The 56,229-nt window shown below is 60.8% G+C and carries 54 protein-coding genes and 1 tRNA gene (1 of these 55 only partly in view); 30 read left to right on the forward strand and 25 right to left on the reverse strand.

The window, feature by feature from the left end; genetic code table 11:
- Window positions 1-150: 150 nt before the first annotated feature.
- Both rpmF and QP884_RS09605 read right to left on the reverse strand, forming a co-directional pair.
- Entirely contained in the window at window positions 151-324 is a 174-nt protein-coding gene (rpmF, locus tag QP884_RS09600; protein WP_005279913.1) for a 50S ribosomal protein L32, read from the reverse strand.
- A gap of 15 nt (window positions 325-339) precedes the next feature.
- Window positions 340-609, reverse strand: coding sequence for a type B 50S ribosomal protein L31 (locus tag QP884_RS09605; RefSeq protein WP_005323793.1), 270 nt, complete (start codon window positions 607-609; stop codon window positions 340-342).
- A 473-nt stretch (window positions 610-1,082) separates the two neighbouring features.
- Between QP884_RS09605 and rpmB the strand changes: the two genes are divergently transcribed.
- The 6 genes from rpmB (at window position 1,083) to QP884_RS09635 (ending at window position 3,906) form a co-directional block, all read left to right on the forward strand.
- Entirely contained in the window at window positions 1,083-1,319 is a 237-nt protein-coding gene (gene rpmB / locus QP884_RS09610) for a 50S ribosomal protein L28 (protein WP_005279911.1), read from the forward strand.
- A 2-nt stretch (window positions 1,320-1,321) separates the two neighbouring features.
- Window positions 1,322-1,486: a 50S ribosomal protein L33 gene (gene rpmG, locus QP884_RS09615; RefSeq protein WP_005279910.1), complete on the forward strand. Its 165-nt coding sequence runs from the start codon at window positions 1,322-1,324 to the stop codon at window positions 1,484-1,486.
- A 3-nt stretch (window positions 1,487-1,489) separates the two neighbouring features.
- Entirely contained in the window at window positions 1,490-1,795 is a 306-nt protein-coding gene (gene rpsN / locus QP884_RS09620) for a 30S ribosomal protein S14 (protein ID WP_005279906.1), read from the forward strand.
- A 15-nt stretch (window positions 1,796-1,810) separates the two neighbouring features.
- Entirely contained in the window at window positions 1,811-2,065 is a 255-nt protein-coding gene (gene rpsR, locus QP884_RS09625) for a 30S ribosomal protein S18 (RefSeq protein WP_005279904.1), read from the forward strand.
- A 242-nt stretch (window positions 2,066-2,307) separates the two neighbouring features.
- A complete protein-coding gene (locus tag QP884_RS09630) occupies window positions 2,308-3,087 on the forward strand; it encodes a putative nucleotidyltransferase substrate binding domain-containing protein (RefSeq protein WP_284821862.1) in 780 nt (259 codons plus the stop codon).
- Between the two features lie 102 nt (window positions 3,088-3,189).
- On the forward strand, window positions 3,190-3,906 hold the full coding sequence (locus tag QP884_RS09635; RefSeq protein ID WP_204609795.1) for a TetR/AcrR family transcriptional regulator: 717 nt from the start codon (window positions 3,190-3,192) through the stop codon (window positions 3,904-3,906).
- Window positions 3,907-3,922: 16 nt separating this feature from the next.
- On the opposite strand, the gene QP884_RS09640 is transcribed toward QP884_RS09635, so the two are convergent.
- From QP884_RS09640 to QP884_RS09660, 5 genes are read right to left on the reverse strand one after another with little or no spacing between them, the layout of a single operon-like run.
- Window positions 3,923-4,555 (reverse strand): hypothetical protein, encoded by a 633-nt coding sequence (locus QP884_RS09640; protein WP_284821863.1) that lies wholly within the window; start codon window positions 4,553-4,555, stop codon window positions 3,923-3,925.
- Between the two features lie 24 nt (window positions 4,556-4,579).
- Window positions 4,580-5,527 carry a hypothetical protein gene (locus QP884_RS09645; RefSeq protein ID WP_284821864.1) on the reverse strand — a complete coding sequence of 316 codons (948 nt, stop codon included), beginning with the start codon at window positions 5,525-5,527 and terminating at the stop codon, window positions 4,580-4,582.
- A gap of 15 nt (window positions 5,528-5,542) precedes the next feature.
- Window positions 5,543-7,075, reverse strand: a complete 1,533-nt coding sequence (gene purH / locus QP884_RS09650) for a bifunctional phosphoribosylaminoimidazolecarboxamide formyltransferase/IMP cyclohydrolase (protein WP_284821865.1) — start codon at window positions 7,073-7,075, stop codon at window positions 5,543-5,545.
- Between the two features lie 27 nt (window positions 7,076-7,102).
- Window positions 7,103-7,711, reverse strand: coding sequence for a phosphoribosylglycinamide formyltransferase (purN, locus tag QP884_RS09655; RefSeq protein WP_284821899.1), 609 nt, complete (start codon window positions 7,709-7,711; stop codon window positions 7,103-7,105).
- 22 nt (window positions 7,712-7,733) lie between these two features.
- A complete protein-coding gene (locus tag QP884_RS09660; protein ID WP_284821866.1) occupies window positions 7,734-9,431 on the reverse strand; it encodes a cell division protein PerM in 1,698 nt (565 codons plus the stop codon).
- Between the two features lie 421 nt (window positions 9,432-9,852).
- On the opposite strand from QP884_RS09660, the gene QP884_RS09665 reads away from it, so the two are divergent.
- Together QP884_RS09665 and QP884_RS09670 are read left to right on the forward strand one after the other, a co-directional pair.
- On the forward strand, window positions 9,853-10,602 hold the full coding sequence (locus QP884_RS09665; protein WP_179386223.1) for a M23 family metallopeptidase: 750 nt from the start codon (window positions 9,853-9,855) through the stop codon (window positions 10,600-10,602).
- A gap of 649 nt (window positions 10,603-11,251) precedes the next feature.
- Window positions 11,252-12,010, forward strand: coding sequence for a M23 family metallopeptidase (locus tag QP884_RS09670; RefSeq protein ID WP_284821867.1), 759 nt, complete (start codon window positions 11,252-11,254; stop codon window positions 12,008-12,010).
- Here QP884_RS09670 and pcrA read toward each other — a convergent pair.
- On the reverse strand, window positions 12,007-14,532 hold the full coding sequence (gene pcrA / locus QP884_RS09675; RefSeq protein ID WP_284821868.1) for a DNA helicase PcrA: 2,526 nt from the start codon (window positions 14,530-14,532) through the stop codon (window positions 12,007-12,009). The genes QP884_RS09670 and pcrA overlap by 4 nt on opposite strands.
- A gap of 97 nt (window positions 14,533-14,629) precedes the next feature.
- Here pcrA and QP884_RS09680 point away from each other — a divergent pair, with 97 nt between their 5' ends.
- The 3 genes from QP884_RS09680 to pgi all read left to right on the forward strand — a co-directional run bounded on the left by QP884_RS09680 (window position 14,630) and on the right by pgi (window position 18,071).
- Entirely contained in the window at window positions 14,630-14,953 is a 324-nt protein-coding gene (locus QP884_RS09680; protein ID WP_005323805.1) for a chorismate mutase, read from the forward strand.
- Window positions 14,954-15,000: 47 nt separating this feature from the next.
- Window positions 15,001-16,347, forward strand: coding sequence for a Na+/H+ antiporter family protein (locus tag QP884_RS09685; RefSeq protein ID WP_284821869.1), 1,347 nt, complete (start codon window positions 15,001-15,003; stop codon window positions 16,345-16,347).
- An 86-nt stretch (window positions 16,348-16,433) separates the two neighbouring features.
- Window positions 16,434-18,071: a glucose-6-phosphate isomerase gene (gene pgi, locus QP884_RS09690; protein ID WP_284821870.1), complete on the forward strand. Its 1,638-nt coding sequence runs from the start codon at window positions 16,434-16,436 to the stop codon at window positions 18,069-18,071.
- Between the two features lie 164 nt (window positions 18,072-18,235).
- Here the strand turns inward: pgi and QP884_RS09695 are convergent, their stop codons facing one another.
- From QP884_RS09695 to QP884_RS09705, 3 genes are read right to left on the reverse strand one after another with little or no spacing between them, the layout of a single operon-like run.
- Window positions 18,236-18,649, reverse strand: a complete 414-nt coding sequence (locus QP884_RS09695; RefSeq protein ID WP_023021991.1) for a YccF domain-containing protein — start codon at window positions 18,647-18,649, stop codon at window positions 18,236-18,238.
- A gap of 24 nt (window positions 18,650-18,673) precedes the next feature.
- The gene (locus QP884_RS09700; protein ID WP_284821871.1) at window positions 18,674-19,492 is read right to left on the reverse strand and encodes a DNA-formamidopyrimidine glycosylase family protein; all 819 of its coding nucleotides are present in this window, start codon (window positions 19,490-19,492) and stop codon (window positions 18,674-18,676) included.
- An 18-nt stretch (window positions 19,493-19,510) separates the two neighbouring features.
- Window positions 19,511-24,310: an ATP-dependent helicase gene (locus tag QP884_RS09705; RefSeq protein ID WP_284821872.1), complete on the reverse strand. Its 4,800-nt coding sequence runs from the start codon at window positions 24,308-24,310 to the stop codon at window positions 19,511-19,513.
- A 35-nt stretch (window positions 24,311-24,345) separates the two neighbouring features.
- On the opposite strand from QP884_RS09705, the gene QP884_RS09710 reads away from it, so the two are divergent.
- From QP884_RS09710 to QP884_RS09745, 8 genes are all read left to right on the forward strand, one after another.
- Window positions 24,346-25,104 carry a 3'(2'),5'-bisphosphate nucleotidase CysQ gene (locus QP884_RS09710; protein ID WP_200436017.1) on the forward strand — a complete coding sequence of 253 codons (759 nt, stop codon included), beginning with the start codon at window positions 24,346-24,348 and terminating at the stop codon, window positions 25,102-25,104.
- A complete protein-coding gene (locus QP884_RS09715; RefSeq protein ID WP_284821873.1) occupies window positions 25,067-25,912 on the forward strand; it encodes a thymidylate synthase in 846 nt (281 codons plus the stop codon). Before QP884_RS09710 ends, QP884_RS09715 begins: the two co-directional genes overlap by 38 nt.
- Complete coding sequence (locus tag QP884_RS09720) at window positions 25,912-26,442, forward strand: dihydrofolate reductase (RefSeq protein WP_284821874.1); 531 nt, start codon at window positions 25,912-25,914, stop codon at window positions 26,440-26,442. Before QP884_RS09715 ends, QP884_RS09720 begins: the two co-directional genes overlap by 1 nt.
- On the forward strand, window positions 26,442-26,723 hold the full coding sequence (locus QP884_RS09725) for a glutaredoxin domain-containing protein (protein WP_284821875.1): 282 nt from the start codon (window positions 26,442-26,444) through the stop codon (window positions 26,721-26,723). The genes QP884_RS09720 and QP884_RS09725 overlap by 1 nt, the downstream gene beginning before the upstream one ends.
- A 70-nt stretch (window positions 26,724-26,793) precedes the next feature.
- Window positions 26,794-26,869: transfer RNA gene (locus QP884_RS09730), tRNA-Arg, on the forward strand.
- A gap of 959 nt (window positions 26,870-27,828) precedes the next feature.
- The gene (locus QP884_RS09735) at window positions 27,829-29,841 is read left to right on the forward strand and encodes a site-specific DNA-methyltransferase (protein ID WP_284821876.1); all 2,013 of its coding nucleotides are present in this window, start codon (window positions 27,829-27,831) and stop codon (window positions 29,839-29,841) included.
- A 3-nt stretch (window positions 29,842-29,844) separates the two neighbouring features.
- On the forward strand, window positions 29,845-32,445 hold the full coding sequence (locus QP884_RS09740; protein ID WP_284821877.1) for a DEAD/DEAH box helicase family protein: 2,601 nt from the start codon (window positions 29,845-29,847) through the stop codon (window positions 32,443-32,445).
- 209 nt (window positions 32,446-32,654) lie between these two features.
- Window positions 32,655-33,248 (forward strand): Type 1 glutamine amidotransferase-like domain-containing protein, encoded by a 594-nt coding sequence (locus tag QP884_RS09745; RefSeq protein WP_250409886.1) that lies wholly within the window; start codon window positions 32,655-32,657, stop codon window positions 33,246-33,248.
- 186 nt (window positions 33,249-33,434) lie between these two features.
- Here the strand turns inward: QP884_RS09745 and QP884_RS09750 are convergent, their stop codons facing one another.
- The gene (locus tag QP884_RS09750; protein ID WP_250409887.1) at window positions 33,435-33,878 is read right to left on the reverse strand and encodes a DUF2871 domain-containing protein; all 444 of its coding nucleotides are present in this window, start codon (window positions 33,876-33,878) and stop codon (window positions 33,435-33,437) included.
- Between the two features lie 252 nt (window positions 33,879-34,130).
- Entirely contained in the window at window positions 34,131-34,760 is a 630-nt protein-coding gene (locus tag QP884_RS09755) for a DJ-1/PfpI family protein (RefSeq protein ID WP_250409888.1), read from the reverse strand.
- Window positions 34,761-34,871: 111 nt separating this feature from the next.
- Between QP884_RS09755 and QP884_RS09760 the strand changes: the two genes are divergently transcribed.
- Both QP884_RS09760 and QP884_RS09765 read left to right on the forward strand, forming a co-directional pair.
- The gene (locus QP884_RS09760; protein ID WP_284821878.1) at window positions 34,872-35,300 is read left to right on the forward strand and encodes an OsmC family protein; all 429 of its coding nucleotides are present in this window, start codon (window positions 34,872-34,874) and stop codon (window positions 35,298-35,300) included.
- Between the two features lie 113 nt (window positions 35,301-35,413).
- Window positions 35,414-36,394 (forward strand): DUF1906 domain-containing protein, encoded by a 981-nt coding sequence (locus tag QP884_RS09765; protein WP_284821879.1) that lies wholly within the window; start codon window positions 35,414-35,416, stop codon window positions 36,392-36,394.
- Between the two features lie 2 nt (window positions 36,395-36,396).
- Here QP884_RS09765 and QP884_RS09770 read toward each other — a convergent pair whose 3' ends face one another.
- The 6 genes from QP884_RS09770 to QP884_RS09795 form a co-directional block, all read right to left on the reverse strand.
- A complete protein-coding gene (locus tag QP884_RS09770) occupies window positions 36,397-37,431 on the reverse strand; it encodes a hypothetical protein (RefSeq protein ID WP_434736464.1) in 1,035 nt (344 codons plus the stop codon).
- Window positions 37,432-37,458: 27 nt separating this feature from the next.
- Window positions 37,459-39,102, reverse strand: coding sequence for a solute symporter family protein (locus QP884_RS09775; RefSeq protein ID WP_284821881.1), 1,644 nt, complete (start codon window positions 39,100-39,102; stop codon window positions 37,459-37,461).
- The gene (locus QP884_RS09780) at window positions 39,102-39,449 is read right to left on the reverse strand and encodes a DUF485 domain-containing protein (protein ID WP_284821882.1); all 348 of its coding nucleotides are present in this window, start codon (window positions 39,447-39,449) and stop codon (window positions 39,102-39,104) included. Before QP884_RS09780 ends, QP884_RS09775 begins: the two co-directional genes overlap by 1 nt.
- 290 nt (window positions 39,450-39,739) lie before the next feature.
- A complete protein-coding gene (locus tag QP884_RS09785) occupies window positions 39,740-40,603 on the reverse strand; it encodes an aldo/keto reductase (protein WP_284821883.1) in 864 nt (287 codons plus the stop codon).
- Between the two features lie 69 nt (window positions 40,604-40,672).
- A complete protein-coding gene (locus QP884_RS09790) occupies window positions 40,673-41,032 on the reverse strand; it encodes an FKBP-type peptidyl-prolyl cis-trans isomerase (protein WP_005323855.1) in 360 nt (119 codons plus the stop codon).
- A gap of 122 nt (window positions 41,033-41,154) precedes the next feature.
- A complete protein-coding gene (locus QP884_RS09795) occupies window positions 41,155-42,447 on the reverse strand; it encodes a citrate synthase (RefSeq protein WP_284821884.1) in 1,293 nt (430 codons plus the stop codon).
- A gap of 160 nt (window positions 42,448-42,607) precedes the next feature.
- Here QP884_RS09795 and serC point away from each other — a divergent pair, with 160 nt between their 5' ends.
- From serC to QP884_RS09810, 3 genes are all read left to right on the forward strand, one after another.
- Entirely contained in the window at window positions 42,608-43,726 is a 1,119-nt protein-coding gene (serC, locus tag QP884_RS09800; protein ID WP_284821885.1) for a phosphoserine transaminase, read from the forward strand.
- 112 nt (window positions 43,727-43,838) lie between these two features.
- Window positions 43,839-44,714: a septation protein SepH gene (gene sepH, locus QP884_RS09805; protein ID WP_284821886.1), complete on the forward strand. Its 876-nt coding sequence runs from the start codon at window positions 43,839-43,841 to the stop codon at window positions 44,712-44,714.
- A 2-nt stretch (window positions 44,715-44,716) separates the two neighbouring features.
- The gene (locus tag QP884_RS09810) at window positions 44,717-45,547 is read left to right on the forward strand and encodes a DUF6928 family protein (RefSeq protein ID WP_284821887.1); all 831 of its coding nucleotides are present in this window, start codon (window positions 44,717-44,719) and stop codon (window positions 45,545-45,547) included.
- Here the strand turns inward: QP884_RS09810 and QP884_RS09815 are convergent.
- From QP884_RS09815 to QP884_RS09825, 3 genes are read right to left on the reverse strand one after another with little or no spacing between them, the layout of a single operon-like run.
- On the reverse strand, window positions 45,508-46,314 hold the full coding sequence (locus QP884_RS09815) for a TrmH family RNA methyltransferase (RefSeq protein WP_284821888.1): 807 nt from the start codon (window positions 46,312-46,314) through the stop codon (window positions 45,508-45,510). The two genes, QP884_RS09810 and QP884_RS09815, sit on opposite strands and share 40 nt — an antisense overlap.
- 9 nt (window positions 46,315-46,323) lie before the next feature.
- Complete coding sequence (locus QP884_RS09820) at window positions 46,324-47,727, reverse strand: NCS2 family permease (protein WP_284821889.1); 1,404 nt, start codon at window positions 47,725-47,727, stop codon at window positions 46,324-46,326.
- Window positions 47,728-47,776: 49 nt separating this feature from the next.
- A complete protein-coding gene (locus QP884_RS09825; RefSeq protein WP_284821890.1) occupies window positions 47,777-48,445 on the reverse strand; it encodes a DUF3027 domain-containing protein in 669 nt (222 codons plus the stop codon).
- 38 nt (window positions 48,446-48,483) lie between these two features.
- Between QP884_RS09825 and QP884_RS09830 the strand changes: the two genes are divergently transcribed.
- Together QP884_RS09830 and QP884_RS09835 are read left to right on the forward strand one after the other, a co-directional pair.
- A complete protein-coding gene (locus QP884_RS09830; protein WP_284821891.1) occupies window positions 48,484-49,248 on the forward strand; it encodes a glutaminyl-peptide cyclotransferase in 765 nt (254 codons plus the stop codon).
- A gap of 6 nt (window positions 49,249-49,254) precedes the next feature.
- Entirely contained in the window at window positions 49,255-49,833 is a 579-nt protein-coding gene (locus QP884_RS09835; protein ID WP_284821892.1) for a DUF2771 domain-containing protein, read from the forward strand.
- Here QP884_RS09835 and QP884_RS09840 read toward each other — a convergent pair.
- On the reverse strand, window positions 49,830-50,210 hold the full coding sequence (locus QP884_RS09840; RefSeq protein WP_005323875.1) for a cold-shock protein: 381 nt from the start codon (window positions 50,208-50,210) through the stop codon (window positions 49,830-49,832). The two genes, QP884_RS09835 and QP884_RS09840, sit on opposite strands and share 4 nt — an antisense overlap.
- Before the next feature lie 321 nt (window positions 50,211-50,531).
- Here QP884_RS09840 and QP884_RS09845 point away from each other — a divergent pair, with 321 nt between their 5' ends.
- Window positions 50,532-51,161, forward strand: coding sequence for a resuscitation-promoting factor Rpf1 domain-containing protein (locus QP884_RS09845; RefSeq protein WP_005323876.1), 630 nt, complete (start codon window positions 50,532-50,534; stop codon window positions 51,159-51,161).
- 85 nt (window positions 51,162-51,246) lie between these two features.
- On the opposite strand, the gene QP884_RS09850 is transcribed toward QP884_RS09845, so the two are convergent.
- On the reverse strand, window positions 51,247-51,432 hold the full coding sequence (locus tag QP884_RS09850) for a hypothetical protein (RefSeq protein WP_023022020.1): 186 nt from the start codon (window positions 51,430-51,432) through the stop codon (window positions 51,247-51,249).
- A gap of 66 nt (window positions 51,433-51,498) precedes the next feature.
- Here QP884_RS09850 and QP884_RS09855 point away from each other — a divergent pair, with 66 nt between their 5' ends.
- Genes QP884_RS09855 through QP884_RS09865 form a run of 3 tightly spaced genes read left to right on the forward strand, consistent with a single transcriptional unit; the run spans window position 51,499 to window position 55,756 of the window.
- A complete protein-coding gene (locus QP884_RS09855) occupies window positions 51,499-53,514 on the forward strand; it encodes a helicase-associated domain-containing protein (protein ID WP_284821893.1) in 2,016 nt (671 codons plus the stop codon).
- A complete protein-coding gene (locus tag QP884_RS09860; protein WP_284821894.1) occupies window positions 53,511-55,136 on the forward strand; it encodes a DNA repair helicase XPB in 1,626 nt (541 codons plus the stop codon). Before QP884_RS09855 ends, QP884_RS09860 begins: the two co-directional genes overlap by 4 nt.
- Window positions 55,133-55,756: a DUF3239 domain-containing protein gene (locus QP884_RS09865; protein WP_150851107.1), complete on the forward strand. Its 624-nt coding sequence runs from the start codon at window positions 55,133-55,135 to the stop codon at window positions 55,754-55,756. Before QP884_RS09860 ends, QP884_RS09865 begins: the two co-directional genes overlap by 4 nt.
- On the opposite strand, the gene QP884_RS09870 is transcribed toward QP884_RS09865, so the two are convergent.
- Window positions 55,753-56,229 carry the 3' portion of a DUF6880 family protein gene (locus tag QP884_RS09870; RefSeq protein ID WP_284821895.1) on the reverse strand. Its footprint extends 306 nt past the window's final position, so 477 of the gene's 783 nt are visible here — the last part of the coding sequence; the start codon falls outside the window, past its right edge; it ends in the stop codon at window positions 55,753-55,755. The two genes, QP884_RS09865 and QP884_RS09870, sit on opposite strands and share 4 nt — an antisense overlap.

Genomic DNA, 56,229 nt, shown 5'->3' on the forward strand with positions numbered 1-56,229 from the left:
AATGAAACGGGCCAACAACCCCGGACACAACAACACCCTCCTAAGGGAAAGTGTTGCAACGACCCTCTGAACTCAAGAGGACGTTTCTAAAGCTAAAAATCCCCGCCCAGCCCTCTAATCGAGAGCGGGCGGGGAGATTAAAGAGCGAGCTTAGAACTGCTCTACGTCAACCAGACCCAGCTTGGCAGCCTTAACCAGGCGGCGCGGGATGCGGACGGTCTGGCCGTCAATGGTTACTTCCTGGAGGGCTACATTGTCAGCCTTCCACTGGGAACGGCGTGCGTGGGTGTTCGCACGGGACTTCTTAAACTTAGGAGTTGCCATTTTCTACTCTCCTCCTTACGCGTTCTTCTTCTTGCGGCGAGCCATGCCACCGAAGCGCTGGTTGAAGCGCTCGACGCGGCCGGCGGTATCCATAACGCGCTGTGCACCAGTCCAGAACGGGTGGGACTCAGCGGTAACGTCAACGACGATCAGTGGGTACTCGTTGCCGTCTTCCCACTCAACGGTGCGGTCGGAGGAAGCGGTGGACTTGGTCAAAAAGGAGTGACCGGTACCAGCATCACGGAAGACTACCGGGTGGTAATCCGGGTGAATATCTTTCTTCATATATATTCCCTCAGGGTTGGACTACGGGTCGGTTCCACGCCCCTAGCGTGGATCGTGCCCGAGTTGGGACGTACAAATTTCACTCTGTTAACCGCGCGCCGCGTGGCACGGGTCAACAACCTGAATTATCCTACAGTCAACTGACCCATATACGAAATCCCCGACCAGCAGCGACCACTCATTTCACTCACGTTTCTTGCGCCACGCTAAGCGACGCCCCACAGGCAAACACCACCCCAGCACGGCAAACGGCCCACTCGCCGCAGCAAGGCAGCGATTAGGTAATTCGCGTCCGAGGCTGTAAGATTTTCCCTTGCTGTTGTCAAAATATACGTTTTACGCCCCGTCTACTGGTGTTTGACGATGGCGCCGCACCCGCTCACACCTCACTTTTGAGCACTGCCACCCTCACACGGCAGTCGGCGCTTCATTGTCTATAGCCATGATGTGGGCGGCTAGGAGAAAGAAGACCCATGTCGGCTATTTGCCAGGTAACGGGCCGCAAGCCGGAATTCGGCAAGCAGGTCTCGCACTCGCACCGCCGCACTTCGCGCCGTTGGAACCCCAACGTGCAGCGTCGTCGCTACTACCTGCCCTCTGAGGGCCGTACCATCACCCTGAATGTTTCCACCAAGGGCATGAAGATCATCGACCGCGATGGCATCGAGTCCGTTGTGGCTAAGATTCGCGCACGTGGGGAGAAGATTTAAGTATGGCACGTAACGATATCCGCCCAATCATCAAGCTTAAGTCCACTGCGGGCACCGGTTACACCTACGTGACCCGTAAGAACAAGCGCAACAACCCGGATCGCATCACCTTGAAGAAGTTCGATCCGATTGCCCGCAAGCACGTCGAATTCCGCGAGGAGCGATAATCAATGGCTAAGAAGTCCAAGATCGCTAAGAACGAGCAGCGCAAGGAAATCGTCGCCCGCTACGCGGAGCGTCGCGCTGAGCTCAAGAAGATCATCAAGAACCCGAACACCCCGGATGAGGAGCGTCTGGAGGCTCAGTTCGAGCTGAACCGCCAGCCTCGTGACGCTTCCCCAGCCCGCGTACGTAACCGTGACGCTGCCGATGGCCGCCCACGCGGTTACCTCCGCAAGTTCGGCCTGTCCCGTGTCCGTATGCGCGGCATGGCTCACCGTGGTGAGCTGCCGGGCGTTCGTAAGTCCAGCTGGTAAAGGGGTAATTGCACAATGGCTAATAAGCGCAATAACCAAAAGAAGTTCCGTATGGAGCAGAGCCGTCGCCCAAAGAAGAACCCTTTGAAGGCTGAGGGCATCGAGAAGGTGGACTACAAGGACACCAAGACTCTGCGTCTGTTCATCTCGGATCGTCACAAGATCCGTTCCCGTCGCGTCACCGGTCTGACCCCGCAGCAGCAGCGTCAGGTTGCTACCGCAGTCAAGAACGCACGCGAAATGGCTCTCCTGCCGTTCACCACCCGCTAAACAGTAGCTGGGTATCAACAGCGCACTTTTGCCGCTGGCAAGTGTGACACGGTAAAAGAACCATAAGCTTTCGCCGCCTCCCTCCTCGAGGGCAGGCGGCGAAAGTCGTTTTAATCCTCCCCTCCCCTTCCGCGCGGCCCACATGCCCGGATCACAGAACCGAAGTGTTAGATTGAAAGCATTCGTGCACCCCGCAGCCGGCGGGGAAGCATCGGCCCCGCACTAGTGAAAGGCAGTGAGCAATGGCCCTGCACCAATCCCTACTCGATCTTTCCGAGCTCGCCCCACACTGCCAGTCCCGCGCTACGGCCCGCGGACTGCTCGCAGAGGCACAAGATATCTTGCGCAATGCGGTCGCCCACCAGGACAATGAGATTGAATTGGCCCACTGGTATTCCCGGCTGATTACGGATATTGTTCGCTCCCCGGGGGTCAACTCCCCGGTCCGCCTTACCGGCGCCGCCGCCCGCGGCGACCAGCTGCCCTCCATGCCTGTGGAGTGGGTGGGCCAGGATGACGACCTCCAAGAGGTCTTCGCCGATGTCGGTCTCCAAGCTCACGCAGCCGCCGATTCCATCGCCGCGCGCGTCGACGCCGGCCTGCCCCTTGGAAACGGCGGGGAACAAGCGCTACTGAAAGAAGCCTTAGGCCAGCGCCCGCCTGCCCTAAAGATGGTCGATGGCCTGCCGGACCGCGATGCAGCGGTGGATATTAAGGTCACACTGCTCTCCCCCATCGCGGCAATCGCACGCTGGGCGGCGCCGGGGCCGCGCCCCACGGTAGATCGCCTAGCGATCGGCGTGGAACGCGATCTGCTTAGCGCCGCTGATGCAGAAGCTTTGGACCTAGCGTGGCGCACTGGCTATGCGTTAGAGTTGCGCCGTTGGTACGAGGGCGTTAGTGATCACTCGGCAACTTTGCGCGATCTCCCGCCGTTGGACCGCACTGCTTATGGCTCCGCGTGCCGCATTGTCTCGGCGGCATTTGAGTCCATTTCCCGGCGGGCGGAAGAATATAAATAGTCTCTACGGTGCGGATTCGGAAGCAGTACCTAGTCGGGCATAAGATTGTACAGTTGGTTATTAAAAGTGAATTCTCTTTTGTGAAAGGAGTCGTCCCACCGCATGGCAGGCAATGTCGGTAGGCCGCGCAAACACAGTCCGCGGCGCAGGGGCAATAGCGCCCGTGAGGAGATTTTGGACGCCTCCTCCGAGCTTTTCACTACCCAGGGTTTTGCTACCACGTCCACGCACCAGATCGCAGACGCGGTAGGCATCCGTCAGGCGTCGCTGTACTATCACTTTCCGTCCAAGACGGAAATCTTCCTGACGCTGCTCAATTCCACCATCGAGCCTTCCTTGGAGTTGGCCGATGAGTTGGCGGGCACCGACGCGGCCCCGGCACAGCGCCTGTGGTCTTTGGTCGCCGCAGAGTCGCGTCTGCTGCTCACCAGTGGCTGGAACGTGGGTCGCTTGTATCAGCTGCCGGTGGCTAATTCTTCGGAGTTCTCCGAGTATCATGAGTCGCGCGACCGCCTGCAGAATCATTTCCGCTCCACCGCAGCCGCCATTGTGGGCGAGGATGACCCCCGCGTGGAGCTGCCCTTCCACATTGCGCTGTCCGTTATTGAAATGCGCCCCAATAACGGCACCCCGCCGTTCGACGCTTCCCAGTCGGTTCCGGAGACTGCTGCCATGCTTGCCGACGCCGCCTTGGCCGTCCTCGGCGCCTCCGTCCCCGACAATGCCGAGGAAACTACCCTCGAGCTGCTGAAGAATCGCAACGACTCCATCTCTGCGGCCGCCGCCGCAGCGGCCGACCGCAAGAAGAAGTCGCGCTAGCCCCTCGTTTTCCGCCTTAGCGCTGCCACGACTCCGTGAACTCACCCGTGGCAGCCAATCCGCCACCTTCGCGCACGCTCACTGCGCTCGGCGTCACCACGATGATAGACGGATCCGCATTGACGTAGTAGTTTTTGCCGTCTTGGGTAACGTCGCTCGTCTGGAACTGGCCGTCAAACATCGACGAGCGATAAATCTTGTCGCCACCTCCGGTCTCGCAAATGATAGCTCTGCCGTCGGGACCAGCCCCAGCGAACAAGGCACGCTCAAAGCGCTGACAGTTGGCGTAGCCGCCATCGAGCCATCCGTACTCGTTGAAATCAGAAATGTAGTTTCCCACACCAGTCTTCTGACCCCCACCGGAGGAAGACGGGGCCTCCTGCTTTTCCGTCTGCGTGACCGTGACTACCGGCGGTTTCTCAGGGGCTTCCTCCTCCTTGGTTACGGTCTCTTGCGCGGGCGTGGATTCCTCGGCGTTCTCCTCTTCTTTGTCGGAGTTATTGACCGTGGTCATTCCACTGCCCTTGCCTTTGAAGCTTGGGGCAGCGTCGTCCGTGGAGTCACTGCAACCGCTCAGCGCGAGGCTGGCGGCCACGAGCGGGACGAAGCCTGCGGCGATAAGCGGGCGAAGGCTTAAGCGAGAAGTCATGGGTTTTCCTTTCTACTGACAGGCTTAGCAGGCGGGGCTGGGCCACTGGGTTTGGGCCTGCGCTAGGGCTTCGGCCATGGAGGTAAGCACGGTTTGGGTGGAGGCGTACTGGCCATCAGGAGACGAGGCGATTAGTGCCACGGCGACGTCGTGACCGCCCAGCTGCACGATGCCCATCTGCCGCACGTCGTAGGAACCGGCAGGGCTCGGGCCCCAGCCGCCCTTCATCAAGGCGCCCGGCAAGGTGCGCAGGCCGTAGGCTTGGGCGGGATCGGCGACACCCATGGCGTCGATAATCGGCTGGGCACCTTCAACGCAGCGCACCCCAGCCATGAACTTTGCTTGGTTGCCCACGCTCCACATGGTTTGGCCAAAGGCCGTAAATTCCGGGCGGGTGACCTGGGATTGAACTTGGGTGGCGGTATCGCCCGCCTCCGCAATGACGCTTTGCGCGGCCTGCGCGGCTGCGGTCCCCTCCCCTAGCCCCGCCCACGCGGCCTTGGCGGCCTCGTTATCGGAGTAGGTGATTGCAGAGGACACCAGCTGGCTATCGGCCGCACCCATGCGATTCGCCGCGATGAGCACAGGCACCTTGGAGGTTGACCACGCGGCCTCGGGAGCGGTGCGCCCCGCTTCAATGGTGGTCGTGCCATCGGAGACCGCGATGCCCACATCGCCGTGTTCGGCCACGATGCGGTCAAGCACGGCTTGGACATCACCGGAAGGGGCCGCGGCCGATGGCTCCGTGGAAGAGGAAAGCGCAGACGAGGCGGCCGGTGGTGCGGATGAGGCTGCGGGCGCTGCGGACGTGCTCTCTTTTCCGTAGAGGGGATCTGCCGTGCCGCGTGCCTCGGTGTTGACAAAGGTAGGGGAAGTATTCGCCGCGTCCTCGTCGCCGCAGGCGCTTAGAGTGAGCGCGCAGGCGATAAGGGCGGCTGCCGGGCGCAAGGCCCGGCGGATAGGGAATGTCATGGCGTCTAGCTTAGGCTAGTGCGCGAAGTGGCGGGTACCGGTCAGGTACAAAGTAACGCCGGCTTCCTTCGCTGCCGCGATGACTTCTTCGTCGCGGATGGAGCCGCCGGGCTGGACAACGGCCTTAACGCCGGCGTCGAGAAGCACCTGCAAGCCATCGGCGAACGGGAAGAAGGCGTCGGAAGCGGCGAAGGAGCCCTCGGTGCGGTTGGCACCATCGGCCAAGGTGTTGGCGCGCTCGACGGCCAGCTTGGCGGAGTCAACGCGATTGACCTGGCCCATGCCCACGCCCACGGTGGCATTGTCCTTGGCCAGCAAGATGGCATTGGACTTCACCGCGCGCACGGCGCGCCAGGCGAACTCGAGCTCAGCCAAGTCGGACTCGTTGAGGGCCTCGCCCGCAGCCAGGGTCCAGTTGGCCGGGTTATCGCCCTCGGCCTGGTAGGTGTCTGGCTCCTGGGTGAGAACGCCGCCGGAGATGTACTTGCGCTCCTCGTGCTGGTCTTCGTGCTCTGCCTGCAGCACGCGCAAGTTCTTCTTGGCTTTAAGCACGTCAATGGCGCCGTCCTCATAGGAAGGAGCGACGATGACCTCGGTAAAGATCTCCTTGACCTGCTCGGCCATCTCTACGGTGACCTCGCGGTTGACGGCAATCACGCCGCCAAAAGCGGACATTGGGTCGCACGCGTGGGCGGCGCGGTGGGCGGCGGCGATGGACTCCTCAGACACAGCAATGCCGCATGGGTTGGTGTGCTTGATAATCGCAACGCAGGGGCGCTCGTGGTCCCACGCGGCGCGCCACGCGGCATCCGCATCCTGGTAGTTGTTGTAGCTCATCTCCTTGCCATTGAACTGGGTGGCATTGGCAAGGCCCTTGGAGCCGATGCGGGTGACGGTCGCCGCCTGGTGAGAGTTCTCGCCGTAGCGCAGCGGGGTGGTTTGGCCCTCCTCGCTGAGCTGGTCCACGAACCAGGAAGAGACGGCCGCATCATAATCCGCGGTGTGCAGGAAGGCATCGCGGGCCAGGCCGCGGCGCTGCTCCAGGGTAAAGCCACCGTTGTTCACGGCTTCCACTGCCTCGTCGTAGCGGGAAGGATCCACGGCGACTGCAACAGACGGGTGGTTCTTGGCGGCCGCACGCACCATGGATGGGCCGCCGATATCGATCTGTTCTACGCAGCCATCAAAGTCCGCGCCCGAGGCCACGGTCTCGCGGAAGGGGTACAGGTTGACCACGACGAGCTGGAAAGGCTCTACCTCGAGCTCGGAGAGCTGGTTGAGGTGGTCGTCCTTGCGGGTATCGGCCAGGATTCCGGCGTGCACGCGCGGGTGCAGCGTCTTGACGCGGCCTTCCAAGCACTCCGGGAAGCCGGTGAGCTTTTCTACCGGAGTGACCTCGATGCCAAGGTCCGCGATCTTCTTCGCGGTGGAGCCGGTGGAGACGATTTCCACGCCTGCCTTATCGAGGGCGCGGGCTAGATCCTCCAGCCCGGTCTTGTCGTACACGCTGATAAGGGCGCGCTTTACCTGCTTGCGGTCTTCGCTCATGAGGAGGATTAAGCCTTTCGAAAAGTCTTAGTCTGCGAGTTGAATAGTTAGTTTCTCGTCGTGGACGTTCGCTGCACGCAACACCTCCACGATGAGATCGCGCTCTACTTGTTTGATGCGCTCGTGGAGTGTGGCCTCGTCATCGTCGGCGTTAATGGCAACGGGGCGCTGCGCGATGATGGAGCCGGTATCCACGCCCGCGTCCACAAAGTGGACGGTAGAGCCAGTGATCTTCACGCCATAATCCAGGGCGTCGCGCACAGCGTGCGCTCCCTTGAAGGCGGGCAGCAGCGCCGGGTGGGTATTGATGGTGCGGCCTTCGAAGCGGTCCAGGAATTCCTGGCCGAGGATCTTCATAAAGCCCGCAGAAACAACAACGTCTGGCTGCGCAGCATCTACTGCGTCAACCAGACGTTGATTCCATTCGGCGCGATCCGCACCCAGCGCCACGACCTCGGTGTCAATCCCGTGGTCCTGTGCGCGCGAAATACCGTGGCATTCCTTATCCGCCACCACCTTGACTACCTGGTAGTGCCCGGCCTGGGCATCCACGATGGCTTGCAGCAGGGAACCCGTTCCAGAAACGAGCACCACCACTCGGAGGCGTTCAGGGTCAGCGGTATAGCGCGGAGGCATCGGTGAAGTCACGCGCTATAGCCTAGCCCCTCTCCCCCTCCTCGGGGGAATCTTCGCCCGCGGAGTCCTGCTCGCTCTCCCCCATTTGGTCCTTGAGCTGTTGGCTCAGCGGCTTGGCGACGCCCCTTTCATCGCCCTCCTCAGCCTCCTTTTCCGGTTCTTCTTCCGGCTCCTCCGCTATTTCATCGTCCGGAGTGTCCTCTTCTTTCTGCTCTTCTTCCGGTTCCTCTGCGACCTCGGCAGGTGCAGAATCCTGGGACTCGTCCTCAACTACCTCGGCGTCAACGATTTCCGGATCGGTGATGGGCTCGCGCTCCGAGTCGGTGGGAGCCTCGTCGGTTTCGGCGGCGGCTGCATCAGGTGCGTCGGCAGTGACATCATCGGCGGTGTCCGCAACTGGTGCCGTGCGGGCCGCGCGCCATGCCACGAAGGCGAAGCCAGCGGCAACGGCGCAACCAACGACGGCCATCCACAGGGCGGTAAGGCCGGCGGCAGTCCACAGCTGCGGGCCGGTCGCGCCGTAGTAGCCAAGGTCACCGCTGACGAGGTAGCAGGCAGCCAGCATGATTACTGCGGCGGCCACCGTAGCTACTAGAACGTCCTGAAAGCTCGGACGCTTCTTATACAACGAATAGATTGCAGCACCGAGGGGGACAATTAATAGCGCCACCGCCCAGCTGGGCGCGGATGCAGGAATGCCGCCGGTAATGGGGAGCGGTGGCAGCGGCACGAGGTGGGCGCTAAAGAGGCTTACCGAGCCTTCGCCTACGGAAAACTCCGAGCCCACCAATACCGCCGCGGTGCTCACGATGGCATTGGGAATGTAGAGCACGCTCAGCAGCACGAGTCCGGCAATGCCTAAACCGGAGATCGTGGGATAGTCATTCATCATCTCGCCCTGGCGGGAGACATTGACCAGGAAGACCACCGCAAAGACTGCGGATGCACCAATGGCCAGGTAGGCGAGGTAGCGAAGGGCGATCTGGGTGGCGTCGACAAGCGGGCGCGGCACTCCATAACGCTTGGCCAACGCCCGCCACAAGCGCCAACCCATACCGGCCGCCATGGCGGCCAGATGCAGAACAATAACGCGCAGCAGTGCCTGCACCAGGTTTGGCGGGGAGACGTCATAGACCTTGCCCGCATCCCACAGCATCAACCACGCGATAATGGTAATTACCACTGGGACCCCGAGCACGCAGGCCAAGAGAGTCAGCAGGTCCTTGACGCTGACCTTGTGTTTTACCGCGCTGCGCACTCGGACCGCCACCACTGTGGCGAGGATGAGCGCTGGCAAGGCTGGCAGGAAGGAAATATTCACATCGGCCGCAGAGACCGGGGCAAGGTTAAAGACCATCCAGGCCTCCGCCACGATGGTGTACCACCACGCCATGGGAGAGCCGGCGAGCATGAGACCGCCCAGCGCGATGGCCATAATGATAAGGACAATAACCACGTTGGGTACTGCCGCAGTGATAAGCATGCGGCGAATGCGCCCGGCTTTGGTCAACGGCGCGGGGGTACGGCGCGCCTTGGCCTTGGAGCCGGCCTTGCGGGCGACGCGCTGCGCCGATCCAGAGGACTGGCGTGACCCACTGGGATGAGGCGCGCGTGGGGTGCGCTCCGCGCGCACCGTACGGCCCCGCGCCTGGCTACGCGGGCGGGGCGTTGACCGAGATTGGGGGCTGGTGTTTTTGTTCATCGGCGTCCACTTTGCCACCTTCCGGAAGTGAAATCGGGGTGGCACGACGAGGCACCCGCAAAATCACCGGTGGCAACCCCTGTACCTGGGCTATACAAATATATAAGGAGTATAAAATCTACCCTGGTTTCACACCCTTAACTCTGGCTGTAATACTATTACTATGAAGAAAAAGGCCGCTAGTTTTGCGTGACGCACGCGGAGATCGCGTGGGATCTTTATCGCACTAATAATATTCTGCGTGCCACATGTTGCCTGCTCGTGGACAATTTCCCCGAGGCGAGCCTGAAAATTCCTTAATTTGGGTTGCTGTTATCTTTTCGAGACGCTACTGTTACATCTCGTTGGTAACAAGAAGGTCACAATCTCGTAACTAACTCGGTGGGGACGTAACACTCGTTCTGCGCAGATTGTGAAAATAATGACGAAAGAAGACCTAATGCGAAGCAAAGTTCAGCGTGGCGCCGGCCGCCATCGCAAGATTGTCACCTCGCAGACCGCGAAGGGCCGCATTGCCGTAATGACGGTTGCGGCAGGTGCAGTTTCCACCGCCGGCGTTGGTGGCGCAGCCGCCGCAAACATCCAGTCCGATGACGCGGCCACCACCAAGACACAGTCCGTTGACTTCGAGCTCGCCTCTGACTCCACTCAGGTTGAGGACGCCGCCGCGACTCCGGTTGATACCACCCCGCAGATCCTCAACGTTGCTGAGGCTAAGCCAGTTGCCGATCTGACCGATCAGCTCAACAAGGCTATCCAGGCTTCTGAAGAGCGCGCCGCTGCCGACGAAGCCGCTCGCGCACCTTCCGTTGCCCGCCCTGCAGAGGGCGCATTCACTTCCCCATTCGCCATGCGCTGGGGCACCTTCCACAAGGGCGTCGACATCGCCAACTCTCCCGGCACCCCAATCCTTGCCGTCATGGATGGTACGGTCATCGACTCCGGTCCTGCCTCCGGCTTTGGCCAGTGGATCCGCATCATGCACGACGACGGCACCATGACCGTTTATGGTCACATGCAAACTCTTGACGTTGCCGTTGGCGAGCATGTGCACGCCGGCCAGAAGATTGCCGGCATGGGCTCGATGGGCTTTTCCACCGGATCCCACCTCCACTTCGAAGTTCACCCGAACGGTGGCGAGGCAATCGATCCGCAGCCCTGGCTGGCCGAGCGAGGCATCGACCTCTAAGGCTCACCCCCAATACCTTCTTGTTAAGCGCCGCAGAGATGTATTTCTCTGCGGCGCTTTGTCATGCCCACAGACACCCTCCCCTCACCTAGTGCACCCCCAGAAGGCCGGATTGCATCAAATGCGCTCCAGACTGCCCCTAGGGCGCTCTACACGACGCTTGGCGCCGTCTGAGGACTCCGCTGCCACTAGCGAACACAGCACCAGCTAGAACCCAACCGCGGCCCCACAAGGGGTCAGAAGCACATTCAGGCAAGTCCAGTACGCAGACTTGTCGCAGGTGAGTGGATATTTTTAACTTTTAGCCGCCGACACCGCGCGAGACTGCAGCCCCATGCCATGGGCGCCACCCCCAAGGTCCACCCCCAGAGCCTAAACCAGTACTTTACAGACGCCACTCCAATCACATTCGTAACACACGCAACAAGCTGGCATGTTCGAATAGTTTCGAACTATTTCCGCCGCTACCAGCGTTTTTTAAGATTGCGCGGGCCGTTCGAGCGGGCTAACTTTTAACTCGTTGCCACGAGCGATTACGAACGCAAGCATTTCGGCTTTCGGCGTGTCGCGGTTGGCAGTTGAAAAACGCCGCCCCCTCCAGGGTGCGGGCGTCCCGAGACCATGCACAGCCATGAAAAGGACTTTAACTATGAAGCGCATGAACCGCGCACGCAAGAACGTGACGCTGAGCATCGTTACGCTTGGCACCGTACTTGCTACCGGCACCACCGCTTTTGCTGCAGAGCCAGTGGCTAGCGTGGACGTATCGGACGGCTCCTCCGAGCCCACAGCTACCAATGTAGATAACGCCGGCGTGGTCGACGCCCTTGTTGGCCTGGCCACCACCACCGTTGGCGTATTGAACGGCGAGGCTACCCCGCAGGTAGATGGAAACGAATCCGGCGGCGTCAATATCATCCTGGATCCGGGTTCTGTACCGGGATTGAAGGAAGCCTTTGCCCCGCAAGGAAACCACTCCGGTCTCACCACCAAGCGCGGCACGGACTCCGAGGGCAATACCGTGGTCTTTCCTACCTCCGGCACGCTTACTTCTGGCTTTGGCCAGCGTTGGGGCACGATGCACAACGGCATCGACGTAGCCAACTCCGTGGGCACCCCGATTCACGCGGTCATGGACGGCACCGTCATCAACTCCGGCCCGGCACAAGGCTTTGGCAACTGGATCCGCATCCAGCACGATGACGGCACCATCTCCGTCTACGGTCACATGCCGGCAGACCAGCTCAAGGTAAATGTGGGCGAGCACGTGACCGCGGGCCAGGAAATCGCCGGCATTGGCAACGAGGGCCACTCCACTGGCCCGCACCTCCACTTTGAGATTCACCCAGGCGGAGGCGCCCCCGTTGACCCAGTTTCCTGGTTCAACGAGCGCGGCATTTCGGTCTAAAGCTTTTCCATCGGCACTCCGCCGATGAGCATCAGCCGGACCTTACCGGAAGAACCAAAGTCCACGGTGACCGTGGCGCGCTTGCCGGAGCCGGACGTCTCAATGACAGTTCCGAGCCCGTACTTGGCGTGATTGACACGGTCACCCACGGCTAGGTTGAGGTTATTGTTCTTAGGCATCGAGGTCGCCGCCGGCTTGCTGGTGCGCTGCGATGGGGAAGACGCAGCGCGCCCTGCACCGCGGGATCCGCCCCGAGAACCACCACTGCCCCAACCAGACCAGTCGCGGCCGTAGGAACGACCATATTGGTAGTCGTCCTCGCCCCACGCGCCGGTCAGGGAACTATCGGAGTCTTCGCGCCGCCAGTTGATGAGGTCTTCTGGGACCTCGCCGAGGAAGCGACTGGCGGGATTGGTCACCGGATTGCCCCACGCCGAACGCAAAATGGCGCGGGTAAGATACAGCTGCTCGCGAGCGCGGGTAATGCCCACATAGGCGAGGCGGCGCTCCTCGCTTAGTTCCTTCGGGTCACCCAGTGAGCGCATATGCGGGAATTGGCCATCCTCCCAGCCGGTCAAAAAGACCACGGGGAACTCGAGGCCCTTTGCGGTGTGCAAAGTCATCATGGTGACCACACCGGTCTCAGAATCCGGGATCTGGTCGGCATCGGCCACCAGCGACACCTTTTCCAAGAATGCCTGCAACGAACCGGGCGCAGCTTCGCCCTCCTCTACTAGCTCAGAGGGGTCCACTGCATCCGCGCCGGAGGCGGCAAGCTGGTTGGCCGCCTCTGAGGTGAATTCGCGGGCCACCGATACCAACTCGTTGAGGTTATCCAGGCGGGCACCGTCCTGCGGGTCATTCGAATTTTCCAATTCCGCCTTGTATCCCGTGGCATCCAAAATTGCGGAAAGCAGCTCACCCAAATCCGGTTGGCCGGTAACCTCATCGCGCATGGACGGGATCTGATTGCGGATGCCCTCCATCATGTCGTTGAATTTGCCCACCGCATTGATGGCCCGAGTGCCCAGGCCAGGGACGTCGCCCCGAGGGACATCGGCAAGCGCCTTGCCAAAGCTGATGCCCTGGTTCTCCGCGTGCAGGGCAATATGCCCCTGTGCCTTGTCACCAATGGCACGCTTGGGCACGTTGATAATGCGGCGCAGGCTCACCGTATCGTCTGGATTGTCCAAGATGCGCAGGTAGGCCACCATGTCGCGGATTTCGCGCCGCTCATAAAAGCGCGTACCACCCACCACCTTGTACGGAATTCCGGAGCGAATGAAGATATCTTCCAGCGCACGGGAGGCGTTATTGGTGCGGTACATGACCGCGATATCGGAATAGCTGCGGCCCTTATCCGCCAAGGAATCGATTTCAGAAGCGATGAAGCGCGCCTCATCGTGCTCATTATCGGCAACGTAGCCTACGATCTGCTCGCCCTCACCGTGGGCGGTCCACAGGTTCTTCTCGCGACGATTCTCATTCTTGGCAATAACGGCATTGGCCGCATTGAGAATGGTCTGCGTGGAGCGATAATTCTGTTCCAGCAAGATGGTGTGCGCCTGCGGGTAGTCGCGCTCGAATTCCTGAATATTGCGGATGGTGGCCCCACGGAAGGCATAAATGGACTGATCGGAATCGCCCACTACGCACAGCTCCGGGGCATCGGGTCCGAGCTCTCCCCTGCCCACGAGTGCGGCAACTAAGGCGTATTGGGCGTGGTTGGTGTCCTGGTACTCGTCGATAAGCACGTGCTTAAAGCGCCGGCGATAGAAATCCACCACCTGCTGGTGCTGGGTGAAAATCCGCACCACCTCACCGATGAGATCATCAAAGTCCACGGCATTGGCCGCGCGCAGGCGGCGCTGGTATTCGGCATAGACCTGGGCCACGGTGGTCTCAAACGGGTTCTTGGTCTGCTGCGCCTTCTCCAGCGCGGATTCGGGACCGATGAGCTCGTTCTTATGGTTAGAAATCTGATTTGCCAGCACGCGCGGAGTGTACTTCTTCAAATCCAGCTGTAAGTCCTTAGCAATCATGGACAAAAGCCGGCGGGCATCATCGCCATCATAAATGGTGAAGTTGGTATTAAGACCCGGCACCAGCTGCGCATTTTGGCGCAGGATGCGCACGCAAATGGAGTGAAAGGTAGATACCCACATGCGCTCGGCCACGGGGCCTACCAGCCCGCCCACGCGCTCCTTCATTTCCGCGGCGGCCTTATTAGTAAAGGTAATGGCGAGGATCTCCCACGGATTTACCCCGCGATGGCGCATGAGATAGGCAATGCGGCGGGTAAGCACGGCGGTCTTGCCGGAACCAGCGCCGGCCACGATGAGCAGCGGGCTGCCCGAGTGGGTAACGGCCTCCAGCTGCTGTGGGTTGAGGCCCTCGGTCAAGGCATCGGGGGATTCGGATTGCGGGCTCGCTGCGCGCGGTGCGCCGAAGCCGCCAAATGGACTCGGCGTGGGTGCGCCGCCGGTGGACGGGGAAGGGCTAAAAGGAGAGTTTTCGTTCATAATGCCTTCCAACCTACTAGCCCCACTGGACACGCCCCGTATCCGCCGTGCGAGCTGCTATTTCCTTTTGCGCGGGCGGGTGGCACAATATGGTCTTATGACCGCAGAAGATAACAAGGACATCGTCGATAACGGCCTGGACATCCGCACGCCTTCGGGCACGGATGATCCCCTATCTGATGCGGAGATCCAACAGTATCGCGAAGAAATCAACCGCATGGACCGCATCATCTTGGATGCCGCCAAGCGCCGCACGGAAGTCTCCCAAGCCATTGGCCGCACCCGCATGAACTCCGGCGGCACCCGCCTGGTCCACACCCGCGAGATCGCCATTTTGAATCAGTTCCGCGATGAACTTGGGGAAGAAGGCCCTACCATCGCTTCGGCGCTGCTGCGGATGGGCCGCGGCCGGCTGGGGTAGCCGAATAATTACTGGCCAGCCGATACTATGCAGTACCCTGAATTAGCATGAATGCAGTTCTCGTCGCCGTCATAGTCATGCTCGTGCTCGCCCTCCTGCGCGTGCATGTGGTGGTAGCGCTCTTCCTAGGCGCCATCGTCGGCGGGCTCCTGTCGGGCATGGGGCTCGATGCCACCATGGTCGCCTTCCAAGACGGCTTGGGCGGCGGCGCCAAGATTGCCCTAAGCTATGCACTCTTGGGTGCTTTTGCCATGGGCGTAGCTTCGGCCGGGCTGCCACAAGTCCTGGCTAATTTCCTCATCCGCAAGCTCGGCGGCAGCGGCGAAGCAGACCCCAAAGCCGCCCTGGCCACCAAGTGGATGCTCATCCTCGGACTCATCGCTATGTCCGTGATGAGCCAGAACCTCATCCCGGTCCACATCGCCTTCATTCCGCTCATCATCCCGCCGCTACTTACAGTGATGAATAAGCTGCGCCTGGACCGCCGGCTGATTACTACCTGCCTGACCTTCGGCCTTATCACCACCTACATGTTCATTCCGGTGGGCTTTGGCTCCATCTACTTAAATGACATCCTGCTCTTTAATATCCAGCAGGCGGGGCTTGATACCTCCGATATCAATATCATGCAGGTTATGGGCGTACCAGCGCTCGGCATGCTCGCCGGCCTACTCATCGCTATCTTCTTTAGCTACCGCAAACCGCGTGACTATGAAAACCTGCCCATCACGGCTGAGGAGCACCAAAAGGCCCCCTCGGCCTATAAGGTGTGGGTGTCCGTCGTGGCCATCATTGCCACCTTTGCGGTGCAGATTGTCATGCAGGCTCTCGACTTCGAGTCCGATGGCCTCATGGTCGGCGCGCTGACCGGCCTGGGAATTTTGCTGCTTACCGGCGCGGTGGATTGGAAGCACGCGGATGATGTCTTTACCAATGGCATGAAGATGATGGCGCTCATCGGCTTCATCATGATCACCGCCCAGGGCTTTGCCTCGGTCATGACGGCTACCGATGAGGTCGGCCCGCTGGTGGATGCCACCGCCAACCTCTTTGGCACCAATAAGGTCCTCTCCGCCGGCGCGATGCTGGTGGTGGGCCTCGTGGTCACCATGGGCATCGGCTCGTCCTTTTCCACCCTGCCCATCATTTCCGTTATCTATGTGCCGCTGTGCATGTCGCTGGGCTTTAGCCCCGCGGCCACCGTGGCGCTTATTGGCACAGCAGGCGCGCTTGGCGACGCCGGCTCTCCCGCCTCCGACTCCACCCTCGGCCCTACCGCTGGCTTGGGCACGGACGGCCAACACGACCACATCCGCGACTCGGTCATCCCGACCTTCATCCACTTCAATATTCCACTGCTGATCGCCGGCTGGGCAGGCGCGCTCTTCCTCTAAAAGGCCCCGACGCGGTGGCGCTTTCTGGACTACGGTGGGAGGGGTACATGTTGCCAATGCGCTAGTTGCCAGAAAGGCCTACCACCATGGATATCACCGCTTCTGCCCAGTGGAGCGAGCTCGCGAAGGTATATGAGGAGAAGAAGAACCTCAACCTCCGCGAGCTTTTTGCCGCCGATGCAGACCGCGCCCGCAACTTCACCTTCGACGCCGCCGGGCTGCACGTCGATCTGTCGAAGAACCTGATCGACGGGGACATCGTCAAGCAGCTGGTTGAGGTAGCCAAGGCCGCCGACCTTGAGGCCCGCCGCGATGCCATGTTCGCCGGCGAGCACATCAATAACACCGAGGACCGCGCCGTGCTGCATACCGCGCTGCGCATCCCGGCCGAAGATGACTTGAGCGTTGATGGCCAGGATGTTGCCGCCGATGTCCACGAGGTCTTGGGCCGCATGCGTGATTTTGCCACTGCGCTGCGCTCCGGCGCCTGGCTGGGGCATACCGGCCACACCATCAAAAAGGTGGTCAACATCGGCATCGGCGGCTCTGACCTTGGTCCGGCCATGGCGGCCAAGGCGCTGCGTTCCTATGAGGTCGCTGGCATCTCCGCCGAATTCGTCTCCAACGTGGACCCGGCCGATATGGCCGCCACGCTCGATGGCCTCGATGCAGAATCCACCCTGTTTATCATCGCCTCCAAGACCTTTACCACCCAGGAGACGCTGACCAATGCGCACGCCGCGCGCCGCTGGCTCATCGAGCAATTCGATGGTGACGAGTCCGCCGTGGCCAAGCACTTCGTCGCCGTGTCCACCAATGCGGAGAAGGTAGCCGAGTTCGGCATCGATACCGAGAACATGTTCCCGTTCTGGAGCTGGGTCGGCGGCCGCTACTCCGTAGATTGCGCCATCGGCCTCTCCCTCATGTGCACCATCGGCCCGTTGGACTTCATGCGCTTCCTCGAGGGCTTCCACGCCATGGACGAGCACTTCCGCACCACTCCACTGGAAGAAAACGTCCCGGCGCTCATGGGCCTCCTCGGTGTCTGGTACACCAACTTCTTCGGCGCCCAGACCCACGCCGTGCTGCCCTACTCGCAGGACCTGGGCCGCTTCCCGGCCTACCTGCAGCAGTTGACCATGGAATCCAATGGCAAGTCCGTGCGCCGCGATGGCACCGCGGTTACCGCCCCGTCCACCGGGGAAATCTACTGGGGCGAGCCGGGTACCAATGGCCAGCACGCCTTCTTCCAGCTCATGCACCAGGGCACCCGCCTCATCCCGGCGGACTTCATCGGCTTTGCTCGCCCGAAGCAGGACTTCCCCACCGCCGATGGCTCCGGCTCCATGCATGACCTGCTCATGGGCAACTTCTTTGCCCAGACCAAGGTGCTGGCCTTTGGCAAGACCGCAGAGGAAATCGCGGCCGAAGGCGTAGACGAGGCCGTCGTGCCGCACAAGGTCATGCCGGGCAACCGCCCGACCACCACCATCCTGGCCGAGGAGCTAACCCCCGCCGTGCTCGGCGCGCTCATCGCCCTCTACGAGCACATCGTGTTCACCCAGGGCATTATCTGGGATATCAACTCCTTTGACCAGTGGGGCGTGGAGCTAGGCAAGCAGCAGGCCAATGACCTGGCTCCGGCCGTCTCCGGCGCTGAGGCCGCCGACTCCGGCGACCAATCCACCGATGAGCTCATCGGTTGGTACCGCTCCAACCGCTAAAGGCCCACTTTTAGCCGCGTTATCCCCTCCCTCCCACTCGGCGGGGTGGATAACGCGGCTGCTTTATGGCCTCTTCGGCCCACCGCGATGCAAAACAAGCACGTTCCGCCCAAAATCAGCGCGACATTGGGCGAAACGTGCTTGTTTTGTCAGCGGAATGCGGTTTAGAGCTTGACCATCGGCTCCCAGCCGAAGGGAATTTCCTCCGAGTTCACAATTCGGCGGCCGAACGGGAAGCAGGTCACCGGGATCATCTTCAGGTTAGCCAGGGCGGCCGGGATGCCCACGATGGTCACTACCTGTGCCGCCGCGGTGGTGACGTGGCCAATGGCCAACCACAGGCCGGCGACCACGAACCAGACGACGTTGGAGAAGGTGGACATGGAGCCACTGCCCTTAACCGGCTGCACCACCGAGCGGCCGAACGGCCACAGGGCGAAATTAGCCATGCGGAACGACGCCACGCCCGCGGGGATGGTGACGATGAAGATGCAGGCAATGATGCCAAAGAGGAAATAGGCAAGGGCTAGGAGGAACCCGCCGGTGATAAACCAAACGATGTTAAGAAAGGTACGCATGTCCCCCACACTAGCGCGGGAGTCTTAGTGCGCGGGGTGAAGTGGCTGACAATGTGGGCACCACCAGATGATGCGCTCGAGTTCGCCTTCGTCGCCGCCCTGGTCCACGCCGCCGAGCGCGCCCTTGGTGATGAACGTGCCGCAGCGGCGGCAGCGCTTGCGATTGCGGCCGAAGACGTAGGTGGTCTCCCCGGCGCGGCGCACGCCGGTGGTCACGCGCACCGGGGAGGTGCGATTGGCCCACATGATCCGCCGGGAAATATCGAGGATGCGGGCGGTATCGACCTCGGCTACCGGCGTGGCTGGGTGCACGCCGGCCAAGAAACAGGCCTCGGCGCGGTATTCATTGCCGATGCCTGCAACGACCTTCTGATCGAGCAGCGCCGCGCCGATGGCGCGCTGCGGCCGGGAGTTGAGCCGGCGCAGGGCTTCCTCGCGGTCCCAGTGGGGATCGAGGATATCCGGACCGAGGTGCGCGATGCGCTGGTGGTAGTGGTCGGCGGGATAGATGTCTACGAAGCCTAGCTGGTGGCCGACGACCTCGATATCGCGCGGGGAGTTGGCTAGCTGCAGTACGATGCGGGCGGTGTGGCCGGGCTTGCGCCAGCGATCGCCTACGTAGTGGATGGCCCAGGTGCCCTCCATCTTGAGGTGGGTGTGCACGATGGTCTGGTCGAATTGCATAAACAGGTGCTTGCCGTAGGGCCAGACGCGCTCGCACACCATGCCATCGAGGTGAACGGTGGCGTAGCGCGGCACGCGGACAGAGCAGCCGGTGACCTCGCGGCCGGCCATGAACTGCAGGCGGTTGGATAGCTGCAGGACGGAATCGCCTTCGGGCATAACACCTCCTGTGGATCTTTAGCGACGGTACCCGCCGCGCGGGCGGAAACCACCATTATTGCGCGGAGCGGGCGGAGGATCATCAAAGCTGAGTTCTTCGATGGCATCGGCGGCCCGGCGGCCTGCGCGCGGGGTGCGCGGGGCGGCGGCGCGAGCAGAGATGCGCACGCCCTTCGGCGTAATCCCGGCGCCGGCGTCGCGCAGGTGGGCCGCCACATCGGTTTTATGAATGGGGCTGCCATTGCACTTTTCGACGACCAACGGGGACAGAAATCCCCTCGCCACCATGTCCGTGAGCGCGGAAACCACGCGGGGATAGACCTCGGCGGGGTCGATGCCGTCGGGCAGCGATTCAATGAAGGTGGTGAGGGTTTTGCCGCCGCGGGTGAGGTGGGCGATGGGCAGGCCGTCGATAAGCACCACCAGCGCACCGGCCGAGCGGGTGGGCCCGCCGGTGGCCTTGCCGTCGGCGTCGTCGCGCTGCGGCCAGGGCAGGGCCGCACCGTAAGGATTGGCCGGGTCGCAGGCGGCGAGCACAAAGGTCTCGGGCTCGGTGGTGCCCGAGGGCCAGCCGGTCACGTCCGGGGAATCGGCCAGCCCGCGTAGGCGGTCGATAATGGCGGGCGTGGAAAATTGGGCGGCACCGAGCCCATCGATGACGTAGCCGCGCATGGCCTTGCCGGATTCCTCAAAGCCGGAGAGCACCTTATAGGCCAGCGCGAAACCGCCGAGCACGTCCTCGGCCACGACGGAGCCACGGGTGAGCACGCCGTAGCGGTCGAGCCAGGCCTCGCCGTGTGCGACGGAGCGGGAGGTGGCATCGGTGGCGGCAGGTACCGCCAGCGACCACCGGCCCATGACATCGGGCGGGGTCCCCGCGCCCGCGGCGTTCTGCGCTTGGGCGAAGGAGGTGCGCCCCATGCGCAGGCGGGAGCGGGTAGGCCGGCGCTTCGAGCGGTGTGCGGTGCGGCCTGAGCGCGAGCCGCCGGAGGACAGCCGGGTGCGGATAGGAGCGAAGGAATCGGGGCTTACCAGGCCCATCTCTACTAACCCCCAGAGGGCCTCGCGGGTCTCCTCGGTGGTACCGGGGGCCTCGGCGGCGATATCGGCAAAGAGGAAGCCACCGCCGCGGCCGAGGACATCGAGGATGGCGCGCTGCAGCATGCTGACACCTTCGGCATCGGTTTCCGGGGCGAGCTGGGCGGCATAGTCCGAGGGCAGCAGCATGATCCAGGGGTCGGCCGCACCGGCCTTGCCGGCGCCTAGGATGAGCACCTCGCCATTGGAGGTGAGCTCATCGAGCATGGTGGGAGAATAATCGCCCACGCGGGCGGGCAGGATGAGCGATTCCCACGCGGAGGCGGGCAGGCGCACCCCGGCGAGCTGCTCGATGACGGAAAAGACGCCATCGGCACCGCGCAGCGCGGGGCGCTTTCCGGCCGGGGCAATGCTATGCCACTCCGGCAAGAAGCGGGCGAAGGTAGCGCCCGAGACCGGCTCGGTGGCAGCCCTAGCTGCGGCGAGCGAGCGCGAGCGAATCGTCTTGAGCACCGCCGCGGCGCAGTACTCCTGCTCCTCCACGCCCTGGCGGTAGCGGCCTTCTTCTACCCCATCGAGCGCGCCGAGGACGGTGTGCGCGGCAGAGACGGAAATACCTAAGGCTTCGGTGAGATCGCACAGCACAAACGGTCCGCGGGTGCGCGCCCAACGCGAGACCAGCTGCGGCAAGGCATCGGAAATGGTGGCCACTTGGGCGGGGATGCCGGGAGGAATGGGGATACCCAGGGCGTCGCGAAGCAGGGGTGCGTCCTGGGCCTGGGCTAGGTGCTCGCGCCCGCCAATGCGCACGCGCATAATCCGGGTGCCCAGCTGGTCCAGGGCGGAGAGAGGGACGTCGGTGTGCTCGCCCAGCTCGTCCACGGGAATCGGACCGAGCACGCGCAGCACGTCCGCCACCTCTTCGGTGGTGCGGGCCCGGCGCGAGGGATCGGTGCGCTGGAGCTGGGCATGGACCTCGGCGATGATCTCCGGATCGAGCAGCTCGCGCAGCTCTACCGTGCCCAGCAGCTTGGCCAAAAGCGCTGGGTCGAGGGCCAAGGCGGCCGCGCGCTTTTCCGCCAGCGGGGAATCGCCCTCGTACATAAACGCGCCGGTGTAGTTAAACAGCAGGGAGGAGGCAAAAGGCGAAGGCTGCTCGGTGGTGACCTCCGCGATGCGGATGCGCCGGTGGCCCAGCTCCCGCATGACCTCCGTGAGCGCTGGAACGTCGTAGACGTCCTGGACGCACTCGCGGACCGTCTCCAGGATGATAGGGAAGGACGGATACTTGCGGGCAACGTCCAAAAGCTGCTCGGCGCGCTGGCGCTGCTGCCACAACGGCGCGCGTTTGCCGGGATTGCGCCTAGGCAAAAGCAGCGCGCGGGCGGCACACTCGCGGAAGCGGGAGGCAAAGAGCGCGGAATTGCCCACTTGCTCGGCCACGATATCGGCAATCTCATCGGCATCAAAGGCGAAGATAGATCCATCGGGCTCGGATTCGGCCTCCGGCAGGCGCAGCACGATGCCGTCATCACCGGCCACCGCTTGCGGGTCCATACCGGTGCGTTCGCCCACCCGGGCGCCTACCGCAAGCGCCCACGCGGAGTTCACCGGCCGGCCAAACGGGGTATGCAGCACCACGCGCCAATCGCCCAACTCATCGCGGAAGCGCTCGAGCACCAAAGTCTTTTCATCCGGAATAACACCGGTGGCCTCGTTTTGCTCCTGCAGGTAGGCCACGATATTGGAGCGCGCATTATCATCAGCATCCGCAATAACTTCCGGCGAGCTAAAGACCTCGCGGCGGTACTCGCCCAATGCCTTGCCCAGCTCATAGGGACGACCCGCACCATCGCCATTCCAAAATGGCAGGCGGCCGGTATGCCCCGGCGCGGGCGTGACCAGCACCTGGTCGCGCGTGATGTCCTCGATGCGCCAACTGGTTGCGCCCAGGGTGAAAACATCGCCCACCCGGGACTCGTAGACCATCTCTTCATCCAGCTCGCCTACCCGGCGCGGGGCACCACCGGTGCCCTCACCGGCGCCGGTATAGAGGAATACGCCGAACATGCCCCTATCCGGAATCGTGCCGCCGCTGGTCACGGCCACGCGCTGGGCTCCCGGCCGCGCGGTCATCACCCCCGTCACGCGGTCATAGACCACGCGGGGTTTGAGCTCGGCAAAGTCCGTGGACGGGTACACGCCGCTGACCAGGTCGAGCACGGAGTCATAGACTTCGCGCGCCAGATCGCGGTAAGGCCAGGCCCGGCGGACCATCTCGTACCACCCATCGGCATCGAGCCCGTCCTCGCCGGCCGCGGCCACGGCCGCCACCGTCTGCTGCGCCAGCACGTCCAACGGGTTGCGCGGGGTATGCATCTCTTCAATGAGCCCGGCGCGCATGCGCGCTACCGTCAGCGTGGACTGCACCAGATCCGCGCGGTGCTTGGGGTAAAAGGAGCCGTGAGAAACCGCGCCCACAAAGTGCCCGGCGCGGCCAACTCGCTGCAGGCCGGAGGCCACGGAGGGCGGCGATTCCACCTGCACCACCAGCTCCACTGCACCCATATCGATGCCCAGCTCCAGCGAGCTCGTAGCCACCACTGCCTTGAGCGTGCCCTCCTTCAGCATGGTCTCTGTCATCGCGCGCTCGTCCTTGGACACCGAGCCGTGGTGGGCGCGGGCGATGACGGCCGGGGCCTTGCCAGCGACGTCCACCTGCTTCATCAGCTGGGCTGGGTCGCGCCGAGTCTCAGGCGAGAGCGAATCCGGATCGTGCTCTTGTGCATAGAGCTCATTGAGCCGGCTGGTCAGCCGCTCGGCCGTGCGCCGAGAGTTGACAAATACCAACGTGGAGCGATGCGCCATGATCTCCGCATAGAGGTCATCCTCAATAAACGGCCAGATGGACTTGGCCGTGGGCAGCGCGGATTCATCCACGGAAGGAGAGCTGATGCCAATCGCATCATCTACCGTCATCTCCCCAATGGTGGAGCCTTGCTCCGGCGTGGGGAGATCGGACATATCCTCCACGGGCACGTGCACATCCAGCTGCCACTTCTTTTCCGCGTCCGGGGCCACGATCGCCACCGGCCGGTTGCCGCCCAAGAAGTTTGATACCGCAGACAGCGGCCGCACGGTGGCGGAAAGACCGATGCGTTGGAAGTCTCCTGCCACCTGCTGCAGGCGCTCCAAAGTCAGCGCTAGGTGCACGCCGCGCTTGGTGCCGGCCAGGGCATGGATCTCATCGATGATGACGGTATCCACCGTCTTCAAAATGCCTGCCGCCTTGGAGGTCAGCATCAAATAGGCCGACTCCGGGGTGGTAATCAAGATATCCGGCGGCTTGCGCACCTGCCGCGCACGCTCAGCAGACGGCGTATCGCCCGAGCGCACGCCTACCGAAATATCCGGCACGTCCAGCCCTAGGTTCTCCGCGGTGCGCGCAATGCCGGTCAGCGGGGCGCGCAGGTTATTTTCCACGTCCACGCCCAGCGCCTTGAGCGGCGAGATATACAGCACCTTCACCCCGGCGGCGGATCCAGCAGTCCCTGAGCCCACCGGCAGCGCCAGCTGTCCCTCGCGCTCGACCAAATTATTCAGCGCCCACAAGAACGCGGCGAGCGTCTTACCGGAGCCGGTAGGGGCCACCACAAGGGCGTGCTCACCGCGGGAAATCTTCTCCCAGGCCCGCGCCTGCACGGCGGTGGGGGCGGCAAATACATCCCTAAACCACTGCGCTACTTGGGGCCGGAAGCGGTCGAGGATGTTTTCTGGCATGCCCACACTCTAGTCCGCGTTGTAATGTGGGCACCATGACCGTCGAGATTTCTGATTCCCGCCTGACCAATTCCCTCGCCCAGGGCTGCGGTGAGATCCTTAAAGGCGTGCGCAACGGGGGCCTGCTGCGGGGCCTTTCGCTTGGCGACGCCGGCGATGAGGCCGCCCAAGAATGGATCGCCCGCGTCCTCGAGCAGCACCGTCCCCAGGACGGCATGCTCTCTGAGGAAGCCGCCGATGACCTTACCCGTCTCAAGAAGGACCGCGTGTGGATCGTGGACCCGCTCGATGGCACCAAGGAATTCGCCACCGGCCGCCAGGACTGGGCGGTACATATCGCCCTCGTAGAAAACGGCATCCCCATCCACGCGGCGGTGGGCCTGCCGGATCTCGGCGTTACCTTTAAGTCTTCGGACGTTCGCGCGGTCACCGGCCCGCTGTCTAAGAAGTTCGTCATCTCCCGCAACCGCCCGCCCAAGGTAGCCGGCTACATCGCGGAGAGGATGGGCTATGAGACAGTGGGCGTCGGCTCCGCGGGCGCGAAGGCCATGCACGTGCTGCTTGGCGATTATGACGGTTATATCCACGCCGGCGGCCAGTACGAGTGGGATCAGGCCGCCCCAGTGGGCGTCGCCCAAGCCTCCGGCCTGCACTGCTGCCGCCTCGACGGCTCCGAGATTCGCTTCAATAATGAGGACACGTTCATCCCGGATATCCTCATCTGCCGCCCCGAGCTCAAGGATGAGATCTTGGAGCATGCCCAGGCATTTGCCGAGGAGCACGGCGGATTCTAAACTAGTGCGCATGATTGAGACCCCGTACGAGGATCTGCTGAAGAAGGTCCTGGAGACCGGCACTCCCAAAGGCGATCGCACCGGCACCGGCACGCGCTCCATCTTCGGCACGCAGCTGCGCTATAACCTGGCCGAGTCCTTCCCGCTGCTAACCACCAAGAAGGTCTACTTCCATGCGGTGTTGGGCGAGCTTTTGTGGTTCCTCAAGGGCGAGTCCAATATCAAGTTCCTGCAGGACAATAAGGTCCGCATCTGGAATGAATGGGCGGATGAGAACGGCGAGCTAGGCCCGGTCTACGGCGTGCAGTGGCGCTCCTGGCCCACCCCGGACGGCCAGCACATTGACCAGATCCAGCAGGCGCTCGACACCTTAAAGAACAACCCGGATTCCCGCCGCAATCTAGTCTCCGCGTGGAACGTCGCGGAGCTCGACCAAATGGCGCTGATGCCCTGCCACCTGCTCTTTCAGCTCTACGTGGCCGATGGCACCTTGTCCATGCAGGTCTACCAGCGCTCGGCCGATATGTTCCTCGGCGTGCCCTTTAATATCGCCTCCTACGCGGCGCTGACCCACATGTTTGCCCAGCAAGCCGGCCTCAAGGTGGGCGAGCTCATCTGGACTGGCGGCGATTGCCATATCTATAACGACCACGTGGAGCAGGTCAAAGAGCAGCTTTCCCGCGAGCCGCGCCCCTACCCGCAGCTCAACCTCCACAAGGCGGAGGACATGTTCTCCTATGACTTCGCCGATTTTGAAATTAAAGGCTACGACCCCCACCCCACCATCAAGGCGCAGGTGTCCGTTTAATGTTGGGCGCAATCTGGGCGCAGTCCCTGGACGGCATCATTGGCGATGGCGAGCAGATGCCCTGGCACGTGCCGGAGGATCTCAAGCACTTTAAGGACGTGACCATGGGCGCGCCGGTCATTATGGGCCGGAAAACCTGGGAGTCCCTCAACCCCAAGTTCCGCCCGCTTCCCGGACGCGAGAACTACGTACTTTCCTCCCGCACCCCCGGCCAGTGGTCTGCCGGCGCCCAAGTCCTCACCGAAATGCCCTCGCTTTCCGACGCCTGGGTTCTCGGCGGCGGCCAAATCTACACCGCCACCTTGGACCAAGTGGACCGCATTGAGGTCACCCTCATGGGCGTTAATATCGGTAGCACCTACGGCGATAAGTCCATCTATGCCCCCGACATCCCCGATGAGTTTGGGCTTGCCCACAGCACCGACTGGCTCACCTCCGCCAAGGGCCACTTGGCCCTGCCGGATAAAGAGGCCAGCGATCTCCCCATCAAGTACCGCTTTTTAACCTACGACCGAAAGGATGCAGCCTAATGACTGTACACACCCCCGAAACCACCGCTGACGTCACCATCTTCTACGCCGACTGGTGCCCCTTCTGCGCCAAACTCATTAAAAACCTGGACCGCACCGAAACCCCGTACGCGCTTGTCGACGTCGAAGGCGACAACACCGAAGACATCAACGCCTGGATCGAATCCGTCAATGACGGCAACCGCATCATCCCCACCGTCCTCTACTCCGACGGCACCCACGAGACCAACCCACCAGCCTCCTCCGTGCGCAATAAGCAGAAGGAATTGGCCGAAAGCTAACCCACACCCCAGCCATTTCGGGGCACTCCTGCCCCACTGCTATGATTAGCCACGTTGCACACGCAACCCCGCCCCAGTAGCTCAGGGGATAGAGCACGGCTCTCCTAAAGCCGGTGTCGGTGGTTCGAATCCACTCTGGGGCACCATGTGAAGTCTCGAGACATCGTTCCTATGGTGTCTCGAGATTTTTCGTTTTTGTTGTGCCCCGGGTGGCGGTGATTTCGTTGTCTTTTTGGTTGTAGTAGGCCTTTTCGGCTTCCATCGTGTAGGCGGCTATTTGTTCCCCGGTTGCAGCTATTTTGATGGTAACGTGTTCGTCTTTGCATGTCTTGGTGATAGGTTGTCCTGGGCTTGGCCCGATTCAAAGATTCTGAATCCACCAACAAACCACGTGTTTATTCGATAATCCTGACAACCCTAATTGTTGGGGCTATCATCCTTCTACTGTTATGGAAAGAAGTCTCCTATCCCCTAAGTGGTCTTGCGGAGGATTCACATGCATCTCCCTCCCCCGCAGCGGAGAATGTCGTTATGCCTGACTACTAGTTCAAACGAGATCACACACGACAAAACATCGAGTCTCGCGGCTACTCTTGTTCTGAGTTCCTTCATGGTGACCTCATTGACAGCTGCATTCTTGAAGGAGGCACGCGGCGCATTGCGTTCGCAACCGGCGACGACGCTCTCCCCGCTCGTCTTTTGCTCATGGTGGATACCGAGCCAGATGCGTTCCTGGTTATCCCAGAAGACTCTTCCTCTTGGACTATCATCTGCATTGCTTCTGGCCAAAAGGAATTGTTCCCTCTTTTGAGACCTGCAACGACTTGGCGAACGGGATCCCGAATGCTCAGATTATGAATGCCATCACAGATGGACAAGATTTTTACCCTTAATGAGGATGGCGAGCTTGTGACTCTCTCGGGAACTCCTGTTGACATTATATAAATTCACCCCATCCCCATCCCCAGCCCCACTGCTGGGTTTCCTTTTACCCAGTCCGCCAAGGAGACGTGTCACCACAAAACCCACCCTGGCCCCGAAAAGTATGGCTGCTGGATAAACTGGATCCGTTCTATCCTCGGTACACAAAAGGAGTGCGCAGCCTATGACGAAGCAGCGTCTAGAGCTAACGTGGTACAACAAAGACCAGGCCCTTATCCCCACTGAGCAGGGTAAATATGGCTACACGTGGGTTGACCCGACTGACCCACGCTATTGCCAGACTCACTTTCTAGAGTATGGCGATGTGGTGCGCGGCAAGCAGAAGCCAAAGGAAGAGGGACGAACCTACTCCGAGCGCGCCGACTTTACACCCACCGACGACAACCTGCTGATTCTCGGCGAGTCCGGCGACGTACTCGAAACACTTACCCGTGTACCGGAACTGACCGATAAGTACGTAGGCCAGGTCAAATGCATCTACATCGATCCGCCTTTTAACACCGCGCAGACCTTTGCCAACTATGAGGACAACCTAGAGCACTCCGTGTGGTTGACCATGATGCGCGATAGGCTGTTGCACTTGAAGAAACTGCTGAGCAACGACGGCTCCATCTGGGTACATCTGGACGACGTGGAAAACCACCGTATGCGCCTGCTCATGGACGAGGTGTTCGGCGCGGAGAACTTCGTGGCTGAGGTGGTGTGGCAGAAAGCATATTCTCCTAGAAATGACGCCTCTGGGTTTTCCATTGACCAGGACGTCATTCTTGTTTATTCCAAGACCCCAGGCTGGCAGTCAAACAAACTCCCCCGTCTCGCGTCCCGCGACGCGCTCTACAAGAACCCCGACGGAGACAACCGTATGTGGATTTCCGCAGACCCTGCGGCACCACACTCAGTCGATAAGAACGGCCGTCAAGTTTCCGCTGTATACGGTGTGCAGAACCCGATTACTGGCGAGATGATTTACCCGGCGAAGAACCGACAGTGGGGAAAGAAACGTGCCGTCTTCCATGAATGGCTCAATGAGACAACCAAGTATCGGGACGAACCGAACCCTGACCTGGAAAAGCGGAGCAGGGCCACCGGGATACCTGTTGAACAACTCCGCTCGGACGTTCCTGACCTCGTAGTAGACGGGCCACTGCTTGCAGTGGCCGAAGGTGAAAACCTCTATGGATCGTCTCCGCTCCCGCGTCTGTACTTCACCGACGGAGGGCGTGGGGGTCTTAAATTGAAGCGCTATCTTGACGAGATTTCTCAAACCAGGGCACCGCAAACACTCTGGCTGCACGAGGAAGTAGGGCATAACCGAACATCGAAGGCCGAGATGAACACGCTCTTCCCTGACACCGCCGCTTTCGCCACCCCCAAGCCCGAGCGCCTGTTGGAGCGCGTGATCCACATTGCTACCAACCCCGGCGACATCGTGCTGGACGTGTTTGCTGGCTCTGGCACGACTGCTGCGGTAGCGCACAAGATGGGCAGGCGCTGGGTGACGTGCGAGCTTGTGGAGGACACGTTTAACCGCTTTACCCGCCCGCGACTGGAAAAGGTGGTACGCGGCGAAGACTTAGGTGGAATCACCGTCACCAAGGGCGAGCGTGTGGATGCCACAGAAACGGGTCTGCCGGAGGGCTTGTCCGCTGAGGACGCGCAGAAGTTGACCTCCTTGCTGAATAAGGCAGTCAAGGACGAACCAGAGCTGAAAAAGTCCGCCGACGTGAAGCTGATTAAACAGCTGGTTAAGACCAAGAAGTCACCGGACACGATCAACTGGCGCGGCGGTGGCGGGTTCACCGTGGCGCGGCTGTCCAAACCCTGCTTCGAGGTGGACGAGGACACCGGCTTCGTCGTCCTTACCGAGGACGCGACCGCACGCAACCTGTCCGCAGCAGTCGCCGCGCACCTGCGGTTTCGTATGACACCAGACAACCCGGTATTCCCGGCCAAGCGGGAGAAGATGAACTTGTTTGTCACTCGCCAGCCACTCACCCAGGAGTTCATCGACGAGTTGGTGTACTACGTACCCGACGGTGAAGCAGTGACCGTTGCAGCCACCTCCGCTGATTCTGACTTAGGCCGCTACCTGCATAAGGCCTGCCCTGGTTCAAGGATCATCCACCTGCCCGATGGACTGTTCACCCGTACCCTCTCTCACGCTAAGGAGGCCTAAACCATGACCTTGCAACTGACTTATGATCCAGCACTCGTGGACGAACTCTCCGCGAGCTTTGGACTGCGTGTAGCCAATACCCGAGCACTCGATACTCTCGCGCGCCGAATGGATAGCGGCGTAGACGGCGCACACGCCCTGGTTATGGACATGGCTACAGGCGCGGGCAAGACCTATGTCATGGCCGCATTCATCGAGTACTTACGCCGTGGTGGCGTGCGCAACGTCGTGGTGGTAACACCCGGCTTGGTGGTGCAGACCAAGACCGTGGCTAACTTCACGCGCGGTTCCGGCAAGTTCATCGAGGGTGCCGCACTGGATCCTGTGGTTATTACCCCAGATAACTACAAGTCCATGGCCGCAGGGCGTACCGAGGCAGAGCAGCAGTCGGCCTCCAGCGTGTTCGTCTTTAACATTCAGCAGCTTATCGCCCCGAAGAAAATGGAGGGAGAAACCAAGGGTGGCGGCAAACAAGCCACCGCGCGCGGCATCCGCAAGTTCTCCGAGTACGCCGGAGTCCTCTACGACGACCTGGCCTCCCGCGACGACCTAGTAGTCATTGCCGACGAGCACCACCTGTACTCCGCATCTGCGGCCTCCTTCCACGCCGCAATTGCTGACCTCAACCCAGCCATGCTGGTAGGGCTTACCGCCTCTGCCGACGAGGACGACGATGTGGTCTTCCGCTACACCCTGCGCGAAGCCATAGGCGACAAATCAGTGAAAACGCCGGTCATTGTCTACCGCCGCGACGGCTACGGCGAGCGCGAGCAATACCAGCAGCTCAAAGACGCGGCTACCTTACGCGAGCACAAGCAACGGTTCTACGACGACTATGCCGCGCGACACGCCGACGATGGCACGTCCCCGATCAATCCGGTGATGATGGTGGTGTGCGAAAACATCGCGCACGCCACCGAGGTGGAAGAGCTTTTGGCAGGCCCGGAGTTCTTCAACAACCCGTATACGGTACTGCGTGTGGATTCAGACTCCATGACCGAGGAAAAGACCGCACTGCTCAATGGCCTGGACAACCCGGACTCCCCGGTGCGCGCGGTGGTGAGCGTTAACAAGCTCAAAGAGGGCTGGGATACCCGCTCGATCGCGGTGATGGTCACTCTGCGCGCCATGGACTCCGACATATTGACCCAGCAAACACTTGGTCGAGGCCTCCGACTGCCGTTTAAGCGCTACACCGACGTGGAAGCTATCGACACCCTGGAGATCGTGGCTCACGATTCGTTTAGGCGGCTGCTTAAAAGCGAGAAAGTACTGCATTCCTTCGGTGTAGACACCCGGCCACAGAAGTTGCAGCCGGATACCGATACCGAGCCACCGCAGCCGGATACCGATGTCAGCGGCGGTGGCGATCTACCGCAGCCTGACGCAGACACCCGCCCTGGCACCGGCCCGGCGTTGACCGTGGCAACAGATCCAGCAACCGACCCCAACACCGACACCACCGACCCGGATACTTCCACCCACGGGGACACGGAATTAGCAGGTAGAAACACCCTTGATAAGCCGGTAGGCCAGCTACGTGAGCTGGGAGGCGATGGCCGCGACCTGGATAATTGGCATGATGATGCCTCTACTCCTGCGGTGGTGGAGTTGGTGGAGCGCTTTAGAGATGTCTCCTTCTGGTTCCCGCACACGACCTGTATGCGCGAAGACGAGTTCTTCCCACTGCACAAGCTCACCAACGCTGACATTGTTGCAGCCGCGGGCAAGGTGACGGATGAAGCTACCAGCGAGATGGAGCGCTACAAGCTTAAATTCACCGCCCACACCATCTCCACGAGCCGCCTGGAACAAACGCAGGTTCAGTCGGTAGCCATTGACACGGACACTGCCCGGCGTGAAATCAAAGCAATCATCTTGAAGAATCAGCTGATTGACCGCAACAGGGAAAACCTCAGCCAGCTGGATAACCGCATTGTCCCGGCCTTTATGAACGCCGTCTCGGTTACCGAGTGGACGGTGGACGCACTAGCCACAGCCAGTGAGGCATTGCGGACGATGGTCTCGCAGGCAGTTAAACAGTTCACTGCGTCGCTGGAGCCGACTGTGCGGCTCGTGCCGTTGCTGCTTCCCCATGAGCAGCGGCGTAGCTATCAGCTGCCCAAGGGATATGACATTATCCCGCGCCCGGAGGATAAGTCGAAGTTTGTTCGCCGCCAGTACTACTCCGGTTGGAAGAAAGGACTGTACAACGCTGCTGCCTTTGACTCCTACTCCGGCGAGGCAAAACTGGCTAGTGACCTGGACGTATCCCCGGATGTTGAGTGGTGGACACGGCTGTACCCGGAGGATCGAGCCAGCATTGGCTACGCCGCGCGGCGGTCGTACTACCCGGACTTCATCGTTCGCGATAAGGAGGGAAGAACCTGGATTGTTGAGGGCAAGGATGCCGGTGGACGCGCGAACGACGAGGTGCAGAAGAAACGAGCTGCTGCTGAGGAGGCCATCAATTTGATGGCTAGCCACTCGGATATGGCGGGTGTGAAGATCGGTTATGTAATTGCCTACGAGGACACCATCGCTTCGGCGGGTTCCTGGCGCAGGCTGCTCAGCGTGTCCGATCCGATTGTGTCGCCTAATTAAGTAGCTCTGAACTGCTACCACCGCCGCGGCCCACCTGCCGACGGAACCGAGAACAGAACCGACGAAAACTACCGCTGTGGTTCGGGTCGTTGCAGGTGGGCGGGTAGTTTCGCAAAAGACTCGAAATCTCAGGATGTCGTTCCGCTTGGTGTCTCGAGACGTTTGCTCTTCGAATGGTGGGAGCGGCAAGAATTTCGTAATCTAGGCCCATGAAACTTCTTCTCGCTTCATTCCTGCACCCAGACATCGGCGACTACATTTCGGGGCGAGTGCTATACATCGATGATGCCGCTTCAGAGATGCGCCAGGCACCATTTGCACAGGCAGAGCTGAAGGCAATTGGGGAGGCAGCAGAGACCTTAGTCCCTCTCACTCTATCGCAATCAAACTCAAGCGATCTTCAAAATGAAATTGCATCAGCCAACTGCATTTATGTCGCGAGCGGCGAGGTGTTCCGCCTTCTTAATGCACTGAGGTCAACGGGTGCCGATCGTCTGCTAACTGATGCGGTAAATCAAGGAAAGCTTTACGCTGGAAGTTCTGCAGGAGCAATTATTGCCGGCCCGTCAATTGAGCCGGCATCAATCATGGACGATCCCAAAACTGCACCGCAGCTCACCGACTACACTGGGCTAAACCTCACTCCTCATGTCATTGTTCCTCATGCACAAGGAACCACTGGGCCCTATTCAATAGAGGTCATCAGTAAGACTGTCGAGACCTACGGCCGAGAATGGAACCTGCTGCTTTTGAGAGATGGGCAAGCCCTCTTTATGGATGATGAAAAGTCCATTCTCATCTAATCTGCGATGACAAACACGCCAAGCCGGCCAGGAAAGTTCATTTTTCGCTTCAACTACCAGAACTTTCCTCGTGACCGAGCAGTTCCCTTAAAAATACTATGTAGGGACCATGAGGGTCATTTGTTTTGGTGAGCTCCTATCTCGCAGAGCCGACGTTGTGGCGCTTTGAGACAGTCTCACTCATTGTTATTCACCTGCTGCCTGGGACTTAGCTTCTTGGGACTCACCGATGGCATTACCAAGCGCTGCGATGAATGCGATTAGGCCTACCGTGATGAGAATGTGCCCAAGACCAGCGATGCCAGAGATCATTGCAGAGGACTCCTCCCCCAGCACGGTCAAGCATCCGTGCCAGATCATGACGCCAACGGTGACGACCACGCCGACGTTGTAGAGCCAGAAGAACGCATTGAACTGACCGCGACTGCGTGACAGTCCAAAGACCTTCTCCAATACCAAGAAGATAAGGCTCATCATGAAACCGAGCGCTAGCAAGTGAGTATGCGCCACGCTCAACTGGGTGAACTCGCCCTCGGGGAAATCATTGGCACGCGTGAATTCGCGGTAGAACACGCCAGCGCCCAAGCCCAATACAAGGTAGAAAATAGATGTCCAATACAAAGCTTTCATGGTCATTCTCCTTCCCAGCCGCTGTCACGGCCGGAGTAACGATGAATTAAATACTCTAAGGACTTATCCTTCTACATTTGTCATCGTTTTGAATCACAGGGCTGGTTGAAACTGCAATCAACCAGTTGGTTGACTATGAGATCCGGCAGATCAATATTCATAGTCCTGCCCCGGGAAATACAAGCGCTGAATGTCAGGCACCTTTGTTTCAGCAAAGACCCGAATCGTTGAAGCAGTTTCGGGTGACTCCAGCTAGTTTGAACAGACCCACGCCTGAACCTTGTTCATATGTTCAACGAAGGCCGCTTCCGTTCTTTGCTCATGCAATTGAAGCCAAGCATCCACGACATCATCTGGGTAAACGCCCGCCGCGCGCAATACCGCCGCAGTAAATGGCACTGGAGCCAAGCCTGAAGCTGTAATCACTCCACTATCAAAAACTACATCTTCTTCTTTATAGCCATCGATATTGGCGTAGTTCACTGAGGCAAGGAAGCCTTGCGCGTTTGAAGTGTGTTTGCAGTGGTCAAGCACCCCAGCACGAGCAAAGGCCAGAGTTGCACCACAGATTGCTGCCAAGAGCACTCCGTTCTCACTTAAGCCACTGATCGTTTCCAGCAACTGTCCATGCCCATCAAAGTAAGTATCTGCCCCTGGAACCACGAATGCCGCAATATCAGTTCGGTTCTGGATATCTTCCAAGGTCAAGCTTGGGACCACTTCGAGCCCGCCCTTGGAGCGGACAGCTTGTAATGATTCGCCTACAAACAAGACCTTGAAGCGGTCCGGCACTTGGGCCTCAGCTTCAGCTATTTGGGTTGTTAGGTAGGCATACTCCCAATCAGACATGGTTTCCGTCGCGTAAATAGCAATGATCTTCATGGAACTCACAATACGCGGGCCATTTAAATCACTATTAGACACGCGAACATTACGATCAACGTGTCTGTTACCCACTCGAACCGACCTGATCCCTCGCCTTAAACTGGCCATATGTCTGAAGTAACAAAGCACTACGCCGTAGACCTCACCCGCATCGAAACCGCCCAATACCGAGCTACCAATTCAGCGGGAGCCAGTATTGATTTTGGCAGTGGTGAGGGACTCCTCTCCCCTGTTGAACTCTTGCTAGCTGCGGTCGCGGGATGTTCCGCGGTGGACGTAGACGTTGTAACGTCTCGGCGCACGGAACCAAAGGCGTTTGATGTGCACGTGGAAGGTGACCGTGTAAGCGAAGATGGAGCATCGCGTCTGTCGGAGGTGCGCGTGGGATTCGATCTATCGTTCCCGGATACGGCGGAGGGCAACCAAGCCCGCAAGCTGGTGGACAACCTGATCCGCATCTCCCAAGAGAAGGACTGCACGGTATCGCACACAGTTGAGAACCCCGCGCGCGTGAAGTTCAGCAACGACTCGAAATAGCTCCTCGGTATAGATCTGCGACATGCGGTTTCGCTCCGGAGATAATTCCAGACCTCCTGCTATGGTGCAATTGTTAACTACTGTGACAAATGTGATTACTGCAGGAGCTCAACATGTCACCATCTTTCTCCCGTCGCGGCCTTTTTAAGGCGGGCACTCTCACCCTGGCCGCAGGTGCTATCGGTACTGCTGCACCGAGTGCAGCGGCGCTCGGACCGGTGCGCGGCACCATCATTGATTTCTCCGCCGGCGTACCTTCCCCTCAGGCAATTAAGAATGCCGGACATATGGGCGCGATTCGCTACGTCTCCGACAAGCGCCCCGGCGCTGCGTGGATGACCGGCAAGCCGGTAACCCTCAAGGAGACTAAGGCCAACGCAGCAGCGGGTCTGCCCACTGCGTCGGTCTACCAATTCGGCCGTGCGGAAACCGCGGATTGGAAGCAAGGCGCAGCTGGTGCAGCAATCCACGCACCGAAGGCAATTGCGCTACACAAGAAGGCAGGCGGCCCCACCAACCGCCCGATCTACATCGCGATCGACGATAACCCCACCCGCGAGCAGTACACCCGCCAGATCCGCCCCTACCTGCAGGCATTCTCCAAGACGCTGGAGCTGGCCGGCTATCAGACGGGCATCTACGGCAACTACAACACTATTGAGTGGGCGATCCAGGATGGCATCGGCAAGTACTTCTGGATGCATGATTGGGGATCCAACGGCAAGATTCACCCGCGCACCACTATCCACCAGCTGCCGCACGGCAAGCAGCAGGCCATTGGCGGCATCATCGTTGACGTCAATGAGGTCTACGCCGAAGACTGGGGACAGTGGACGCCAGGCAAGTCCGCGGCCCCTGCACCGGCAAAGAAGCCAACCACCAAGAAACCACAGCCACAGACCAAGGCCCCGAGCAATGGCTCGTCCGACCTGGTCAATCAGCTAAGTTCGCAACTGCAGAGCGCACACCCGGAGCTACCGGAGCTGCCGCAGGTCACCGCCAATGGCGTGACTTTTAATGGCAAGACGTTGAGCAACGATCAGATTCGCCAGCTAGCGAAGATCGTCGCAGAGACGGTCTCTAAGGCGCGGTAGTACTACTTCTTAGAGGGCTCGGAGGTTTTCTCCGAGTCCTTCTTTTTGTCTGCGGACTTCTTCTTGGACGTGGTGGATTCGCTGGTGGGTTCCTTGGACGTGGACTTTTCCTTCTTGTCCTTGCCGGATTTTTCGTCCTTGTCCTTCTTAGTGGAGGAGGTAGTAGAGGTCTCCGAGGTGGAGGTCTCGATCGGTGGGACGTCCTCGCCGTCTTTGTACTTGAGGAAGCGCTCGGTAGCCTTGCCCAGATTCTTACCCGTCACCTCGTCCTTGACGTAGTCGGTGAGGTCATCGGAGGAGCCGGTGATAGAGGCGGCGGCGACGAAGTTTTCTCCAAAGGAGACCGAGGAGTTAATGGACTTGTCATTGGACCAACCCCACTTGCTGCCTACCACGTTTGAGAGCTTGGCGGTGCCGTAATCCTGGCGGTAGCCATCCTCAGAGATGGGATCGGCATGCGCCATGGCTACAAGCACCGGGTGGGTTTCATCGCGGTCGATGAGCTGCGAGATGAAGCTGGCGACGTCATACGTGGAGGTTTGCGAGTAGCCCCACTGCTCGCCGGCCTTGGTGGATTCAAGATTGAATTCATCGGCAATCGTGTCGATGGAATCCGGGTACTTATCAAAGAGATCTTCGGCGGACTTATCCGAGGAGCTAGCGATCATATCCAGCGCCTCATATTTGTCCTCGTACTCGCCCTTTTCCATTACGTAGGTGGCGATATAGAGCTTGATAAGGCTTAGCGCTGGGCGGGCCTCGTGCTCCGAGGCAGAGCCCATGTGCATGCCATCGTGCAGGCGGATATAGGTAATTGAATGACCCTCATCGCCCTCCAGGAACTCATTGGTTTCCGGTGGGACGTCGCGGTTGGTGTCTGTTGCTTTTAAGGGGGCGTCGGCAAGCGCATCGCTTTCACGCTCGCTATTGCTGCACGCGGTGGTGGTCAAGGCGAGCATGCATACGGCCAAAGCGGCACCAGCCTTAACTGATGCCGCCTTGCGGGTCACAGACGTTCTAAGCACGTCCAACCACATTACCGGGTGAATGCACTTTTCAAGCAATTAATGCTGCACGGGTGCCTCCACGCCCACGCCGGTAAGGGAGCGAACCTCCATCTCTGCGGAAAGCTCCTCAAAGTTGTCCGGCTTGGTCATAATGGAGACCAACCAGCCAACGAAAAAGGACAGCGGAATGGAAACCAAGCCCGGCGAGGAAAGCGGGAAGATGGCCCAGTCCGCACCTGGGAACATGGAGCTCTCAGAACCGGAGACTGCCGGGGAGAAGAAGATAAGCACCAGGCAGGACACCACACCGGTGTACATGGAGGCCACCGCGCCCGCGGTGTTGAAGCGGCGCCAGTACAGGGAGTACAGGATGGTCGGCAGGTTGGCGGAGGCCGCCACCGCAAATGCCAGGGAGACCAGGAAGGCCACGTTCTGAGTCATGGCCAGGATGCCCAAGATGATGGAAACGATACCGAGGACCACCACGGTGGCCTGAGAGACGCGGACCTGCTCGGCCTCGGTGGACTCGCCATTGCGGATCACCGCGTGGTAGATATCGTGCGCAATGGACGCCGAGGCGGTAATGGCCAGGCCGGCCACCACGGCGAGCACGGTGGCGAAGGCCACGGCGGAAATAATCGCCATGAAGATGGAGCCGCCAATCTCCATTGCGAGTAGCGGTGCCGCGGCATTGGCCCCGCCCGGCGCGGCCAGGATGCGGTCCGGCCCCACCAGTGCTGCTGCACCGTAGCCCAGAACCAGGGTCATGAGGTAGAAGGCACCGATGATGACGATCGCCCAGGTAACGGAGCGGCGCGCCTCAGTGGCGGTGGGCACGGTGTAGAAGCGCATCAGCACGTGCGGCAGGCCGCCCACGCCGAGTACCAGGGAAATGCCCAGGGAGATAAAGTCCAGCTTGGTGGCGGTGGTGGCGCCGTACTTCAGGCCAGGGGCCATGATGTCCTTGGCCTCGTAGCCCTTCTCCTTAATCTGCTCGGAGGCGGCGTGCATGTCGATGGCGTTATTAAACAGGGTGCTAAATCCGCCGCGCAGGGCAATGAAGACCAAGACGCACATGATGACCACGCCGGCGACCAGAAGCACGGCCTTAATCATCTGGACGTAGGTGGTGCCTTTCATGCCGCCGACCAGGACGTAGACAATCATGAGCACGCCCACGATGCCCACGACGAGAGCCTGCCACTTGAAGTCGTGGATATCCAGCAACACGGCCACCAGCGAGCCGGCGCCGGCCATCTGTGCGATGAGGTAGAAGAGCGTGACGAAGAGGGTGGCGATGGACGCCGCCACGCGCACGGGCTTTTGCTTCAGACGGAAGGAGAGGACGTCCGCCATGGTGAAGCGACCAACGTTGCGCATTGGCTCGGCGACGAGCATGAGCGCTACCAGCCAGGCAACGAAAAAGCCCACCGAGTACAAGAAGCCGTCGTAGCCATTGAGCGCCACCGCGCCGACGATGCCTAGGAAGGATGCGGCGGAGAGGTAGTCACCGGAGATGGCCAGACCGTTCTGGCGTCCGGAGAAGGTGCCGCCGCCGGTATAAAAGTCCGAGGCCTTCTTCGTGGTCTTTCCGGCGCGCAGCACCACCGCCATGGTGATGATGAGGAAGAGACCGAAGATGGAAATATTCAGGATGGGGTTGCCGGCGGAAGTCTCGGCGGCAAGGGTGGTGGTAGTCATTAGTTGCCCTCCAGTTCTGCACGGATGGCGGCCGACTTCGGCTCGATATTCTTATTGGCGTACTTCACGTAAATCCACGTGATGATGAAGGTGGTAAGGAACTGGGCAAGGCCGAAGACTAGGCCGATGTTCCAACCGCCGCCGAGCTCGGTTGCCATGAAGTCAGGGGCGAACACGGCGGCAAGAACGTAAACCACGTACCACACGAAGAAGGCCACGGTCATAGGGAAGGTAAAACTCCGGTAGGTGCGGCGCAGCTCGCCGAATTTGGCGGAGTCGCGCATCGCGATGAACTCGCTACCGGTGGGTTCGCGGCGCGAGACAGGAGTTGCAGCTACGTCACTCATAGAGCATCGTCTCCTTGGGTGAGAGGAACTTAGGTCACACGAGATAGTGTGTCACTGCTCACTATCCACGCTGACTTGTAAGTTACAGAACATTTTCTGCAAGGTTGTAAACTCTGCCAAGAAAACTTTCCACTCCCCCACCCTTTTAACCCCATAGGCTTCACTGAACTGGAATAACATCTTTAGCAAACTACCCCCGAAGGAAGAATTATTTACCCCTTGTAAAGATTGTTAACAGCCGCTTGGCAAAAGAAAAAGCCCCCGTGAGGGGGCTTAATCTGCAATTGACGTTACTCTTCGTTGCCTGGGAATTCGCGCGGGTCATTGAACATGCGACCAAAGCCCTCCTGGCCCTCAAGTGCGTCAATGGCGGATACTTCCTCCGCCGTGAGCTCCAGCTCGGTGGCGGCCAAGTTTTCCTTCAGGCGCTCGGTGCGCGCGGACTTCGGAATGACGGAGATACCCTTGGACATGAGGTACGACAGCACAACCTGCCCCTCGGTCGCCTCGTGGTCAGCAGCAGCCTGCTCAATCACGGGGTTATTGAGCACAACGCCGCGCGCCAACGGGGCCCATGCCTCGGTGACGATGTCATTATCGTAATGGAAGGCGCGCAGGCTGGACTGGGTAAAGCCCGGGTGGATCTCCACCTGGTTGAGCACCGGAGAAATGCCGGTGGTGGAAATTAGGTCCTTGAGCACGTCCTCGTAGAAATTAGCCACGCCGATGGACGCAATCTGACCCATGCCCTGCAGGCGGGCGATAGCCTCAAAGGTCTCGTTGTAGAGGCCACCCTGCGGCCACGGCCAGTGGATGAGATACAAGTCAAGGTAGTCGAGCTGCAGATCCTTGAGAGACTGCTGGAATGCCTCTTCCACCTTGTGCGCACCGTGGTGGGAGTGCCATACCTTGGAGGTAATAAAGAGCTCATCACGGGTGACGTCGCCGGCATCCATTGCCTGCTTCAGGGCGGTGCCTACCGCCTCTTCGTTCTTGTAGAGCGTGGCGGTATCGAAGTGGCGGTAGCCCAAATCGATGGCCTCGCGGATGACGCGGATGCATTCCTCGTCATAGAGTTTATACGTGCCCAGGCCCAGCTGGGGCATGTCGCGGTCATCATTGAAAGTTACGGTTGGCACAGTCATGTCCTCCATTGTGCCGCAGTTTTTCTGACCGCGCCGAAAACGACGAAACCCCAGGGCGAACCCTGGGGCTGAGCGCTTTTAGTCGGCGCGGATGAGGTCAATAATGAAGACCAAGGTGCGGCCGGACAGCGGGTGCGCACCACCAGCGGGGCCGTAGGCCTTTTCCGGCGGAATGATGAGCTTGCGGCGACCGCCCACCTTCATTCCCGGGATGCCCTCTTGCCAGCCGGCGATGAGACCGGTCAGCGGAAACTCGATGGACTGGCCACGGTCCCACGAGGAATCGAATTCTTGGTTGGTCTCGTATTCAGCGCCGACGTAGTGGACCTCCACTACGGCACCAGGCTGCGCCTCAGCACCGTCGCCGACGACGATGTCTTCTACGACAAGGTCGGTCGGCGCTGGGCCAGACTGGGCCTCAATAACAGGCTTATCCATGGGGATTATTCTCCTTGGGAAATCTAGTTTGTTCGTGCGGTCGCATTAAAAACCGAACCGAGCTGCACCTATTATAGGTGCTACCACCCGATTCGGCTTAATTAGGCTGACCGCGGAGCGCTTTAACGCTCGCTACGCGGGGTGACCTTACGCAGGGACTCGCCGGTGTAAATCTGGCGCGGACGGTTGATCTTGGTGTTGATCTCCAGCTGCTCGCGGTACTGTGCAATCCAGCCCGGCAGGCGGCCGATAGCGAAGAGGACGGTAAAGAAGTCCGTCGGGAAGCCCATAGCGCGGTAGATCAGGCCGGTGTAGAAGTCCACGTTCGGGTAGAGCTTGCGGGAGACGAAGTAGTCGTCATTCAGCGCAATATCCTCCAGCTTCATGGCCAGATCCAGCATTGGGTCGCCGCCCAGGTGCTCGATGATCTCGTGGGCCGTGTCCTTGACGATGGCCGCGCGTGGGTCGTAGTTCTTGTACACGCGGTGGCCAAAGCCCATGAGGCGAACGCCCTTTTCCTTATTCTTCACGCGGTTCATGAAGTCGGTAGCGTCGCCATCGTGGTTGTTCTGGATATCTTCCAGCATCTCCAGAACGGCCTGGTTTGCACCGCCGTGCAGCGGACCAGACAGGGCGTTAATGCCGCCGGCGATGGAGACGAACATATTGGCCTGAGCGGAACCAATCATGCGCACGGTGGAGGTGGAGCAGTTCTGCTCGTGGTCAGCGTGCAGGATAAGCAGCTTATCCAGGGCCTTAGCTACAACCGGGTCCACCTCGTACTCCTCGGTGGGGTAGCCGAACATCATGCGCAGGAAGTTCTCGCGGGCGTTCAGGCTATTATCCGGGTACATATAAGGCTTGCCCTGGGAAGCGCGGTAAGCATACGCAGCCAGCATTGGAACCTTGGCCAGCAGGCGGACGGTGGCCTTATCCAGCTGCTCTGGGTCCAGCGGGTTGAGCTGATCCTGGTAGTACGCGGAAAGAATGTTAAGGGAGGAAGCCAGCACGGCCATTGGGTGCGCGTTGCGCGGGAAGATATTGAACGCGGCCTTAAAGTCCTCGTCCAACAGGGTGTGGTGGCGGATTTCGCGGTTAAAGTGGCTGAGCTCTTCCTCGTTAGGCAGATGACCCTTGATCAGCAGATAGGAAACCTCGTTAAAGGAAGCATTTTCCGCTAGGTCCGCGATATCGTAGCCACGGTGGCGCAGGATGCCCTCTTCACCGTTAATGAAGGTGATCTTGGACTCGGTGGAACCGGTGGAGGTATAACCAGGGTCGAAGGTAACGAGCCCGGTCTCGTTACGGAGCTTGGAAATGTCAAAGCCGGAGTCACCCTCGGTGGACTGCTTGATGTCCATCTCGTACTCGCCGCCTGGGTACTGGAGCACTACCTTGTTGTCTTCAGAAGCCACGGAAGTTCCTTTCTCTATGTGAAGAGTCACTATTAAGCACTAACTTAAGGAAGCTAGCTTGATACCTCTTCACACCTTAGCAAACTTTGTGACGCCGCCAACAGGATTTGGCCGACTAAAATAACTGCCGTTCGACCGGAACTGTTCTACACTGACTTGCATGAGTACACCCGAACTTACGCTGCCTGCCGACCTCCTGCCTGCCGACGGCCGCTTTGGCTGCGGCCCCTCCAAGGTTCGCCCCGCCCAGCTTGCGGCCATTGACCCCGCGGTCATGGGCACCTCTCACCGCCAGCCGGCAGTAAAGAACCTCGTAGGTTCGGTGCGGGAAGGCTTAAGCGATCTCTTCTCCCTGCCAGAGGGCTACGAGATTGTCCTTTCCCTCGGCGGCGCGACCGCCTTCTGGGATGCTGCCACCTTCGGACTCATCGAGCGCCACTCCGCCCACCTCACCTTTGGTGAGTTTTCCACTAAATTTGCCAAGGCCGCTGCGGGTGCACCCTGGCTCGATGCGCCCTCCATCGTGGAGTCCCCCGCGGGCACCGCGCCCGACCCACACGAACTCTCTGCGGAAGCGGACGTCGTCGCTTGGGCACACAATGAAACCTCCACCGGCGCGATGGCAGAAGTCACCCGCCCGCACCCCCGCAATGATCAGCAGCTGGTGGTCGTGGACGCCACCTCCGGCGCGGGTGGCCTGCCCGTGCACATCTCCGATACGGACGTCTACTACTTCTCGCCGCAAAAGTGCTTTGCTTCCGACGGCGGCCTGTGGCTCGCCGCCATGTCCCCCGCCGCGCTGGAGCGGATTGAGAAAATCAACGCCTCCGAACGCTATATCCCCAACTTCCTCAACCTGCAAACGGCAGTCGATAACTCGCGCAAGAACCAGACCTATAACACCCCGGCAATCGCCACCCTGCTCATGCTGAATAACCAGGTCCAGTGGATGAATGCCAACGGCGGCCTCGACGGCATGGTTGAGCGCACTACCGAATCCTCCACCACGCTGTATCGCTGGGCCGAATCCCGCCCGGAGGCCACTCCCTTCGTCGCGGAGCCTGCGTCCCGCTCGCTCGTGGTGGGCACCATCGACTTCGCAGAGTCCGTCGATGCCGCAGCGCTCGCCGCTACCCTGCGCGCCAACGGCATCCTGGACGTGGAGCCGTACCGCAAGCTGGGTCGCAACCAACTGCGCATCGGCATGTTCCCGGCCATCGATCCGGCCGATATCGCCAAGCTGACCCAATGCATCGACTACGTCTTGGATGCGAAATAACGCATCTCACCCAACATGCCCCGCCGCCTCGCAGGCCGCGGGGCATTTTCACGTTATAGTTGAATGCATCACAGATATGTCCGCCGTCGATAGGCAAAAGGAGCGCCCTATTATGCGCGAGCTGTTCCCAGTTGACAGCGAGTCGACCGAAACCTCTTTGGTGCTGCGCACCGAAGACGGCGAAGAGTTTTTCCTCTCCATCACCGATGAGCTGCGCGAGGCCCTGCAGAGCGAGCAGGAGGAAACCCCCGAAGAGGAACCGGCGGCTCCGGCCATCAGCCTGGCCAAGCCCGCCAAGCCGGAACCGGTGGAAGAGACAAAGATCCGCCCGGCGGAGATCCAAAATCGCATCCGTGCCGGCGCCTCCGCGGCAGAGCTGGCGGAAGAAATGGGCGTGACCGAATCCCGCATCGAGCCCTTCGCCTACCCGGTCATGCTAGAGCGCAACCGCATCGCGGAGATTGCCAAGCAGGCCCACCCTGTCCGCGAGGACGGACCGGCCAAGCTCACTTTGTGGGAGGTTCTGGCCACCGCCTTTGCCGCCCGTGGACACTCGCTCTCCGAGTCCACCTGGGACGCCTACCGCCACCAGGGCGAGGCCTGGATCGTGCGTGTGACGTGGAAGGCCGGCCTGTCCGAGAACGAGGCCGAGTGGTACTTCAAGCAGTCCATGTCCTCGCCCGCCACGGTGGAAGCGCGCAACTCGGTGGCCGCGGACCTAACGGACCCGGATTTCGTGCAGCCGGTGCGCTCGCTAACCTCGCTGGGCAGCGGCCGCTATGACGAAGCTATCGACGGCGACCAGCCCAGCAACGTCACTGACCTCACCGCGCCGACCACCCCTCCGGAAGAGCCGGAGGAAGAGGAGTTCTTGCAGAATCCCTCGCCAGAAGAAAAGCCCACCAAGCGCCGCCGCAAGGCCGTCACCCCGCATTGGGAGGACGTGTTGCTCGGCGTTCGCTCCAATACCAAGCGCCCTAGGGACTAATCGTGGACATCTCTCACGCAGTACTTACTCTCTGGTACATCTCTCAGCCCAATGCGGAAGAGGTGTTGAAGACCGAGCCCAAGGCGGATCGCGGCTTTGGCCGGAAATTCCTCGCCCAGCTGGATCCGACCTTTCCGGTCACGCCGATTGGGCAATTCCCGCTCAACCGCTCCGCGCAGACGGATCCGAACGAGTACTACATCGGCGGCTACCCCGGCATCACCGTGGTGCAAACGGTCTGCGAGGGGGACTCGGTTCTCCTTTCCCAGCTGCCGGAAACGCTCCTTAATGCGGTGCCCGCCCAGCGCGTCATTGCGCTGGCGAGCAATGAGAAGGAAGGCTACGCCGGCTTCGCCCTGTGGGAGGGCGGCGATCTCAAGCGCTGCCTGTGCGCTACCCGCGAGCACCTCTACGAGGACACCGGCCTGCCCGAACCCTTTGAGGCGCCCTACTGGGCGGGCGAGAAATACGAGCCGCTGGGCGGAATCTCCCTACCTTTCGAGCCGCAGGGCATCATGGAAGCGGCACAGGAATACTGGCTCGACATCGAGGTCGGGCACGATGGCCCAGACCTAGACGTTGTGGGCTACGCGGTCGACGGCCGCCCAGAGCCAAAGATCGACCCGCCGAAGCCCAAGCGCACCGTGGGGGAACTAGCCGCGCAGTCGGCCAATAAGCTGGGCCTGAACGACTATGACGACTACGAGGACCATAGCGCCGAGCCGGAATCCACCGGCGAGGAAATCATCTCCACCGCCAAGCACTTGGGCTCGCTCATTGGCAATTGGAGCGCTCAGACGTTTAAGTCGCTCAAGGAGCGCTGGCGCTCATAAAAGGAAATGGCGGCGGCGGTAGCCACGTTGAGGGAATCGGTACCAGGGGCCATCGGTATGCGTGCGCGTATATCGGTGGCCTTCATTGCATGTTCGGTAAGGCCGGGGCCCTCCGCGCCGACGAGCATCGCCACCTTATCCAGGCCGTGCATGGCCTCGGCCAAGTGCACCGCTTGGGGGTTGGGGGTTAAGGAAATGAGGGTAAAGGAGGCGTCGGCAAGCGCCTGCAAGGAACGCTGCCAGGTAGTAAACCCGCCCTCTAAATGGGCAAAGGGCAAGCGCAGCACGTGCCCCATGGACACGCGCACCGAGCGCCGGTAGAGCGGGTCCGCCGCACCGGAGCCCAGCAGCACCGCATCCACGCCCATGCCGGCGGCATGGCGGAAGATGGCGCCGATATTTTCATGATCGCCCACGCCCTCGAGCACGGCGATAGTCTTGGCGGATTCCACAATCTCGCTCACCTCCGGCTCTGGGGCGCGGTCCGCGGCGGCGACCAGCCCGCGGTGCATATCGAAGCCGGCCACCTCCGCCAAGGTCTCGCGAGAGACCTCGTAGATGGGGCACTCGGGTTCGCCGTACTCGGAAATATAGGCCTCCACCTTCTTGGGAAAGCCCACGAGGCAGCGCATGGGAAACCGGGACTCGGCCAGCCGGGAGACCACCAGCGGGCCCTCAGCAATGACGAGACCCTCGCCGGACTTATCGGATTTGTTGAGGTTCCGAATATCGTCCAGGCGAGGGTCTGCGGGGTCAGTAATCAGCATGCCCTTAGGCTAGCCGATGGCATTGGAAATCGGATCCATGCCAAAGAAAATCACGAACAGGCCAGCCAAGAGCCACATGATCCAGTGCACGTCCTTGGCCTTACCGGCGAAGGTGGACATGAGCGCGAAGGAGATAAAGCCCATGCCGATGCCGTTGGCAATGGAATAGGTAAACGGCATGGTCACGATGGTGAGAAAGGCCGGGATGGCGATCTCCATCTTGGTCCAGCGGATCTCGGTCAGCTGCGCGGCCATCATTACGCCGACGATGACCAAAACCGGAGAGGCGGCCTCGATGGGCACGATTTCATAGAGCGGGGTCAAGAACATCGCGGCGAGGAACAGCACGCCGGTCATGAGGTTGGCCAGGCCCGTGCGGGCGCCATCGGCAATGCCGGCGGAGGAATCCGCAAAGACGGTATTGGAAGAAGCAGAGCCCAGGCCGCCGGCCACGGCGCCAAAGCCCTCGACGACGAGGGCCTTTTTCATATCGGGGAGGTTGCCGTCGGCGTCGACAAGCTTGCCTTGCTTGCCCAGGCCGGTCATGGTGCCCATCGCGTCAAAGAAGTTGGTCAGCAACAGGGTGAAAATCAGCAGGATGGTGGAGACCACGCCGATCTTGGTAAAGGCGCCCACCAGGTTCACATCGCCCACGATGGACAGATCCGGAATGCCGCCGAGCGCCTCCGGCTTCACGGGCGCGGCCATGCCCCAGTCCTCGGAGCCGGTAAACGCCTGGATAATAAACGCGATGACGGTGGTGAGCACGATGGCGATGAAAAGCCCGCCCGGCACGTTCCGGATGACCATGAAGGAGCAGATAATGAGGCCGATGACAAAGACCAGCGCCGGCCAGGTGGAAATCGAACCATTAATGCCCAGGCCCACCGGCACGGTGGTGTGCGCGGCGTCCGGCACGCGGGTGACAAAGCCGCCATCCACGAGGCCAATCATGGCGATGAACATGCCGATGCCCACGCCCATCGCCGCCTTCATGGACTGAGGGATGGCGTCAAAGACGGCGGTGCGGAAACCAGAGATGGCCAGCAGGACGATGATGATGCCCTCGATGACCACCAGGCCCATGGATTCCTGCCAGGTCAGCCCGCTGGTGGCGACCATGCTCACGCCCACGAAGGTATTCATGCCTAAGCCTGCGGCCATGGCGAAGGGATACTTGGCAATGGCGCCGAAGAGAATGGACATGACGCCGGCGACCAGCGCGGTGGCGGCGGCGACCTGTGGCACGCCCAGCGCGTAGCCTTCCGCGTCCTCGGTAGTACCGAGGATGAGCGGGTTCAAGAGGATGATATAGGCCATGGCGAAGAACGAGACCGTTCCCGCGCGTAGCTCGGTTCCAATGGAGGAACCACGTTCAGAGATATGGAAGTAGCGATCGAGAGTGACTTTCAACGCCTGCGCCTTTCACGTACAGCGAGTCTTACGCCATAAGTGTGCTGCCTTAATCCTCGATTTCAAAATCCTGGAAGATGGGCTTTTCATCATCGAAGGCCACTTCCGGGTTCTTTTCTTCCCGCACGCGCGTCTGCGAATGCGCGCCGCAGCCATAGCGCGAGTGCACCACCCGGCCGTCCGCCGAGTACTCATTGGCGCAGACGCCATAGTTGTCCATTAGCTGCACATAAAACGCGCAGGTGCGGCATTGCAGGCGCGCCTTGGCCGCCATATCCGTATTGGGCCCGAATTCGGTGCGCCAGCGCTTCTTGGCGTCTTCCAGGCCGGATTTAGACAAAGTTTCCCCGTCCAAGCGGGAATCATCCACGGCCGGTGGCATCAGGTCTCCGGGTCCAAGGTCGCCGGGCCGCACGCGGTCCTCATAGGGCACCCATTCCGGCGGCTGCAGGGCCTCCCCGCCCGGCACCAGCGCCACCTCATTGACGGTGACGTAGCGCGAGCCCTCCGCGCAGGCGAGCACCGCCTGCCATTCCCAGCCGGGGTAGCCAGGCATTTCTGCTTCAAATCGGTGGGTAGCAACGTTTCGGCCCATCCCGGCGACGCCGATATGCTTGCCGACGCCCCCTTCCCCCACCTCATCCAACGCCTCGCGCGCGATGCGCGCGGCGCGGGAATCGATCAACGGATTTGCTTTTCGCTTACTCACGCCCCTCATTATTCATTATGGAGCGCACCCGGTGGTACATATGGTGCATGTCGTTTCTTTCCCGCGCCGCCTGCATTCTCCTCCCCTGCACGCTCGTTGCCTGTTCCTCTACCCCAGCTGAACCCGAAGTAGAACACCTCTCCGTCGAGGTTCTCGGCACCGCTTCCCTGCCGCCCAATTCCTTTACGCAGGGCCTCGAAACCGATCCGGACGGCAACCTGCTCCTGGGCACCGGCCAATGGGGAGAATCCCGCCTGGAGCGCTTCTCCCCCGAAACCGGCGAAACCTTGGCCGAAACACGCCTGGATAGCCGCTACTTTGGCGAGGGCATCACCCAAGCCGGCGATTCCATCTGGCAGCTGACCTGGAAGTCCGGCCAAGCCCTGAAATACGACCACGACCTGCGCCAGGTAGATACCGCCACCTACTCGGGCGAGGGCTGGGGCCTGTGCAATACCGGCGAGGATCTCCTCATGTCCGATGGCTCCGCGACCCTGCGGCACATGGACCCGGAGACCTTCGCGGAGCGCTCCACTACCGACGTCACCCTGGAGGGAAAGCCCCTCGAAGACATCAATGAGCTCGAGTGCGTGGGCGATGCCGTCTACGCCAATGTGTGGATGGATGACAACATCTACCGCATCGATCCGTCTACCGGCCGCGTGACCGCCGTAATCTCCACCGACGCGATTGATAAGTCCCGCTACACCGACCCCGATGATGTCCTCAACGGCATCGCGCACATCAAAAATAATGAGTTTTGGCTTACCGGCAAGCGGTGGGAAGAACTCTTCCACGTTCGAGTAAGGTAAAGGCCCATGGCAACCCGTAAGGAAGCAAGGAAAAAGTCGCTGCTGCAGATCTTGGCCCTCATCGTGGTCGTGGCGGTCATCGTCGCCGCCGTAGTGATCTTCCAAAACTGGTGGAACCAGCGCCCGGGTCCCGATCCCCGCGACATCAAGGTCACCGCCTCCGTGGGCGATAAGTCCATCGACGTCGCCCCGTACATTGCATGCGAGCCCGGCAACGAGTGCCCAGAAGGCGAGGTCCCGAACCTCACCGTGGGCGATGATGACACCCTCAAGCTCGATATCCCCGAAGAAATCTCCGACCACGAGTGGAAGATTCTTTCCATCTACGATGACCCCGCCGCCAACGATGAAACCGCGCACGGCGCAAACGAGACCACCGAGGTTTCGATCCCCGGCTCGGTAGAACCTATCAAGGCCTCTACCGGCAAGCACCCCCGCCTCAAGGTGGTGGAGATTTCCTCCATGATGATCGGCACCGATGACAACGGTGACGAAACCCCCTTGGCCACCGTGTGGTCACTTACCACGATGACCGATAAAGAACGAGAAGCCTCCGCGGAGGAATCCACGAAGGCTTCTGATTAGCTATCCAAATCCTTCGCGATTGCGCGGAGGATTTCTGCTACCTGGCGCCCAGTCTTGCGCTCTGGGTAGCGACCGGAATTGAGCACCGGCTGAATCTGCGACTCCAGCAAGGTCATCACGTCAGAGACCATGCTGCCGAGTTCTTCCGGCTTGCGGGCCGGGGTGCGGCGACGCGGCTTATCCAATACCTTGACCCGCAGCGCCTGCGGACCGCGGCGCCCGGCCGCGAAATCGAAGTCGATGCGCTGGCCGGGGAACAGCTCCTCTACTCCCTTGGGCAGCACGTTGCGGCCAACATAGACGTCTTCATCGCCCGGGTTGCTGACGAAACCGAAACCTTTCTCGGCGTCATACCACTTCACTTTGCCAATAGGCATAGGTACCCACCTCTTCTCTAGGGGAAAATCTTTATTTTAGCCGCCTGGTCAAAACAACAGAAGTCGCGCACTCTGCCGCGACACACCCGCGTTACATGACATAGATCACATGGTGTCGCCCACCTGCGAAAATGCCCCCTCACTCACCACATTTGTCCCATTTCTTTCCCGTTTAGTGCCCATAACGTGACACTTTCGTTATAAACCGCTACGCTGTCCTCCAGACACTTAAGAGCCGTTAAGAAAGTTGCCCTCGCCCGCCCTTTCTTTTTGGTACATATTCTTTGCACTTAATGCGGGCATACAGAGAGGACTAACTACATGGGACGCCACTCCGCTAAGAACCGTATGGCCGCTAAGTTCACCGCCGGCACCGTCGCCTTCGGCGCCGCCGCTGCCATCATGGCACCGACCGCATCCGCTGCCCCAGATTCCGACTGGGATCGCCTGGCACAGTGCGAGGCCGGCGGCAACTGGCACATCAACACTGGCAACGGCTACCAGGGCGGACTGCAGTTCAACCCGCAGACCTGGCAGGCCAATGGCGGCGGCCAGTTCGCTGCTACCGCTGACCAGGCTACCCGCGAGCAGCAGATTGTCGTCGCTGAGCGCGTGCTTGCTTCCCAGGGCTGGGGCGCATGGCCGGCTTGCTCCGCTTCCCTCGGCCTGAACTCCGCTCCTACCCAGCGCACCGCTCCGTCCGCTGCCCCTAAGGCTCCGGCCCAGGCACCGGCCCCGGTCAAGCAGGCTGCCGCTCAGAAGTCCGACGAGCTGGCTGTTGATGCTCTGTACAACACCATCAAGAATGCCGCTAACTCCTACGGCCTGGCACTGCCTGCACAGTTCACCGAGCTGTACAAGGCTAACCGCCACGACTTCAACAACTTCTACTCTGCCAACCGCAACATCATCGACCCGATTGCGCAGATGATTGAGAACATCACCCGCTAAGACATAGCGATAAAGGGCCCATTGCAATAGCAATGGGCCCTTTTTGTATGAAAGAAAAATCCCCGCACCAAGGCGGGGACATACTCTAGCGATTGATGCGAGTATAAGGGTGAACGTAGTTCAGCTTCTCTGCCGGCATCGGCAAGATCAGATCATCGCCGTAGGGGCTGGATGCACCAGCAAAAGGCGCAGAGATTTCGGTGATTGCGTGCTCGCGATTTTCGTTCTTCGGCCAAGCCGGGGAAACGTGACCCTTCTTCTCATTCGACATAGCCCTTATTATTTCAAACCTTGCGCAAAAACGTAACTCAAACGATAACTAAACTGGGGTGACATCATGACTCAGTCTTCCCACCTCCCGCATTTCCGCACGTGGCTAGCCTCCCTTGAGGAAGAAGAGCTCGCCACCATCCTCCGCAACCGGCCGGATGTGCTCAATCCGCTACCCCCGAGCATCGCCGCGCTGGCTACCCGCCTGCTATTGCGCACCTCCATCGCGCGGGCACTCATGAACTGCACTGCACGGCAGCTTGCGGAAATTGAAGACATCGCGCGCCGCGGAGGGGAACTCGAAGAGGTAGAAGACCTTAATCCGGATATCACCCGCCAGCTCAAGGAACGCGGCCTGGCCTACGGCAACATCCTCATCCCGCCCGAGGTCATGCCTGCCCTTCCCACGGGCTGGTCCCTCCTCGACCAGGTCCAGGTCAGCTCGGAGGACATCACCGAGCTGCCGGACGAAGAACGGAAGGTCCTCGAGACCCTGTCGCGTTCCAATGGCCTCGGCACCACGCGAGATGCGGCCATTGATGCGGATCCGGGCCGGCCGATTCCGCGGCTCATCGCCAAGCAGCTGCTCCAGCGCGTGGACGCCACCACCGTCCGCCTGCCGCGCGCCGTGCACCTTGCGCTCAACGGCAAGCCCACCGCCCCAATCCCAGTAGAAGGGATCACCGAATCCCCCGCCCCGGATTCCAAGGCCGATGATGCCGGTACCGCGGCCGGCCTTTCCGCCGTGCGCGGCATGCAGCGCGTCATTGACGCCCTAGGCGCGCGGCCGATAGAACTGCTCAAGGACAAGACCGTCGGCGTTCGCCAGCTCACCAACCTGAGCAAAACCCTCACCATCGATGAAGGAGAGCTGCGTCGCCTCATCGGCCTGGGCATGACCGCCCGCCTGCTCAGCCGCGGCGAGCCGAAAAACTTCGAGGGCAATTTCCTCGCGCCAACGGAGCTCGCCCAGGATTGGCTCGACGCGAGCCTCGCCGAAAAGTGGCAGCTTCTGCTCGAGGCTTGGACTTCCTCCCCATGGACCAAGGAAGGCCGCACGCTAGCGCACACCAATGACCGACTGCCGGAATTTAGGCAAAAGGTCCTGCAGGTCTACCTGCGCGGGGCGAAGCCCACCTTCGAAGAATCCCTGCGCTTCCATTTCCCGCTCTTTGCCACGCATACCTCGGACGAGACCATCGCCGAACTCCGCGCGGAAGCCGAGTGGATAGGCGCGATCGCGCTTGAGCGCCCCACCAGCGTGCTTATCGACGCCCCCGAAGCCGCCGCCCGCCTCACCCCCGACACGGTCGATTACTTCCTCATCCAAGCGGATATGACCGTCCTGGTTCCCGGCCCGCTCGATCCGGAGACCCACCAGCGGCTCGAATCCGTCGCCGACCTCGAATCCCCCGGCCTGGCCAGCGTCTACCGCATCTCGGACGCTTCCCTACGCCGCGGCCTGGATCGCGGCATGACCGGGGAGGAAATCCAGGCATTCTTCGCCGCCCACGGGGAGGTACCGCAGACGCTGGAGTTCCACATCGGGGACGTCGCCAAGCGCCATGGCACCCTGCGCTCCGGCCCGGCGCTATCCTACCTGCGCAGCGAGGACCCGGCCCTCCTCCAGATCGCGCTCAAAGCCGCGCCCTTGCGCCTGCTCGCGCCCACCGTCGCGGTGTCCCAATTACCCGTGCACGACCTGCTTGAGCGCCTGCGCGACCACGGACTCTCCCCCGCGGCCGAGGACGAAAGCGGTGCCAGCCTCACCGTCGCGCCCGAACCGGCTACCCTGCCGACGCCCACCGCCCGCCGAGCCACCGCTTCCCCGGACATCGCGAAGGCCATGCGCACCCTGCGCGACGACGCCGCGCCTTCCACGCCCAGCCTCGATATAGTCCACGCCGCCGCGCGCACTGCCCGGCCGATCACCATCGGCTATGCGGACAAAAACGGCAACGAAAAGAAACGCACCGTCACCCCGCTGACCGTGGCGGGCGGGCAAATCGACGCTCGCGCGGCCGATGGCTCTACCATCCGGTTTCCCTTGCACCGGATCACCTCCGTTACGCTGGAGCCATGAATGGACCATTGATTGTGCAGTCGGATAAGACCGTCCTGCTCGAGGTGGATCACGCCCAAGCCGCCGAGGCCCGCGCCGCGCTCGCTCCCTTTGCGGAGCTCGAGCGCGCCCCCGAGCACGTGCACACCTACCGCATCACCCCGCTCGCGTTGTGGAATGCCCGCGCGGCCGGGCACGACGCCGAGCAGGTCGTCGACGTCCTAGAAAACTACTCCCGCTTCCCAGTCCCCCAAGCCCTGCTTGTCGACGTCGCCGAAACCATGTCCCGCTACGGCCGCGTCCGCCTCCACGCCCACCCGGCCCACGGCCTCATCCTCGAGTCCGATGAGCCGCCCATCCTGGAAGAACTTACCCGCGGCGCTACCGGAAAACTCCTCGGGGCTCGCATCGACGAGAACTCTATCGCCGTCCCGCCCTCCGAGCGCGGCCGCCTTAAACAAGCCCTCCTCAAGGCCGGCTGGCCGGCAGAAGATCTCGCCGGCTACGTCGATGGCGAATCCCACCCCATCGCCCTCAATCACGACGGCTGGCAGCTGCGTGACTACCAGCAGTACGCCACCGAGGCCTTCTGGTCCGGGGGCTCCGGCGTCGTCGTACTCCCATGCGGCGCTGGCAAAACCATCGTCGGCGCCGCTGCGATGGCCAAGGCGGAATCCACCACGCTCATCCTGGTCACCAATACCGTCGCCGGCCGCCAATGGCGCGACGAGCTCCTGCGCCGCACCACCCTGACCGAAAACGAAATCGGCGAATACTCCGGCGAAAAGAAGGAAATCAAGCCCATCACCATCGCCACCTATCAGGTGGTCACGCGCAAAACTAAGGGCGAATACCGCGCCCTCGAGCTCTTCGATTCCCGCGACTGGGGCCTCATCATCTACGACGAGGTGCACCTCCTTCCCGCCCCGGTATTCCGGATGACGTCGGACCTTCAATCGCGGCGTCGACTAGGGCTTACCGCTACCCTCGTGCGCGAGGATGGCCGCGAGGGCGACGTCTTCTCCCTCATCGGACCCAAGCGCTACGACGCCCCGTGGAAAGAACTCGAGATGGCCGGCTATATCGCCACCGCCGAATGCATCGAGGTCCGCGTGGATATGGACGCCGAGGAACGTATGCTGTACGCCACCGCCCAACCTCGCGACCGCTACCGCATCGCCGCCCAAGCCGCCGCCAAACTCCGGGCGGTGGATAAGATCCTGGCGCGCCACCCACAGCAGGCGCTCATCATCGGCGGTTATGTCGACCAGCTCAAAGAGCTCGGCGCGCATCTCGACGCCCCCGTTATCGACGGCTCCACCTCCACCGCCAAACGCGAGCGCCTCTTCCAACAATTCCGCGAGGGCACACTTCCTGTTCTCGTAGTGTCCAAGGTGGCCAATTTCTCCATCGACCTTCCCGAGGCAGCCCTAGCCATCCAGGTCTCCGGCACCTTCGGCTCCCGCCAAGAAGAGGCCCAACGCCTCGGCCGGCTGCTGCGCCCCAAGGAAGAAGAAGCCCTCTTCTATTCGCTGGTCACCCGCGATAGCCTCGATGCGGACTACGCCGTGCACCGCCAACGCTTCCTCGCCGAGCAGGGATATGCCTACCGGCTTATCGACGCACTAGACTTGGAACAATGAAAATCTTCAAGTTCGACGTAGACGAGTCCTTTGCCAAGGCCAATAACGAGCTCTTGCGCGATTCCAACCGCCTTCGCATCTCCGGCCTCGTGCTGGGCATCCTGCTCATCATCGGCGGCGCGGCCATCTGGTGGGGATTTTCCTGGGGCATTACCATCGGCCTCGGCATGATCCTTTTCGGAATCATGGTGGCCATCGTCGGCTTCGCCGCCGCCCGGAAGGTTGGCACCGCCCAGCAACTCTATGACTCCTATCCCCTTGCTCCTGCTGTCATCGCTGAGGTCAACGAGCGCGACATGGTCCTGCTCGCCCTAGTCAACACCAACGTGGATCCTTCCTTGCCTCCCCGCTGGGCTGCTTGCCTGCGCACCGTGACTGCCATTCCCGGCACTCAGCGAACCGTGGGCACCAAGGTTCCCGTTGCCGCTGTGTCCGGCCGCGCGGACAACAACCACTGGCAGCAAATCACCCCTATGCCCATCGCATGGGGCACCCCTGACGCCGAAACCGTCACCATTGCCCGAAAGTCCATCCCCCAGGAGGAATGGCAGCGTCTCGAGCGCGCCCGCAAGCGCCTTTCCGACGTAAAAGCTACGAAGTTCGACCTCCTAGTTCTCTAGGGCTCCACAAACCTTTCTGGATAAAGCATTACTTCTAGGAGCGGGTCCGGCCACTTGTTGAGAACTATCTGGGCGACCTCTTCCTCCCTTTCGGGGAAATGATCCCTCGCTAGTTCCACCCAGAATTGCCCGCAAGACCGCGCCTGCCAATCTGGATCAGATTCAGTTCCACGCTTCGCGTACTCCCACGCAGCGTCATTCTCACCGATTTCTTCTAAGGCTTTAGCTGCCTCTTCGAAATAAACCGCGTAGCTACCCTCAGCCAAGTGTGTACGAATAATTGCTTCGACATCTTGATCTAAAACCGCAAAGCGCTTCTCCATATACTTACGGCGGATAACATCTGCGTTTTCCGCCCAAGCGCGCACCTGAGCCAGGCCGTCTTCTCCGAGGACCGTTGAATATGCAACAGGGTCAAGATCGAAGTAATCAACCTCGTTGCTCTCATGGAAATCAATGAACCACTCGGCCAG

The organism is Corynebacterium tuberculostearicum, from assembly GCF_030229345.1.
Taxonomy (GTDB): Bacteria; Actinomycetota; Actinomycetes; order Mycobacteriales; family Mycobacteriaceae; genus Corynebacterium; species Corynebacterium tuberculostearicum_G.

What these genes read in the sequence shown, in the direction of transcription:
- rpmF (WP_005279913.1), bottom strand. Translation starts at nt 324, where the DNA reads ATGGCAACTCCTAAGTTTAAGAAGTCCCGTGCGAACACCCACGCACGC.
- QP884_RS09605 (WP_005323793.1), bottom strand. Translation starts at nt 609, where the DNA reads ATGAAGAAAGATATTCACCCGGATTACCACCCGGTAGTCTTCCGTGAT.
- rpmB (WP_005279911.1), top strand. Translation starts at nt 1,083, where the DNA reads ATGTCGGCTATTTGCCAGGTAACGGGCCGCAAGCCGGAATTCGGCAAG.
- rpmG (WP_005279910.1), top strand. Translation starts at nt 1,322, where the DNA reads ATGGCACGTAACGATATCCGCCCAATCATCAAGCTTAAGTCCACTGCG.
- rpsN (WP_005279906.1), top strand. Translation starts at nt 1,490, where the DNA reads ATGGCTAAGAAGTCCAAGATCGCTAAGAACGAGCAGCGCAAGGAAATC.
- rpsR (WP_005279904.1), top strand. Translation starts at nt 1,811, where the DNA reads ATGGCTAATAAGCGCAATAACCAAAAGAAGTTCCGTATGGAGCAGAGC.
- QP884_RS09630 (WP_284821862.1), top strand. Translation starts at nt 2,308, where the DNA reads ATGGCCCTGCACCAATCCCTACTCGATCTTTCCGAGCTCGCCCCACAC.
- QP884_RS09635 (WP_204609795.1), top strand. Translation starts at nt 3,190, where the DNA reads ATGGCAGGCAATGTCGGTAGGCCGCGCAAACACAGTCCGCGGCGCAGG.
- QP884_RS09640 (WP_284821863.1), bottom strand. Translation starts at nt 4,555, where the DNA reads ATGACTTCTCGCTTAAGCCTTCGCCCGCTTATCGCCGCAGGCTTCGTC.
- QP884_RS09645 (WP_284821864.1), bottom strand. Translation starts at nt 5,527, where the DNA reads ATGACATTCCCTATCCGCCGGGCCTTGCGCCCGGCAGCCGCCCTTATC.
- purH (WP_284821865.1), bottom strand. Translation starts at nt 7,075, where the DNA reads ATGAGCGAAGACCGCAAGCAGGTAAAGCGCGCCCTTATCAGCGTGTAC.
- purN (WP_284821899.1), bottom strand. Translation starts at nt 7,711, where the DNA reads ATGCCTCCGCGCTATACCGCTGACCCTGAACGCCTCCGAGTGGTGGTG.
- QP884_RS09665 (WP_179386223.1), top strand. Translation starts at nt 9,853, where the DNA reads ATGCGAAGCAAAGTTCAGCGTGGCGCCGGCCGCCATCGCAAGATTGTC.
- QP884_RS09670 (WP_284821867.1), top strand. Translation starts at nt 11,252, where the DNA reads ATGAAGCGCATGAACCGCGCACGCAAGAACGTGACGCTGAGCATCGTT.
- pcrA (WP_284821868.1), bottom strand. Translation starts at nt 14,532, where the DNA reads ATGAACGAAAACTCTCCTTTTAGCCCTTCCCCGTCCACCGGCGGCGCA.
- QP884_RS09680 (WP_005323805.1), top strand. Translation starts at nt 14,630, where the DNA reads ATGACCGCAGAAGATAACAAGGACATCGTCGATAACGGCCTGGACATC.
- QP884_RS09685 (WP_284821869.1), top strand. Translation starts at nt 15,001, where the DNA reads ATGAATGCAGTTCTCGTCGCCGTCATAGTCATGCTCGTGCTCGCCCTC.
- pgi (WP_284821870.1), top strand. Translation starts at nt 16,434, where the DNA reads ATGGATATCACCGCTTCTGCCCAGTGGAGCGAGCTCGCGAAGGTATAT.
- QP884_RS09695 (WP_023021991.1), bottom strand. Translation starts at nt 18,649, where the DNA reads ATGCGTACCTTTCTTAACATCGTTTGGTTTATCACCGGCGGGTTCCTC.
- QP884_RS09700 (WP_284821871.1), bottom strand. Translation starts at nt 19,492, where the DNA reads ATGCCCGAAGGCGATTCCGTCCTGCAGCTATCCAACCGCCTGCAGTTC.
- QP884_RS09705 (WP_284821872.1), bottom strand. Translation starts at nt 24,310, where the DNA reads ATGCCAGAAAACATCCTCGACCGCTTCCGGCCCCAAGTAGCGCAGTGG.
- QP884_RS09710 (WP_200436017.1), top strand. Translation starts at nt 24,346, where the DNA reads ATGACCGTCGAGATTTCTGATTCCCGCCTGACCAATTCCCTCGCCCAG.
- QP884_RS09715 (WP_284821873.1), top strand. Translation starts at nt 25,067, where the DNA reads ATGCCCAGGCATTTGCCGAGGAGCACGGCGGATTCTAAACTAGTGCGC.
- QP884_RS09720 (WP_284821874.1), top strand. Translation starts at nt 25,912, where the DNA reads ATGTTGGGCGCAATCTGGGCGCAGTCCCTGGACGGCATCATTGGCGAT.
- QP884_RS09725 (WP_284821875.1), top strand. Translation starts at nt 26,442, where the DNA reads ATGACTGTACACACCCCCGAAACCACCGCTGACGTCACCATCTTCTAC.
- QP884_RS09735 (WP_284821876.1), top strand. Translation starts at nt 27,829, where the DNA reads ATGACGAAGCAGCGTCTAGAGCTAACGTGGTACAACAAAGACCAGGCC.
- QP884_RS09740 (WP_284821877.1), top strand. Translation starts at nt 29,845, where the DNA reads ATGACCTTGCAACTGACTTATGATCCAGCACTCGTGGACGAACTCTCC.
- QP884_RS09745 (WP_250409886.1), top strand. Translation starts at nt 32,655, where the DNA reads ATGAAACTTCTTCTCGCTTCATTCCTGCACCCAGACATCGGCGACTAC.
- QP884_RS09750 (WP_250409887.1), bottom strand. Translation starts at nt 33,878, where the DNA reads ATGAAAGCTTTGTATTGGACATCTATTTTCTACCTTGTATTGGGCTTG.
- QP884_RS09755 (WP_250409888.1), bottom strand. Translation starts at nt 34,760, where the DNA reads ATGAAGATCATTGCTATTTACGCGACGGAAACCATGTCTGATTGGGAG.
- QP884_RS09760 (WP_284821878.1), top strand. Translation starts at nt 34,872, where the DNA reads ATGTCTGAAGTAACAAAGCACTACGCCGTAGACCTCACCCGCATCGAA.
- QP884_RS09765 (WP_284821879.1), top strand. Translation starts at nt 35,414, where the DNA reads ATGTCACCATCTTTCTCCCGTCGCGGCCTTTTTAAGGCGGGCACTCTC.
- QP884_RS09770 (WP_434736464.1), bottom strand. Translation starts at nt 37,431, where the DNA reads ATGTGGTTGGACGTGCTTAGAACGTCTGTGACCCGCAAGGCGGCATCA.
- QP884_RS09775 (WP_284821881.1), bottom strand. Translation starts at nt 39,102, where the DNA reads ATGACTACCACCACCCTTGCCGCCGAGACTTCCGCCGGCAACCCCATC.
- QP884_RS09780 (WP_284821882.1), bottom strand. Translation starts at nt 39,449, where the DNA reads ATGAGTGACGTAGCTGCAACTCCTGTCTCGCGCCGCGAACCCACCGGT.
- QP884_RS09785 (WP_284821883.1), bottom strand. Translation starts at nt 40,603, where the DNA reads ATGGAGGACATGACTGTGCCAACCGTAACTTTCAATGATGACCGCGAC.
- QP884_RS09790 (WP_005323855.1), bottom strand. Translation starts at nt 41,032, where the DNA reads ATGGATAAGCCTGTTATTGAGGCCCAGTCTGGCCCAGCGCCGACCGAC.
- serC (WP_284821885.1), top strand. Translation starts at nt 42,608, where the DNA reads ATGAGTACACCCGAACTTACGCTGCCTGCCGACCTCCTGCCTGCCGAC.
- sepH (WP_284821886.1), top strand. Translation starts at nt 43,839, where the DNA reads ATGCGCGAGCTGTTCCCAGTTGACAGCGAGTCGACCGAAACCTCTTTG.
- QP884_RS09815 (WP_284821888.1), bottom strand. Translation starts at nt 46,314, where the DNA reads ATGCTGATTACTGACCCCGCAGACCCTCGCCTGGACGATATTCGGAAC.
- QP884_RS09825 (WP_284821890.1), bottom strand. Translation starts at nt 48,445, where the DNA reads ATGAGGGGCGTGAGTAAGCGAAAAGCAAATCCGTTGATCGATTCCCGC.
- QP884_RS09830 (WP_284821891.1), top strand. Translation starts at nt 48,484, where the DNA reads ATGTCGTTTCTTTCCCGCGCCGCCTGCATTCTCCTCCCCTGCACGCTC.
- QP884_RS09835 (WP_284821892.1), top strand. Translation starts at nt 49,255, where the DNA reads ATGGCAACCCGTAAGGAAGCAAGGAAAAAGTCGCTGCTGCAGATCTTG.
- QP884_RS09840 (WP_005323875.1), bottom strand. Translation starts at nt 50,210, where the DNA reads ATGCCTATTGGCAAAGTGAAGTGGTATGACGCCGAGAAAGGTTTCGGT.
- QP884_RS09845 (WP_005323876.1), top strand. Translation starts at nt 50,532, where the DNA reads ATGGGACGCCACTCCGCTAAGAACCGTATGGCCGCTAAGTTCACCGCC.
- QP884_RS09850 (WP_023022020.1), bottom strand. Translation starts at nt 51,432, where the DNA reads ATGTCGAATGAGAAGAAGGGTCACGTTTCCCCGGCTTGGCCGAAGAAC.
- QP884_RS09855 (WP_284821893.1), top strand. Translation starts at nt 51,499, where the DNA reads ATGACTCAGTCTTCCCACCTCCCGCATTTCCGCACGTGGCTAGCCTCC.
- QP884_RS09860 (WP_284821894.1), top strand. Translation starts at nt 53,511, where the DNA reads ATGAATGGACCATTGATTGTGCAGTCGGATAAGACCGTCCTGCTCGAG.
- QP884_RS09865 (WP_150851107.1), top strand. Translation starts at nt 55,133, where the DNA reads ATGAAAATCTTCAAGTTCGACGTAGACGAGTCCTTTGCCAAGGCCAAT.